This window comes from Amycolatopsis sp. NPDC058986 (assembly GCF_042741125.1).
Taxonomy (GTDB): Bacteria; Actinomycetota; Actinomycetes; order Mycobacteriales; family Pseudonocardiaceae; genus Amycolatopsis.
This window is the reverse complement of the sequence record NZ_JBHYJW010000019.1, coordinates 1-57,671: the sequence shown is the minus strand read 5'-3', so window position 1 is coordinate 57,671 and position 57,671 is coordinate 1. Positions and strand designations below refer to the sequence as shown.

44 protein-coding genes (1 of these 44 running past the window's edge) are annotated in these 57,671 nt (G+C 70.3%); 29 read left to right on the top strand and 15 right to left on the bottom strand.

Annotation, left to right across the window (positions count from 1 at the left end; all coding sequences use genetic code 11):
- The 3 genes in view from ACFW0G_RS18645 to ACFW0G_RS18635 are tightly spaced (each overlapping or abutting the next) and all read left to right on the top strand, a layout consistent with a single transcriptional unit that may run on beyond the window.
- On the top strand, positions 1-374 hold the 3' end of the coding sequence (locus ACFW0G_RS18645) for an AI-2E family transporter (protein ID WP_378326563.1). The gene continues 841 nt to the left of window position 1, outside the view; only the last 374 of its 1,215 coding nucleotides appear in the window; its start codon lies beyond the left edge, outside the window; it ends in the stop codon at positions 372-374.
- A complete protein-coding gene (gene macS, locus ACFW0G_RS18640; protein WP_378326562.1) occupies positions 371-1,507 on the top strand; it encodes a MacS family sensor histidine kinase in 1,137 nt (378 codons plus the stop codon). The genes ACFW0G_RS18645 and macS overlap by 4 nt, the downstream gene beginning before the upstream one ends.
- Positions 1,504-2,175 (top strand): response regulator, encoded by a 672-nt coding sequence (locus ACFW0G_RS18635; RefSeq protein WP_378326561.1) that lies wholly within the window; start codon positions 1,504-1,506, stop codon positions 2,173-2,175. The genes macS and ACFW0G_RS18635 overlap by 4 nt, the downstream gene beginning before the upstream one ends.
- A 3-nt stretch (positions 2,176-2,178) precedes the next feature.
- Here ACFW0G_RS18635 and ACFW0G_RS18630 read toward each other — a convergent pair whose 3' ends face one another.
- The gene (locus ACFW0G_RS18630) at positions 2,179-3,270 is read right to left on the bottom strand and encodes a hypothetical protein (RefSeq protein WP_378326560.1); all 1,092 of its coding nucleotides are present in this window, start codon (positions 3,268-3,270) and stop codon (positions 2,179-2,181) included.
- Between the two features lie 27 nt (positions 3,271-3,297).
- On the opposite strand from ACFW0G_RS18630, the gene ACFW0G_RS18625 reads away from it, so the two are divergent.
- Positions 3,298-3,951: a DUF1707 domain-containing protein gene (locus ACFW0G_RS18625; protein WP_378326559.1), complete on the top strand. Its 654-nt coding sequence runs from the start codon at positions 3,298-3,300 to the stop codon at positions 3,949-3,951.
- A gap of 265 nt (positions 3,952-4,216) precedes the next feature.
- Here ACFW0G_RS18625 and ptsP read toward each other — a convergent pair whose 3' ends face one another.
- Genes ptsP through ACFW0G_RS18610 form a run of 3 tightly spaced genes read right to left on the bottom strand, consistent with a single transcriptional unit; the run spans position 4,217 to position 7,471 of the window.
- Positions 4,217-5,848, bottom strand: a complete 1,632-nt coding sequence (gene ptsP / locus ACFW0G_RS18620) for a phosphoenolpyruvate--protein phosphotransferase (RefSeq protein WP_378326558.1) — start codon at positions 5,846-5,848, stop codon at positions 4,217-4,219.
- Positions 5,841-6,566, bottom strand: coding sequence for a hypothetical protein (locus ACFW0G_RS18615; protein ID WP_378326557.1), 726 nt, complete (start codon positions 6,564-6,566; stop codon positions 5,841-5,843). The genes ptsP and ACFW0G_RS18615 overlap by 8 nt, the downstream gene beginning before the upstream one ends.
- Before the next feature lie 29 nt (positions 6,567-6,595).
- Positions 6,596-7,471 carry a ribokinase gene (locus tag ACFW0G_RS18610; RefSeq protein ID WP_378326556.1) on the bottom strand — a complete coding sequence of 292 codons (876 nt, stop codon included), beginning with the start codon at positions 7,469-7,471 and terminating at the stop codon, positions 6,596-6,598.
- A 374-nt stretch (positions 7,472-7,845) separates the two neighbouring features.
- Here ACFW0G_RS18610 and ACFW0G_RS18605 point away from each other — a divergent pair, with 374 nt between their 5' ends.
- Both ACFW0G_RS18605 and ACFW0G_RS18600 read left to right on the top strand, forming a co-directional pair.
- Entirely contained in the window at positions 7,846-8,226 is a 381-nt protein-coding gene (locus tag ACFW0G_RS18605) for a hypothetical protein (RefSeq protein WP_378326555.1), read from the top strand.
- A gap of 48 nt (positions 8,227-8,274) precedes the next feature.
- Positions 8,275-9,012: a TetR/AcrR family transcriptional regulator gene (locus ACFW0G_RS18600; protein WP_378326554.1), complete on the top strand. Its 738-nt coding sequence runs from the start codon at positions 8,275-8,277 to the stop codon at positions 9,010-9,012.
- On the opposite strand, the gene ACFW0G_RS18595 is transcribed toward ACFW0G_RS18600, so the two are convergent.
- The 3 genes from ACFW0G_RS18595 to ACFW0G_RS18585 all read right to left on the bottom strand — a co-directional run bounded on the left by ACFW0G_RS18595 (position 9,009) and on the right by ACFW0G_RS18585 (position 14,387).
- Positions 9,009-9,746, bottom strand: a complete 738-nt coding sequence (locus ACFW0G_RS18595; protein WP_378326553.1) for a 3-oxoacyl-ACP reductase family protein — start codon at positions 9,744-9,746, stop codon at positions 9,009-9,011. The genes ACFW0G_RS18600 and ACFW0G_RS18595 overlap by 4 nt on opposite strands.
- A 459-nt stretch (positions 9,747-10,205) precedes the next feature.
- On the bottom strand, positions 10,206-13,061 hold the full coding sequence (gene leuS, locus ACFW0G_RS18590) for a leucine--tRNA ligase (protein ID WP_378326552.1): 2,856 nt from the start codon (positions 13,059-13,061) through the stop codon (positions 10,206-10,208).
- 168 nt (positions 13,062-13,229) lie between these two features.
- Positions 13,230-14,387, bottom strand: a complete 1,158-nt coding sequence (locus ACFW0G_RS18585) for an esterase-like activity of phytase family protein (protein WP_378326551.1) — start codon at positions 14,385-14,387, stop codon at positions 13,230-13,232.
- 65 nt (positions 14,388-14,452) lie between these two features.
- Here ACFW0G_RS18585 and ACFW0G_RS18580 point away from each other — a divergent pair, with 65 nt between their 5' ends.
- Positions 14,453-14,872 (top strand): SdpI family protein, encoded by a 420-nt coding sequence (locus ACFW0G_RS18580; RefSeq protein ID WP_378326550.1) that lies wholly within the window; start codon positions 14,453-14,455, stop codon positions 14,870-14,872.
- A 105-nt stretch (positions 14,873-14,977) separates the two neighbouring features.
- Here the strand turns inward: ACFW0G_RS18580 and ACFW0G_RS18575 are convergent, their stop codons facing one another.
- Positions 14,978-15,559 (bottom strand): YqgE/AlgH family protein, encoded by a 582-nt coding sequence (locus ACFW0G_RS18575; protein WP_378326549.1) that lies wholly within the window; start codon positions 15,557-15,559, stop codon positions 14,978-14,980.
- A gap of 253 nt (positions 15,560-15,812) precedes the next feature.
- On the opposite strand from ACFW0G_RS18575, the gene ACFW0G_RS18570 reads away from it, so the two are divergent.
- From ACFW0G_RS18570 to ACFW0G_RS18525, 10 genes are all read left to right on the top strand, one after another.
- Positions 15,813-17,108, top strand: a complete 1,296-nt coding sequence (locus ACFW0G_RS18570; RefSeq protein ID WP_378326548.1) for an MFS transporter — start codon at positions 15,813-15,815, stop codon at positions 17,106-17,108.
- 108 nt (positions 17,109-17,216) lie between these two features.
- On the top strand, positions 17,217-17,837 hold the full coding sequence (locus ACFW0G_RS18565; protein WP_378326547.1) for a YbaB/EbfC family nucleoid-associated protein: 621 nt from the start codon (positions 17,217-17,219) through the stop codon (positions 17,835-17,837).
- A gap of 3 nt (positions 17,838-17,840) precedes the next feature.
- Positions 17,841-18,167 carry a WXG100 family type VII secretion target gene (locus ACFW0G_RS18560; protein ID WP_378326546.1) on the top strand — a complete coding sequence of 109 codons (327 nt, stop codon included), beginning with the start codon at positions 17,841-17,843 and terminating at the stop codon, positions 18,165-18,167.
- Between the two features lie 9 nt (positions 18,168-18,176).
- Positions 18,177-25,760, top strand: coding sequence for a toxin glutamine deamidase domain-containing protein (locus ACFW0G_RS18555; protein ID WP_378326545.1), 7,584 nt, complete (start codon positions 18,177-18,179; stop codon positions 25,758-25,760).
- Positions 25,760-26,209 carry a hypothetical protein gene (locus ACFW0G_RS18550; protein WP_378326544.1) on the top strand — a complete coding sequence of 150 codons (450 nt, stop codon included), beginning with the start codon at positions 25,760-25,762 and terminating at the stop codon, positions 26,207-26,209. Before ACFW0G_RS18555 ends, ACFW0G_RS18550 begins: the two co-directional genes overlap by 1 nt.
- A gap of 19 nt (positions 26,210-26,228) precedes the next feature.
- A complete protein-coding gene (locus ACFW0G_RS18545; protein WP_378326543.1) occupies positions 26,229-27,716 on the top strand; it encodes a TNT domain-containing protein in 1,488 nt (495 codons plus the stop codon).
- Positions 27,717-29,960: an ADP-ribosylglycohydrolase family protein gene (locus ACFW0G_RS18540; RefSeq protein ID WP_378326542.1), complete on the top strand. Its 2,244-nt coding sequence runs from the start codon at positions 27,717-27,719 to the stop codon at positions 29,958-29,960.
- 27 nt (positions 29,961-29,987) lie between these two features.
- Positions 29,988-32,048, top strand: coding sequence for a YrhB domain-containing protein (locus ACFW0G_RS18535; protein WP_378326541.1), 2,061 nt, complete (start codon positions 29,988-29,990; stop codon positions 32,046-32,048).
- Positions 32,049-33,170, top strand: coding sequence for an ADP-ribosylglycohydrolase family protein (locus ACFW0G_RS18530; RefSeq protein WP_378326540.1), 1,122 nt, complete (start codon positions 32,049-32,051; stop codon positions 33,168-33,170).
- 37 nt (positions 33,171-33,207) lie between these two features.
- Positions 33,208-35,115: a glycohydrolase toxin TNT-related protein gene (locus tag ACFW0G_RS18525; protein WP_378326539.1), complete on the top strand. Its 1,908-nt coding sequence runs from the start codon at positions 33,208-33,210 to the stop codon at positions 35,113-35,115.
- Here ACFW0G_RS18525 and ACFW0G_RS18520 read toward each other — a convergent pair.
- From ACFW0G_RS18520 to ACFW0G_RS18510, 3 genes are all read right to left on the bottom strand, one after another.
- Positions 35,099-35,962, bottom strand: coding sequence for a class I SAM-dependent methyltransferase (locus tag ACFW0G_RS18520; protein ID WP_378326538.1), 864 nt, complete (start codon positions 35,960-35,962; stop codon positions 35,099-35,101). The two genes, ACFW0G_RS18525 and ACFW0G_RS18520, sit on opposite strands and share 17 nt — an antisense overlap.
- Before the next feature lie 25 nt (positions 35,963-35,987).
- Positions 35,988-37,313, bottom strand: a complete 1,326-nt coding sequence (locus ACFW0G_RS18515) for a sensor histidine kinase (protein ID WP_378326537.1) — start codon at positions 37,311-37,313, stop codon at positions 35,988-35,990.
- 199 nt (positions 37,314-37,512) lie between these two features.
- Positions 37,513-38,940: a CCA tRNA nucleotidyltransferase gene (locus tag ACFW0G_RS18510; RefSeq protein ID WP_378326638.1), complete on the bottom strand. Its 1,428-nt coding sequence runs from the start codon at positions 38,938-38,940 to the stop codon at positions 37,513-37,515.
- Positions 38,941-39,100: 160 nt separating this feature from the next.
- Here ACFW0G_RS18510 and ACFW0G_RS18505 point away from each other — a divergent pair, with 160 nt between their 5' ends.
- From ACFW0G_RS18505 to ACFW0G_RS18460, 10 genes are all read left to right on the top strand, one after another.
- Positions 39,101-39,625 carry an NUDIX hydrolase gene (locus tag ACFW0G_RS18505; RefSeq protein WP_378326536.1) on the top strand — a complete coding sequence of 175 codons (525 nt, stop codon included), beginning with the start codon at positions 39,101-39,103 and terminating at the stop codon, positions 39,623-39,625.
- Positions 39,622-41,808, top strand: a complete 2,187-nt coding sequence (locus ACFW0G_RS18500) for a DUF6049 family protein (RefSeq protein ID WP_378326535.1) — start codon at positions 39,622-39,624, stop codon at positions 41,806-41,808. Before ACFW0G_RS18505 ends, ACFW0G_RS18500 begins: the two co-directional genes overlap by 4 nt.
- 709 nt (positions 41,809-42,517) lie before the next feature.
- Positions 42,518-44,254 carry a murein biosynthesis integral membrane protein MurJ gene (gene murJ, locus ACFW0G_RS18495; protein WP_378326637.1) on the top strand — a complete coding sequence of 579 codons (1,737 nt, stop codon included), beginning with the start codon at positions 42,518-42,520 and terminating at the stop codon, positions 44,252-44,254.
- A 77-nt stretch (positions 44,255-44,331) separates the two neighbouring features.
- A complete protein-coding gene (locus tag ACFW0G_RS18490; protein WP_378326534.1) occupies positions 44,332-45,927 on the top strand; it encodes a protein kinase family protein in 1,596 nt (531 codons plus the stop codon).
- Positions 45,928-45,958: 31 nt separating this feature from the next.
- On the top strand, positions 45,959-46,621 hold the full coding sequence (sigM, locus tag ACFW0G_RS18485) for an RNA polymerase sigma factor SigM (RefSeq protein ID WP_378326533.1): 663 nt from the start codon (positions 45,959-45,961) through the stop codon (positions 46,619-46,621).
- Positions 46,618-47,475, top strand: a complete 858-nt coding sequence (locus tag ACFW0G_RS18480; RefSeq protein ID WP_378326532.1) for a hypothetical protein — start codon at positions 46,618-46,620, stop codon at positions 47,473-47,475. The genes sigM and ACFW0G_RS18480 overlap by 4 nt, the downstream gene beginning before the upstream one ends.
- Before the next feature lie 79 nt (positions 47,476-47,554).
- Positions 47,555-48,550 (top strand): thioredoxin-disulfide reductase, encoded by a 996-nt coding sequence (gene trxB, locus ACFW0G_RS18475; protein ID WP_378326531.1) that lies wholly within the window; start codon positions 47,555-47,557, stop codon positions 48,548-48,550.
- A gap of 44 nt (positions 48,551-48,594) precedes the next feature.
- On the top strand, positions 48,595-48,933 hold the full coding sequence (gene trxA / locus ACFW0G_RS18470; RefSeq protein ID WP_345405599.1) for a thioredoxin: 339 nt from the start codon (positions 48,595-48,597) through the stop codon (positions 48,931-48,933).
- A 277-nt stretch (positions 48,934-49,210) separates the two neighbouring features.
- Positions 49,211-50,359 (top strand): N-acetylmuramoyl-L-alanine amidase, encoded by a 1,149-nt coding sequence (locus ACFW0G_RS18465; RefSeq protein ID WP_378326530.1) that lies wholly within the window; start codon positions 49,211-49,213, stop codon positions 50,357-50,359.
- 428 nt (positions 50,360-50,787) lie between these two features.
- Positions 50,788-51,336, top strand: coding sequence for a DUF4287 domain-containing protein (locus ACFW0G_RS18460; protein WP_378326529.1), 549 nt, complete (start codon positions 50,788-50,790; stop codon positions 51,334-51,336).
- Positions 51,337-51,343: 7 nt separating this feature from the next.
- Here ACFW0G_RS18460 and ACFW0G_RS18455 read toward each other — a convergent pair whose 3' ends face one another.
- Positions 51,344-51,988: a GNAT family N-acetyltransferase gene (locus tag ACFW0G_RS18455; RefSeq protein WP_378326528.1), complete on the bottom strand. Its 645-nt coding sequence runs from the start codon at positions 51,986-51,988 to the stop codon at positions 51,344-51,346.
- Between the two features lie 206 nt (positions 51,989-52,194).
- On the opposite strand from ACFW0G_RS18455, the gene ACFW0G_RS18450 reads away from it, so the two are divergent.
- Both ACFW0G_RS18450 and ACFW0G_RS18445 read left to right on the top strand, forming a co-directional pair.
- Entirely contained in the window at positions 52,195-53,514 is a 1,320-nt protein-coding gene (locus tag ACFW0G_RS18450; RefSeq protein WP_378326527.1) for a PLP-dependent aminotransferase family protein, read from the top strand.
- Between the two features lie 41 nt (positions 53,515-53,555).
- Positions 53,556-54,506, top strand: coding sequence for a D-alanine--D-alanine ligase (locus ACFW0G_RS18445; protein WP_378326526.1), 951 nt, complete (start codon positions 53,556-53,558; stop codon positions 54,504-54,506).
- Positions 54,507-54,683: 177 nt separating this feature from the next.
- On the opposite strand, the gene ACFW0G_RS18440 is transcribed toward ACFW0G_RS18445, so the two are convergent.
- From ACFW0G_RS18440 to rsmG, 3 genes are all read right to left on the bottom strand, one after another.
- A complete protein-coding gene (locus ACFW0G_RS18440; protein ID WP_378326525.1) occupies positions 54,684-55,700 on the bottom strand; it encodes a ParB/RepB/Spo0J family partition protein in 1,017 nt (338 codons plus the stop codon).
- Entirely contained in the window at positions 55,697-56,623 is a 927-nt protein-coding gene (locus ACFW0G_RS18435; protein WP_378326524.1) for a ParA family protein, read from the bottom strand. Before ACFW0G_RS18435 ends, ACFW0G_RS18440 begins: the two co-directional genes overlap by 4 nt.
- Positions 56,624-56,709: 86 nt before the next feature.
- On the bottom strand, positions 56,710-57,390 hold the full coding sequence (gene rsmG, locus ACFW0G_RS18430; protein WP_378326523.1) for a 16S rRNA (guanine(527)-N(7))-methyltransferase RsmG: 681 nt from the start codon (positions 57,388-57,390) through the stop codon (positions 56,710-56,712).
- Positions 57,391-57,671 lie beyond the last annotated feature (281 nt).

The window sequence follows — 57,671 nt, the reverse complement described above, 5'->3', positions numbered from 1 at the left end:
CGGTGCTCGTCGCGCTGGTGACCAAGGGCTTCGTCGGCGCGCTCATCGTGCTGGCCATCGTCATCGGCGTGATGCAGCTGGAGAGCCACATCCTGCAGCCGCTGCTGCTCGGGCGCGCGGTGAAGCTGCACCCGCTGGCCGTGGTCCTCGCGATCACCGCCGGCCTGGTCGTGGCCGGGATCGCCGGCGCGCTGCTCGCGGTGCCGCTGCTGGCCGTGGTGAATTCCGGCGTCCGGTCCTTCCTGCACGAGGGCGAAACGGATCCGGGAACCGTCGACGTGATGGACACCGCGGCGGCCAACCCGGACACCGACCCGCACGCGGAGACCGACGACAAGGACGAGAAATCGGACACCGGGAAAACCGAGTCGTGATCGCGCCGGTCGCCCGTGACCCGGCGACACCGCTGTGGCGTGGGGTGATCGTGCTGCGGGTGGTCACGCTGCTGTTCGCGGTCGGTGCGGTGTTCGTGCACCGGGCCGAGTACCAGCGTGAATGGCTGGCGTGGACGGTCCTCGGCGTGATGGCGGCGTGGACGCTGGTGACGAGCGTGTTCTACGCCTACGAATCCGGCCGATGGCGTGGCCTCGTCGTCGTCGACGTGCTGTTGACCTGCGCGCTGATGCTGACTTCACCGCTGGTGCTGTCGGACGCCCAATACGCGAAGACGGCACCGCTCATCACGACGGTGTGGGTGGCGGTAGCCCCGCTCACCGCCGGTGCGCGGTTCGGCGCGTCCGGCGGCGTGGTGGCCGGGCTGATCGTCGCCGTCGGCACCGGGTTCGCGCGGATGCGGTTCGACCTCGACGTCGCCCGCGACGGCGTGCTGTTGTGTGCGAGCGCGCTGCTGGTCGGGATGGCCGCGACGACGGCGCGTCGCTCGGCGGAGCGGCTGGCGCGGGCGTTGCGGACGGAAGCGGCGACGGCGGAGCGGGAACGGCTGGCGCGGACGATCCACGACAGCGTGTTGCAGGTGCTGGCCAGGGTTCGCCGCCGCGGCGGGGAACTCGGCGGCGAGGCCGCCGAACTCGCGCGGCTGGCCGGTGAGCAGGAGATCGCGTTGCGCGCGCTGGTGACGACGGAGCCGGTGAAGCCGAGTGGCCGGGGCACCACCGATCTGCGCTCGGCGCTGCAGTTGCTGGCGACGCCGTCGGTGCAGGTGTCGACGCCGGCGGGCGAGGTCGAGCTGCCCGCCCAGGTCACCGACGAGCTGGTCGCGGTCACCCGCGAGGCACTGTCCAATGTGGAGAAACACGCCGGACCGGACGCGCACGCGTGGGTGTTGCTGGAGGATCTGGGCGGCGAGGTCGTGGTGTCCATCCGCGACGACGGCCCGGGTATTCCCGACGGCGCGCTGGAACGCGCGGCGGCGCAAGGACATCTGGGAGTGGTGGAGTCCATCCGGGGGAGGGTGCGCGATCTCGGCGGGAGCGCGGCGCTGGACACCGCGCCGGGCAGCGGCACGGAGTGGGAAGTCAGGGTCCCGACCAGGAGGGGAACACGATGACGGACGAGCCGGGCAAGGTGTCGGTGATGGTGGTCGACGATCACCCGATCTGGCGAGACGGCGTGGCACGCGACCTGGCCGAGCACGGTTTCGACGTCCGGGCGACGGCCCCGGACGCGCCGGCCGCGCTGCGGATCGCGCGGACGGTGCGCCCGGACGTCGTGCTGATGGACCTCAACCTCGGGGAGACCTCGGGGGTCGACGCGACCAGGGAGATCACCACCGCGCTGCCCGAGACGAAGGTGCTGGTGCTGTCGGCGAGCGGTGAACACAGCGACGTGCTCGAGGCGGTGAAGGCGGGCGCGTCCGGCTACCTGGTGAAATCGGCGTCGGCGGTGGAGCTGGTGGACGCGGTGCGCCGGACCGCGGCGGGCGATCCGGTGTTCACCGCCGGGCTGGCCGGGCTGGTGCTTGGCGAGTACCGGCGGATGGCCGACGCCCCGGCGGACGGTTCCGGCGGCGCCGAACCGCCGCGGCTCACCGAGCGCGAGACCGAGGTGCTGCGGCTGGTCGCGAAGGGGCTGACGGCGCGGCAGATCGCCGAGAAACTGGTGCTCTCGCACCGCACGGTCGAGAACCACGTGCAGTCGACGCTGCGAAAACTCCAGCTGCACAATCGCGTCGAGCTGGCCCGCTACGCCATCGAGCACGGACTGGACGCGGAGTAGCGGTCACAGCGTCACGATGGTCTGGCCGCGTTCGGCCGGTGGCTTCGCCTTGCCGAGCCGCCACGCGGGCTCGCCCGGATGCCAGGCGCCGACGACGTCGTCGGCGAGCACCAGATCGCCCGCGTCGCTCCAGTCCAGCCCGGTGTGCTTGAGCCCGCCCGCCGTCGCGTAGGGCATCGACGGCACGTGACGCCAGGCCGCCGTGCCGAGATCCAGCAGCCACACGTCCCGCGTCTGGACGCTCGATCCCTGCCACGCCGGATCCCCGAACTCCACCGCGGCCAGCCGGCCGTCGCGGCTGGGCAGCGCGTTCGCCGTGCCGTTGGGCACCGGGCGGGCGAGCTGCTTCCGTGTCCCGTCGCGCAGGTCGAGCACGGTGAAGTCGATCAGCCCGCCGATCAGCAGCCGATCACCGGCTATCGCCATGATCCGCGGGAACTGGTGGATGGTCCGGCCGGTTTCCGGGTCGATCAGCACGTCCTCGCTCTGGGCGGCGTCGCCGTTGACGGTGATGAGGAGCCCGCGCGCGGATTCCTGACGGACGAACGTGCGGCAGCTGGCCGGCGTACCGGGTCCGGCCGCCTTGCCGGTCAGGGAGACGCGCTGGAGGCGGCAGCTTTCCGGACCGTCCTCGCGGATCAGCCACAGGCTCTCCCGGTCGGCGCCCGGAGCCGCGCTGCGTGCCTTGCCCAGCGAACGTGGTGAGCCGCCGGGATCGGGGTAGACGTACACGTCCCACGGCTCGCACGTGGCCGTGCACATCGGCGCGTCGAGCAGTACCGGAGTGGTCCCCACCCGCAGCAGCGAGGTCAGCCGTTGGCCTCCCGCCGCGCCCTTCAACGGGACGAGCGCGCCCGTGTCGGCGTCGAAGACGCCTGGTGGCGACGTCTGCAGCACGAGCCGGACCCCGATCCCGCCCGTCGCGGTCACTCCGGCGAGCCCAGGCGCCGGTGACGCCGATGAGGTCGGCGAAGTCGTGGGCGGTTGGTACGGCGGGGGCCCGGTGGTACATCCGCCCAGCACGAAGCCCGCCGCGATGACCGCGGCGAGCGCGCGAACTACGGGTCCGTTCAGGGTTTTTCCCCGATCTCCCATGGCAATCAGGGTTTTACCATCGTGGCCATGGGCGAGGAAGAGGCGGCCGAGACCGTGACCGAGACGAAGCCGTTGGGCCCGCGCGATCTGCGGGTGTCCGACAGCGAGCGGGAGCACGTGGTCGAGGTCCTGCAGAAGGCGATCGGGCGCGGCATGCTCGACCTCGACGAGTTCACCGAGCGGACCGACCGCGCGCTCGCCGCGCGGACCCGGGGCGAGCTGAACGCGGTCCTCGCCGACCTGCCCGGCCTGGTGCACCCGGACGCCGCGATGGTGCCGGTGCCGAGCCAGTACGCGCCGCCCGCGACGCTCCCGACCTTCGGCCAGGCGGTGGTGCTGCAGTCGAAGTACGGGTCGATCCTGCGCCAGGGCCCGTGGCTGGTGCCCGCCGAACTGGTCGTCCGCAACAAGTACGGGGGCACGAAGCTCGACTTCAGCCAGGCGGAGATCCCGCACCGGGTGGTGCGGATCCACGTCGACTGCAAATGGGGCTCGGTGGAGATCATCATCCCGGCGCACGCGGCGGTCGACATGAACAGCATCGGCGAAGCCAAGTTCGGCTCGATCGAGGACAAGACCTACTCGAACGGCCGCCAGGGGAATCCGCTCTTCGTGCTCACGGGCCGAGTCCACGGTGGTGGCCTGGTGGTCCGGAACCCACGCCGCGGCATCTTCGGCTGAGCCCCCGCCACACCTGCGCACCCCCCACCCGCCCTGGGGGCCAGCCCTGCATCATCCTATCGCCGGGGACCGACAAATCCCGGCGATAAGGCGTTGAAGGGCTGAGTTGTCCACACCGAGACGCTCCTGTGGACAAAGCCGGCGGCAGTAAAGGTCCCTTGCTTCCAACCCCACGGGGATGGGGCTTCGCTATGTGCTGAAGGCGTCCTTCAGCACCTCCCCGCGCTCGAGCGTGAGTAAAGGTCCCTTGCTCCCGCCGCCGAGGTCAGCGGGCGGTGGCTGCCCTGGCCGCGGCCGGGTCGGCGGCCGCCAGCGCGGCGGCGGCGAGCGTCTCGCACTCGGCGAGGGTGGCCGACGCGAGGGAGGCACCGACCGCCCGCACGGCGGGCGCGTTCATAGACAGGCTGGTCAGGCCCAATCCCGCGAGGACGAGAGCAAGCCGCGGATCGGCCGCGGCCTCGCCGCAGACCCCGGCGGGTTTGCCGGTCGCCTTCGCCGCGTCGCCGATGAACCGGAGCAGGCGCAACAGACCGGGCTGCCACGGATCGTTGAGCTTCGCGACCGCACCGAGCTGCCGGTCGGCGGCGAAGGTGTACTGCGCGAGGTCGTTGGTGCCGACCGACACGAAATCGACCACGTCGAGAATTTCACGGGCGGTGAGCGCGGCCGCCGGGATCTCGATCATCACCCCGGCCCGCGCGATGCCCGCCGCGCGGACCCGCTCGGCGAACCACGCCGCTTCGGCCGCGGTCGCGACCATCGGCGCCATGACCGACACCTCGGCGCCGGAGTCCTGCGCGGCACCCGCGATGGCTTCCAGCTGCCGGTCGAGGACGTCCGGGCGGTCGAAGGCGATCCGCAGGCCGCGCACGCCGAGCGCGGGGTTCGGCTCGGCCTCGGGGGAGAGGAAGGCGAGCGGCTTGTCGGCGCCGGCGTCCAGGGTCCGGACGATGACGGGCTTGCCGCGGAACGGCGCCAGCACCGCGGTGTAGGCCTTCCGCTGCTCCTCGACGGACGGCTCGCTGGGCGCGTCGAGGTAGCAGAATTCGGTGCGGAACAGGCCGACGCCCTCGGCGCCGGCGTCGGCCGCGGCCTGGGCGTCGGTGGCCGAGCCGACGTTGCCGTAGACCTTGACGCGGTGGCCGTCGGCGGTCGCGCCGGTGCCGTTCCACTCGACCGGGCCGAGCGCGGCCGCGGTCACGACGGCCGCGGCCGGATCGGCGACCTGGACCGTTCCGGCATCGCCGTCGACGGCCAGCGCCGCGGCGTCGAGCACCAGCAGCCCACGCACGGCGACCACAGCGGGGATGCCGAGCGCGCGGGCGAGGATGGCGGTGTGGCTGGTCGGCCCGCCCTCCTCGGTGACGAGCGCGAGCACCTTCGCCGGGTCGAGCCCCGCGGTGTCGGCCGGGGCGAGGTCGCGCGCCACGAGCACGCTGGGCGAGGTCAGTTCGGGCACCCCCGGCGGGGCGATGCCGAGCAGTTCGGCGACGAGCCGGTCGCGGACGTCCCGGATGTCGCGGACGCGTTCGGCCATGTACCCACCGGCCGCGGCCAGTGCCTCGGCGAACTTCTCCGCGGCCTGGTGGACGGCGCGGGCGGCGGGCAGGTTCTGCGTCTTGACCAGCTGTTCGGCCTGCGAGGCGAGCGCCGGATCGGCAGCCATCGCGGCGGTCGTGATCAGGATCGTCGCGGCCTCACCGGTCGCGCTCTCGGCCTGCTTCTCCAGCCGCGCGGCGACGGCCTGCGCGGCGGGCGCGATACGGGCCGCCTCGGCCGCCGGATCGGCGGGCGCGGGCGTCGCGGCGGGTTCGCCCAGCGGCTCGGCGACGCGGACGACGGGACCACTGGCACGACCGGGGCTGACGGCTACTCCGGTCAGCGACGACTCAGACATGGTCTAGACCATAGCTCAAGTAGGCGGCGATATCGCGGGGTGGAGCGCACCAGCCCTCCGATCGCACCCTGTCAAGTACCGGCCGCACCTCCTCGTGCCACCAGGCCTCGGCCAGTTCCTCCCTGGTCCGCACCGGTTTTCCCGCCAAACCACGGCGGAAACCCCACGCTTCGGCCGCGTCGGCGAGGCGGAGCCAGTCGGCCGGGTCGTCGAGCCACAGCCCGGTGCGGACGTCGTCGGCGAGCGGGACACGCTCGAGGAACCTGCGCTCGGCCGCCTTCTGCGGCAGGTGCGCGAGGGTGATGCACCGCTCCAGGAACGCGATCGTGCAGATCTTCCGCACCCGCGCCCGGATCGTCGCGGACCCGCGCACTCGGGAGATCGACACGCGGTGGTGGCCGTCCTCGACGAAGTACAACTCGCCGATCCGGACCAGCCGCACCGGCGGCAGATCGGCCGACGTCCCGGCCAGCGCCTCCCAGCGCTCCCGCAGCGCGCGGTTACGCGGCCGGAATTCCCGGTCGAAGTCGTCCACCCTGGCGACCGTCCCCACCACGGCGTCGAGCACGACGTCCCGCTCGCCCTCGTCCGCTTCACTCTGTCTGCCGAGCGCCGCCAGCGTCTCGTCGAGCGGCATGATCGCCAGGTCTTCACGACGACGCGCACGCTGGGCGAGGTGACCACGCCACCACGCCGAACCGAAGGAATCCGCGGCCATATGAGGTCCAACGTCACCGGCCAGGCAGGTCATTCCCCCAGCTCGGCGGCGGTGGGATAGGACGGCTGGGCGCCATGGCGGGTGACGCTGACCGCCGCGACCTTGACCGCGCGCCGAGCCGCTTCGACCAGCCCCGCTCCGGCCGCGAGCGACGCGGCGAGCGCTCCGGCGAAGGCGTCCCCGGCTCCCGTGGTGTCGACCGGCTCGACCTTCGGCGACGCCACTTCGGTGAGACTCTCGCCTTCGACCACGACCACGCCGGCCGCGCCCAGGGTGACGACCGCGGCACGTGGGCCGAGCTCGAGCAACCGGCGCGGATCCGCGCCCGGTTCCTCGCCGAGCAGCCAGGCGGCCTCGTGCTCGTTGACCAGCAGGACGTCGAGTGCGGCGAGCGTTTCGCGCGAGACCTCGGCGACCGGCGAGAGGTTGAGCAGGACCCGGACGCCCTTCGCCGCAGCGGCCGCGACCACGTGCTCGATGGTCGGCACCGGCAACTCGAGCGAGGCGACCAGCACCTTGACGCCGTCGAGAGCGTTGTCGATGTCCTCGGGCCGCAGACTGGAATTGGCGCCGGGGGACACGAGAATCGCGTTCTCGCCGTCCGGTGTCACCGTGATGTAGGCAATTCCTGTCGGGCGATCAGTGGTCCGGACCAGCTCGGTGGAAACCCCGGCGTCGCGCAGGGACCCGAGCAGCAGCGCACCGTAGGAATCGTCGCCGACCGCGCCGAGCAGTGCGACATCCGCGCCGAGCCGACCGGCCGCGACCGCCGTGTTGGCTCCCTTGCCGCCGGGAAAAATGGCCGTGTCACCGCCGAGAACGGTCTCGCCGCCGCCCGGCCTGCGCTCGACCGGAACGACCAGATCGGCGTTCGCGGGCCCCACGATCAGTACGTCGGCACACATGGCCCCAACTCTGCCATGCGGGCCATTCCCGTTGAGCGGCAACCACCAGTCCTGGGAAGATGAAGGTTTTTGTAACTTATCCGCCGCACGGTGCGACAATCAGTCGTGCAGCGGACAGTCACTCACTCGATCGGGGGAACTCAGTCCCCCAGGCGTCACTTCGACGAGCGGCTGCCGCTCTCTTGATGCGTTGCCGCGGCAAAGCGGTGACGTTGCCCGAACCGGCCTGAGAAACCGGGCAGGGCATCGGGTCGCCGGTGCCGATCACGTAGCCCCCCGAGTGATCGGCACCGGCGGCGCCCCGGGTTTTCCCTACTCTGCTTCGGTGGACATCCTGGTACCAACTGTCACACACCGTTCGTAGCGTTCGGGGCATGACGTTCTTCGACTGGAAACGCGCGGTGTACGCCATGGTCGCGTTGCCCGCGTACTTCGGCGGGGCGCGAGCACAGCGATGGCTGGCAAGCCGCTGGCTGGGAATCGAATCCAAGGGCATCGGGAAGCCGCGTTATCTGGCGGCGGCCGGTCTGGGAATTCCGGCGTTCCTGATCGCCACACTGGTCTGGTACCTCGTCGGGAGAATCGCGACGTTCGGCTTTTTCTGGACCGAAGCGGGCGCCGCGGGTTCCTGGGGCGGGCCCTCTCTGCTCGGTGCCTGGGTCGTGCATTTCTTCGCGGCGCTCGGAATGGTGCTGGTCTGCCTGTGGCTGCTGCGGCCGCTGACGACGGGGCAGGCGCGATTGCTCGCCCCTTGACGGCACGTTCCTGATCAGCCCGGATGCCGTGGCACCTAGAATGTCCGAATGAGCCACCCCACCCGACGGGGTCGCGCGCGGGCAGCGACCGAGCAGGACATCCGACGGACCGCCCGGGCGCTGCTGGTCGAGCAAGGTCCGGAGGCGGTCACGTTGCGGGCGATCGCCCGCGAGCTCGGGATCACCGCGCCCGCCCTCTACCGGTACTACGAATCGCGGGACGACCTCGTCGAGAACCTGCGGCTCGACGTCTGCGCGGATCTCGCCGCGGAGCTGGGCGACGAGATCGCCGACCTGCCCGACGACGGCACGCTGCAGTTGTTCGCGATCTGCAAGGGGTTCCGGCGCTGGGCGTTGACGCACACCAAGGAGTTCACGCTGGTGTTCGCGTCGCCGACGGGCGGCGTCGGCACCGGATCGGCGAGCGCGCTGCGACGCTTCGGCGAGCCGTTCGGGCGCATCTTCCTCGCCGCCGCGAGCCGGGTGCTGGCCACGCACGACATCGTGACCCCGCCCGCCGACGTCATCCCGCCCGAGATCCGCGACGATCTGGCCCTCTTCCAGCGTGAACTCCTCGCCGTGCTCGCCGAATCGGGGCTCGAGCTCCCGGCCGAGAAGCTCGACCTCGGCGTGACGTACCTGATGATCCAGTTCTGGGCCCGGCTCTACGGGCACGTCACGCTCGAGGTCTTCGGCAACTACCCGATCCCGGTGTCGAAGCCGGACGTCCTGTTCGACTCGACGCTCGCCGATCTGGCGCGGGAGATCGGGCTCTCCCTCGGCTAGGCGGCGTGGCCGCCGTCGACCGAGAGGATCGCGGCGGTGACGTAGCCGCTGGCCGGCGCCGCGAGGAACGCCACCGTGTTCGCGACCTCGCCCGCCTCGCCGTACCGGTCGAACACCGTCAGGGAACGCTGGTCAGCGGCGTATGGGCCGTCGGCCGGGTTCATGTCGGTGTCGGTCGGGCCGGGCTGGACGAGGTTCACCGTGATGCCCCGCGGGCCGAGCTCACGGGCAAGCCCCTTGGTGAGCCCGACCATGGCGGTCTTGCTCAGCGCGTACAGCGTCATTCCCGGGCCGGGCACGCGCTCGGCGACACAGCTGCCGATGGTGATCACGCGACCGCCGTCCCCGAGGTGACCGGCGGCCGCCTTGGTCGCCGCGAACACGCCGCGGACGTTGACCGCGAGCACCCTGTCCACGTCGTCGATTCCGGTCGCCTCCAGCGGGCCGACGAACCCGACGCCCGCGTTGTTGACCAGGATGTCGAGCCTGCCGAACTCGGCGACCGTGGCGTCGACCGCCCTGGTGACCGCGTCCGCGTCGGCGCTGTCGGCCTGCACGGCCAGCGCGCGGCGGCCGAGCGCCTTGATCCGGTCCACGATCCCGGCCGCTTTTTCGCCGTTGGTCGCGTACGTCAGCGCGACGTCGGCGCCCTCCTCGGCGAGCCGCAGCGCGGTGGCCGCCCCAATGCCGCGGCTGCCGCCGGTCACCAGCGCCACCTTGCCGTCGAGCGTCATCCCCGTACTCCTTCGATGTGCCGTTTTCCTTACGACTCCATCGAATCGGGATCCTCGACGCGAAGCTGGCGCCTTTCGGCCGTCACGTTTCGCCGCCCGCACTGCGGCTCCCCCAGTGCTCGGGGCATCCCCCACCCACCACGGGGGACGACCCCGAAATCAGTCTATCGCCGGGAGGGCCTCAAACCCGGCGGTCGGGAAATCTGTGGACAACGGGGTCAGTTGTGGACAACTCCGCGGCAGGGGAGGCGAGTGTCCTTTGTGGACCTTGGAGGCGTTATGGCGCGAGCCGAGGGACGCCCTTGGTGCGCTCGATGCGTCGAGGGCGTCCCTCGGTGCGGCCAACGCACCGAAGGCGTCCCTCGGCACACACGCACACCCGGAAAGCCGTGAAGGCCTCCTTACCGGCGCTGAGCGCTGGGAAGGAGGCCTTCACGGACCACCAAAAGCCGGAGGCGGCTAAAGGACGATGTTCACCAGGCGGCCGGGCACCACGATGACCTTGCGCGGCGCCTTGTCCCCGACCAGTGCCGCGATCTTCTCGTCGGCCAACGCCGCCTTCCGGACGTCCTCGCCCGCCGCGTCGGCCGGGACGGTGATCCGCGAGCGGACCTTGCCGTTGACCTGGATCGGGTACTCGACGGTGTTCTCCACCAGGTACTTCTCGTCCACCACCGGGAACGGCCCGTGCACCAGCGAGTCGGCGTGGCCCATGCGGTGCCACAGTTCCTCGGCGATGTGCGGGGCCAGCGGCGAAAGCATCAGCACCAGAGGCTCGGCCAGTTCGCGCGGCGTGGCTTCCGCCGAGCCGTACGCCTTGGTCAGGTAGTTGTTCAGCTCGATCAGCTTCGCGCCCGCGGTGTTGAACCGCATCTCCTGGTAGTCCTCGCGGACCCCGGCGATCGTCCGGTGCAGCTGCGCGCGGTCCTCATCCGTAGCGTCCACAGTGGACACTCGAACGTCACCGGTGTTCTCGTCGACGACCAGGCGCCACAACCGCTGCAGGAACCGCTGCGCGCCCACGACGTCCTTGGTGGCCCACGGGCGGGAAACGTCCAGCGGTCCCATGGACATCTCGTAGAACCGGAACGTGTCGGCGCCGTAGTTCGCCGCCATTTCGTCGGGCGTGACGACGTTCTTCAGGCTCTTGCCCATCTTGCCGTACTCCTGGGTGACTTCCTCACCCTCGAAGAAGAACTTCCCGTCCTTCTCCTCGACCTTGTCGGCCGGGACGTAGACACCACGCGAATCGGTGTAGGCGAAGGCCTGGACATAGCCCTGGTTGAACAGCTTCCGGTACGGCTCCTTCGAGGACACGTGCCCCAGGTCGAACAGGACCTTGTGCCAGAACCGCGAGTACAGCAGGTGCAGCACGGCGTGCTCGACACCGCCGACGTACAGGTCCGTGCCGCCCGGGTCGTCCACACCGTGCTCTGCGGGCCGCGGGCCGACCCAGTACGCCTCGTTCTCCGGGGCGACCAGCGCCTCGGTGTTGGTCGGGTCCAGGTACCGCAGCTGGTACCAGCAGGAGCCCGCCCAGTTCGGCATCGTGTTGATGTCGCGGCGGTAGGTCTTGGGCCCGTCGCCCAGATCCAGCTCGACCTCGACCCAGTCGGTGGCGCGGGCCAGCGGCGAGGACGGCTTGCTCTCGCGGTCCTCCGGGTCGAAGGTCACCGGGGAGTAGTCCGCGACCTCGGGCAGCTCGATCGGCAGCATCGACTCGGGCAGCGCGTGGACCATGCCGTCCTCGTCGTACACCACCGGGAACGGCTCGCCCCAGTAACGCTGCCGCGAGAACAGCCAGTCGCGCAGCTTGAACTGCACGGTGCCCTCGCCGTGGCCATGCTCTTCCAGCCACTCGATGGTCGTCTTCTTGGCCTCGCCGACGCCCATGCCATCCAAGCTGAGCCCATTATCCTGGCGAGAGTTGATCGCCGGACCGTCGCCGGTGAACGCCTTGCCCTCGAAGCCTTCCGACGGCTGCACGGTCCGGATGATCTCCAGGCCGAACTTCTCCGCGAACTCCCAGTCGCGCACGTCCTGGCCGGGCACCGCCATGATCGCGCCGGTGCCGTAGCCCATCAGCACGTAGTCGGCGACGAAGACCGGGATTTCCTTGCCGTTGACCGGGTTCACCGCGTAGGAGCCGGTGAAGACGCCGGTCTTCTCCTTGTTCTCCTGACGGTCCAATTCGGACTTCCGCGACGCCGCCACCCGGTACTCCGCGATGGCCTCGGCGGGCGTGGCGGCACCGGAGGTCCAGCGCTCGTCGACGCCCTCCGGCCACGCCTCGGTGGTCAGTCCGTCGACCAGCGGATGCTCCGGCGCCAGCACCATGTACGTCGCGCCGAACAGCGTGTCGGGCCGCGTCGTGAAGACCTCGATCGCCGACTCGCCGGCGGTGAAGGTCACGCGGGCGCCGTGCGAGCGGCCGATCCAGTTGCGCTGCATGGACTTGACCTTCTCCGGCCAGTCCAGCAGGTCCAGGTCGTCGACCAGCCGGTCGGCGTAGGCGGTGATCCGCATCATCCACTGGCGCAGGCTGCGCCGGAACACCGGGAAGTTCCCGCGCTCGCTGCGGCCCTCGGCGGTGACCTCCTCGTTGGACAGCACCGTGCCCAGACCGGGGCACCAGTTCACCGGCGCCTCGGAGATGTACACCAGCCGGTGTTCATCGATGATCTCGCGCTGTTCCGCCCTCGTCAGCTCGCACCAGTTACGGCCGTCGGGGGTGCGGCGCTTGTCCTGCGCGTACTCCGTCTCCAGCTCGACGATCGGACGTGCTTTGCCCGCCTTCTCGTCGTACCAGGAGTTGAAGATCTGCAGGAAGATCCACTGCGTCCACTTGTAGTACCCGGGGTCGATCGTGGAGATGCGGCGGCGCTCGTCGTGGCCCAGCCCCAGGCGCCGGATCTGGCGCAGGTAGGTCTGGATGTTCTCCTCGGTGGTCTTGCGCGGGTGCTGCCCGGTCTGCACCGCGTACTGCTCGGCGGGCAGGCCGAAGGCGTCGAAGCCCATCGTGTGCAGCACGTTCCGGCCGATCATCCGGTGGAACCGCGCGAAGACGTCGGTGCTGATGAAGCCCAGCGGGTGCCCGACGTGCAGGCCCGCGCCCGAGGGGTACGGGAACATGTCCAGCAGGAACAGCTTGTCCGATGGCACGGGCTGCCCCTCGACCGCGAGCGGGCCGACCGGGTTCGGCGCCTGGTAGGTGCCGTGGTCGGACCAGTACCCCTGCCAGCGCTGTTCGATCTGGCCTGCCAGCTCCGCGTTGTAGCGGTGCTGGGGGGCCGCGTCGGTCCCGCTCTGGTTCATCGCCGCATTCCTCCGTGCCTATCCACGTCAAGCCACTCCAGAAACAACTCGACCCCCCAGCCCGAGGGCATGAGGGGTCGCCGCGCTGATCGGCCGTTTGGCCGAGGTCAGCGCGGCAGGCTAAGGAGCAGCCGAGCCGTGTTCATGATGACTATCGTAACTTGCTGGTCAAAGCCGTTCCGCTGGGACCGCCAGTGCGATGAACTGGGTCACCTGGGTCGCCGAGAAATTGTCGTCGCTGACGAGTACCAGGCTGCGCTCGCCACCGGGCAGGCGCGGACCCCACGTCATTCCCTCGACGTTGTCCACAGTGGACAGCTTGAAACCGGAAAGGTCGGCCAGCAAACGCTTGCGGACCGGCTTGACGTGTTTGTCGCCCGCAAGCGAAGCGACTTCGAGCACGTTGGTGGCGCCCTTGGTGTCGATCTCGAAGATGCGGATCTTGTTGCCGACGCCGGTGACGAAGGAGCGTTCCATCACCAGGTAGCGGGTCGGGTCGGCCTGGTCGACGGCGAGCAGCGACGAGATGCCGGTGGTCGCGAAGCCGTCCGACGGCGTCGGCGAGGCGAAGAGCTTCTCCTGCGGGTACGCGTACTGCGCGAGCACCGGCCCGAAACGGGACTGAACGGTAATACGGGACAAAGCACCCTGCGTCGCGGTCGGTACCGGGCCATCCTGGAGCAACGGGCCCTCGACGGAGCTGGCGACCAGCGTGCCGAACGCGGCGAAGGTGAGACCTTCGAGTACGAGGTTCTGCCGCGGCCCCGCCACCGGCGTCATCCTCTCGTTGGCGGGAATCGGCAGGTCACGGACGTATTTCCCGTCGCGTCGGGCCTCGCGGATCGATGGGTCGATCAACGTCGTGCCGGTGCGTTCGCCCTCCTGTGCCCAGAAGTAGTGGCCGGTCCACGGGTCGACCCGCAGTTCCTCGGGGTCGATCGTCTGCTCGTTCTGCGGCGCCTTGGGGTCGTTCTTCGCGAGCGGCGGGTAGGGCGTGCCGTCCGGGCGCAGCAGCGGATGCGTGCCGGTGAACGCGACGTCGCCGACGCCGTGCGCGTTGACGGGGAACTTCGCCGTGTAGAAGCGGGCGGGATTGATCGCGGACCGGTCGTCGCAGATCAAGGCGTACTCGCCGGTGCGCGGGTCGTAGTCGATCGAGGAGAGCCCGCCGACGGTCGTTCCCTCGAACGGCGCCGCGTGCGGGACGATCCGTTCCCCGATCAGGCGGACCTGACGGTGACTCGGAGTCGCTTCGGCGACGGGAACGCTCAACAGGGTGAGGGGGAGCGCCGCAGCCATGGCGGCGGCCAACACACGACGTGACATGGCCTGTAGCACAGTCGATCAGGGTATCCGGCAGGTTGCCGGGACGTCACGCTTATCCTCGTGAGGTGATCGCTGCAGCGCTCGTCCCGATTCTGCTGGGTGCCGTCGTCGGCTGGGGTGGCTTCCTCGGCCTCCGTGAGCGGCTGACACGGGAGAGCAGCACGGGCGTGCGCACCCGTGCGTCGATGCGCAGTGAAGAGGCGTTCAAGCTGGCGAACCGGGTGGCCGGGCTGCCGACCCTTGTCGGTGGCGTGATCGGTGTGGTCGCCGGTGTCGCGGCACTCGTCATGCCCACCACGGCCGGGCTGCTCGCCGCTGCCGTCGCGGGGGTGCTCGGCATGTTCGTGCTGGTCATCGGCGGCGGAGTGCTCGGCAACCGGGCTGCCGCGACGGTGCCCGCTCCCGCGCCCGCCGCCCCGGCCGGATGCAGCGGCTGCGCCTGCGGTGCCGGTGGCTGCGGCGTGCTCCAGCGTTCGGAGAGCTGACCGGGACGAGCGCCCGAATGTGGCATTGGGTGCACTCAACGCACTGAATGCCACATTGGGTGCGTTGGACGCACCGACGGAGCGTTCGCGACACACGCCCTGGGCTCAGTTGCGCTGGAGGTCGCCGGGGTGGGTGGCCAGCAGTGCGATCGGAACACCCTGACGTCGCAGCACCTGGCCCCACAGGTCGCGGTTCGGGGAGGCCAGGATGTCGCTCGGCAGCGCGGGCACGATGACCCAGTCCTCGTGTTCGATTTCCCCGGCGAGCTGACCGGAGTCCCAGCCCGCGTAGCCCGCGAAAACCCGCACGCCGCGGACCTTCGGCACGAGGACCTCCGGGTCGGTGTCCAGATCGACCAGTGCGACCGGACCACGGACCGCGATCACCCCCGGCACGCTCGCCGCTGTCTCGCCGGTGCGCAACGCGGCCAGGCACAGCGCGGTTTTCTTCTCCACCGGCCCGCCGACGAACACCGCCTGCGGCTCGGCGACGTGTGTGCCCCAGTTCGGCAGGACATCGTGCACGGCGACGTCGCTCGGACGGTTCAGTACCACCCCGAGAGTGCCCTCGTCCCGGTGATCGATGACGAACACGACCGTCCGCCGGAAGTTCGGGTCGAGCATCGTGGGGGCGGCGACCAGGAGCGTTCCCGGCTCAACCTCGGCGTCCGCAGGCACATCGCCCATGATCCCACCCCGGTGCACACGAATTCGCCCGGCACCGGGAACAAACGCACCACGCACCCCGTTGGACACACTGGTCGGCGCACTCCGTGTCCCCCGGGCTCACTGAAGAACCGCCTTTGTGGAATACCGTTCGGCCGGAGCCACACTGCGCATAGCCGCCGAGAGGCGACCAAGTGCGTCGACCACCTTTCCGTTCATCGCGGGCTTGGTTCACGCTCACAGACGAGTCACAGGATCCGACTAGGATTCCGGGGTGACGATCAGCGCTGGGGCGGCGACGGAACCGGTGGGGCCACGGGCGCTGGTCCGCGACCCCGAGTTCCGCAGGCTGCTGTTCACCCGCTTCGCCGCGCAGTGGGGCGACGGCGTCTTCCGCGCGGGGCTCGCGGGTGCCGTGCTGTTCAACCCCGAACGAGGCGCGAACGCGCTGGCCATCGCCGGCGGATTCGCCGTTCTGCTCCTGCCGTACTCGGTGATCGGGCCCTTCGCCGGCGCACTGCTCGACCGCTGGGACCGGCGTCGCGTCCTGATCTTCGCGAACCTCCTGCGCGGCCTCGCGATCCTCGCCGCGGCCACCGCGGTCGGACTCGGCGCGGGCGGGATCGGGCTGTTCTCCCTCGCACTCGCCGCGGAGGGCGTCAGCCGGTTCATCGGCTCCGGGATGTCCGCCGCGCTGCCGCATCTGGTGCCGGAATCCAGCGTCGTCACCGCCAACGCGTTCGCCACGACGCTCGGCTCCGTGGTGGCGGTCATCGGCGGCGGATGCGCGATCGGGCTGCGTTTCCTGTTCGGCCCGGACAACGCCGGATCGGCGTGGACGACGTCGTTCGCGGTGCTCGGCACGATCGTCGCGGCGATCGTCGCGGGCCGGTTCCGCCGGGGGCAGCTCGGGCCAGACGTCGTCGACGAACCGACCAACCCGTTCGTCGCGGTCGCGCGCGGCCTGGCCGACGGCGCCCACCACGCCTGGCGCGCGCCGCGTGTCACCGCCGGATTCATCGCGCTGTTCGCGCACCGGGCGTCGTTCGGCGCCTCGCTGCTCGTGACGACCTTGCTGATGCGCAACTACTTCACCAATCAGGGCGTTTTCCGCGCCGGACTGCCGGGGCTCGGCCAGATGGTCGCCCTGGGCGGCGCGGGCCTGCTCGTCGCCGGTCTGCTGACGGCCTGGCTGGTCCGGGTGTTCGGCAGGCTCCGGGTGGTGCTGGGCGCGCTGGTGCTCGCCGCGCTCGCGCAGTCGGCGCTCGGCCTCCCGATGCTGCTGCCGACCGCGCTGCTCGCGTCGTTCGTGATCACCGGCGCCGGTCAGGTACTGAAGCTGTGCGTCGATTCGTCGATCCAGATCGACGTCGCCGACGAAGCCCGTGGCCGGGTGTTCGCGCTCTACGACACGTTGTTCAACATCACGCAGGTCGCCGCGGTGACACTGACCGCACTGTTCGTCCCGGACGACGGCCGCTCGCCGGGGCTGCTCGTCGCCGCGACGATCTGCTACCTGCTCGGCGGCGCCGGATACCTGCTGGCCACGCGCCGCGCGGCGCCCGCCTGATTCGCTGGCGCAAACCCTTGGCTCCCGGTTCACCCATATGGCCGGTACGCCGGGACGGCGGGCATTAGGGTTGGCCGCGTCCCGTCCCGCTCGACCCCCGGGAGCACAGTGACCACCCCCGGCGACGACCACGCCCGTCTCGAAGCACGCAATGCCGCGATGAAGGACCAGGTCGACACGCTGCTGGAGCAGTTCGAACGGCAGACCGAGCAGCTGCGGGACGCGCAGACGGCCGCCGCCGAGCTGACCGCGGTGGTGTCCTCACCGGACGGTCTCGTGCGCGCGACGATCGACTCGACCGGCTCGCTCGCCAAGCTCGAACTCGCGCCGAACTCCTTCGAGCGGACCACCCCGGCGCAGCTGGCGAACACCATCCAGAACCTCGTCCGGCACGGGTCGTTGCAGGTCAAGCAGAAGGTCGCGGATCTCATGGCCCCGCTGACCGAGGGGCTGCCCGACCTGGCCGATCTCGTCGAAGGCGCGCCGTCGCTGCGCGGCCTCATGCCGCAGATCCCGGACTTCCTCGAAGAAGAGGAACAGCCGCCACCGCCGCCGCGTCCGGATTCCTTCGAGGACCCGGCCGCCGGGTCGATCATGCGCAACGAGCAGGCCCCGCCGCCTCCGCCCGCACCACCCATGCCCGCGCCGAAACCAACTCCGCGCCGCGTGCGTCCCATCCAGGACGACGAAGACGAGGAACCACCCTCGTCCTGGATGCGGAGGGAGTGACCGATGCCGGACGGGCGCGGTTTCACCGCCGATCCGGAAGCGGTCAAATCCGCCGCCGGTGGGCTCGAAGTAGCCGCGGACAACCTCGAGGACGCCGCGAAGGAACTCCAGAGCGCGTTGAGCGCGCAGGGGGAGTGCTGGGGCGACGACGACTCCGGCAAGGAGTTCGCGAAGGACTACGTGCCGGGGGCGAAGGGCGCCGTCGAGGGCTTCGGCAACCTGGTCGAGGGCCTGCGCGGGCTCTTCCGCAATGTCGACCAGTCGATGAAGGCCCTCCACGGAGCTGACCAGACCGTCGCGGACACGCTCACGAAGGGCAAGGGGCAGTAATCCGTGGGTATGGAGATGCCCGACGCGGTCAAATGGCTGCTGCCCATCGTCGTCGGGGAGAGCTGGCCCGAGGGCGACGAGGACAAGCTCCGCGCGCTGCGGGACGCCTGGCACAACGCGTCCACCGCGATCCCGCAGGCCTCCCAGATCGGGAGCACCGCGGCCACCGGTGTCCTCAACAACTGGTCCGGCGACGGCGCGCAGGCGTTCGGCGAGCAGTGGAAGAAGTTCGTCGAGGGCGACGACGCGTACTTCAAGAACCTGGCCGAGGCCTGCAAGGCACTCGGCGATTCGTGTGATCAGACGGCGCTCGACGTCGAGTACACGAAGTACATGATCATCATCTCGCTGATCATCCTGGCCGCGCAGATCGCCGCGATGATCGCGGCCGCCGCGGTGACCTTCGGCGGGTCGACGGCGGGGATCGCGCCCGCGCAGATCGCCACCAGGATGACCGTCCAGATGCTGTTCCGCCAGCTGCTGGAGAAGCTCGCGCAGCAGGGGTTCAAGCAGGTCGCGAAGGAGCTGCTGGAGAAGTTCCTCAAGCAGGGTCTCAAGAAGATCGGCAAGGAGATCCTCAAGAACGAGGCGATGAACCTCGGGATGGACGCGGGGATCCAGGGCCTGCAGATGGCCAAGGGCGACCGCAAGGAATGGGACTGGAACAAGACCAAGGACTCGGCGATCAGCGGCGCGGTCGGCGGAGTCGTGGGCGCCGCGAGCGGATCGATCGGCCGCGGCGCGACGGAGGGGCTTTCGCACAGCGCCGGCGGCCAGGTCGCCGACGCCGCCATGCGTGCGGGCGCGCGCGGTGCCGTCGAGGGTGTCGCGCAGACGGTCGGGCAGGCCGCGGTCACCGGGAATCTCGGGGACCTGTCGGCGAAGGACCTGCTCACCGGCGCGTCGAGCGGCGCGGTCGGGGGCGCTGCAGGTGGCGCGAAGGAGCAGATCGGCCACATCAAGGAGGCCAACTCCCCGCACGCCGAGCCGTCCGGCGGCAGCCACTCCGGCGATTCCGGCGACGACGGCGGATCGTCGAACGAACCTTCGTCGCGCTCGGAACCTTCTTCGCGGACAACGGATTCCGAGCCGTCCTCACGTTCGTCGGAGTCGGAGCCGTCCACCCGGTCCTCGGAGTCCGAAGCGTCCTCGCGATCGTCCGAGCCTTCCGGTGAGTCGAGCCGGTCGAACGAGCCGACGTCGAATCACAGCCAGGAGAGCGGCGGTTCGACCGAGACGCGGACATCGGAGCCGTCTCATCAGTCCACTCAGGACAGTGGGTCGGGCCAGCACCACACCGGCGAACAACCGCAGCACGCGCCCGAGACCCAGCACGCCGCGGAAACCCAGCGTGCACCGGAAACCCAGCATGCGCCGGAAAGCCGCGCGCCCGAGCACACCACCGAGACGCCACAGACCCAGCACGCCACTGAGACGCCACGCGCGGCTGAGACACAGAGCGCCCCGGTGTCACACGACCCGGCGCCCGCGCACCAGAGCGAAACCCCGGCACACCGGTCTGCCGACACCGGGACGTCGACCAGTTCCGATCACGTCCAGCAGCCCGAACATCCGGCCGCGCCGCAGGAAGCCCCGCGCTCCGCGGCGGCCCAGACCACCGACGGCCCGGCACCGCAGCACCAGGCACCCGCCACGCAGCAGCAACCCGCGGCGAACCCGCCCGCGGGTGGTTCCGCCCCGCCGATGAGCGGTGGCGGCATGGGCGGGGGCATGGGCGGCGGTGCGCACGGATCGTCCGGTGGATCCTCGGGCGGTTCGTCGTCCGGCGGCTACGGCATGGCGCCGAACACCCCGAATCCGCCGCAGGGTGGCTTCACCCCTGGTGGTTACCCGGGCGGAGAGCCGCCGCGCCAGGGCCGCCCGCAGGACAACGTCGCCGCCGCCGGGTACACCGGTGGCGGTCAGCAGCCGATGCCCGAGGGCTTCCCCGGCCAGGGACAACCACCGCAGGCGCCTCCGCCGCCGCAGGGCGGGTTCGCGCCGCCACCGGGAGGAATGCCGCCAGGAGGCGGGATGCCCCCGGGCGGCATGCCGCCGGGCGGTGGCGGACCGCGCCCGTCCGGTCCGCCGCAGGGCGGTCCGCCGCCGAACCAGCCGCCGGGACCGCCACGTGGCGGTCCCGGTTTCCCGCCAGGGGATCCGCGCCGGATGCCCGAACAGTTCGGCGGACGTCCCGGGCAGCCCCAGGGTGGCCCGCCACGTCCGCCCGGACCCCCTCCCGGTCCGCCGGGTGGGCGTGGACCTGGCGGTTATCCCGGCCAGCCGCGGCCGGGCGGTCCGGTGGGCCCCGGCGGACCCGGTCCGCATCCGGGTGGCCGTCCGCCGATGCCGCCTCCGCCGGGGCGTCCGCCGATGGGGCCGCCGAACGGCGACCCGCGGTTCGGGCCGCACCAGGGCCGTCCACCGGGCATGCCGCCGCAGGGTCCCGGCCCGCGTCCACCGCAGCCGTTCGTGCCCGAACAGCCGCGTCCCGGACATCCGCCGCAGGGCCACGCGCCTACCCAGCAACCGCCGGGAACCCCGCAACCGCCGCACGTTCCGCACGAGCAACCGCGTCCGCAGGACCAGCGGCCGGTCGAGCGCACGCCGGAACACACCCCGGCGGAACAGCCGCGCCCGCCGGAGCAGCAGCCGTACGGGCGGGAGCGGACTCCGCAGCAGGAGACTCCCGCCGAGCGCGCGCCGGAACAACAGCCGCCGCACGACAACGCGGCCGCGCCGGAACACGGCCCGCGCGAGCAGGCGCCTGTGCAGCAGGGCACGGGCGAGCACCGCCCGACGGAGGCCCAGCGCGAGCAGGCCCCGGAGCAGCATGAGCCTGGCGCACGCGTGCCCGAGGAACAGCACACCCCGCAGGAGCGGACTCCGGAGCAGGAGCCCACCCCGGCCCACGAGCCGGAGCAGGCACCGCAAGAGCACGAACCCGCGGCACAGCACGACGAGCAGCCGCCCGTCGAGGATCACACGCCCGGCTCGCACGACGAGGGGCACTCGCCGGTCGACGAGAGCTACCTGCACGATCCCGAGTTCCGCAGTCACGATCCGGCGGACGTCGACCGGATCGTGGAGACCCAGCTCGAACACGGTCACGTCGACGCCGAGACCGGCGAGCTGCGGCACGAGCAGGTCCGCCGCGAGGCGCTGGCCTTGCGGGACAAGAACTTCCCGCACATGTCGGACGAGGGCGCGATCGCCGTCCACTCGTACACGCGCGTCGAAATGGTGCACCCGCTGACACACGCCCAGCGCATGGGCGGCGAGACGCTCGGCGATCTGACGCCGCAGGCGCGGGCGGTGACGTCCGGGCTCAACGAGATGCCCGAGCACGCCGGCACGGTCTCGCGGATGGTCAACTTCGACCGCCACGCCGGCCGGATGGAAGCGTTCCTGGCGAACTACCGCGAGGGACAGGTCGTCGTCGAGCCGGCGTTCCTGTCGACGTCGAAGATCGACGCCGAGCACCTGCGCAGCAACTTCCCCGGCGAAGTCGAGATGCGCATCGAGTCCAAGACCGGGCGCGACGTCTCGAAGCTCGCGGCGCTGGAGCACGAACGCGAAGTCATCATGAAGCCGGGTTCGCAGCTGCTCGTGCACGGCGTCGAGATGGGCCGCGGCCACCCGGACCACCCCGAGTACACGCACCGCAATCCCGACGGCAGCATCAACAAAGAGCCGAAGTGGATCGTGCACGCGGAGGAGGTCGCGCCCGGCGACCCGCGGCACCTCGGCGCGGACGAGGCCCAGCGGCAGATCGAGGAACGCCGCGAGCGCAACGTCGCCGACGAGGAACGCTTCCAACGCGAGCAGGAGGAAGCCGACCGGAAGTTCGAAGAGGAGCACCCCGAGCTCTTCAAGAACAACATCAAGGACATCTTCTCGGTGTTCGGCGGCGGCGAGGACACCACAGCCGGCCACCCCGAGCCGGAACCTCGCCACGAACCGGCGAAGCACGAGCCCGAGGGCGGCTGGTCGGAACTCGCGAAACCGCTGGAGCCCGGCGGCGAACCGGTGATCCACCACGACTCGGTCGAGACGCCGCAGCAGGAAGCACGGCTGCTGCGCGACAACCTCCGTGGCATCGAAGAGGTCAACACCCGCCACTACTACGCCGAAAACGCGCTGGAGAACGGCTACCGGACGAACTCCGCGGAGTCGATGGTGGCGTTCGAGCAGCGGATGAACGGCGAACCCGCCGTCGCCGCTCCTGCCGACGGCGCGCTGTCGCATCAGCAGAGCCTCGACCACGTCAGCGAACGGCTCGGCGGCCAGTGGAGCGATCGCGGCAACTTCGACAGCATCGCGCGGGAGCTGGGCGAACGTCCGGTCGGTGCGCGGACCGCGATCGCGTTCGAGCACCACGTGCCGGGCGACCCGCACGCCCCGGCGGACTCGCCCGCCGCGCATCCGCGGGTGGAGAGCCGGATCGTCGCGGCGGTCAAAACCGAGCACGGCGTCGTGTTCGCCGACCCGCGCAGCGGACGGCTGGCGGAACTGCCGCACGACGCGACGGGCATCAAGGCCATGCCGCTCGGCGGCGGTGAGGCGCCGACCCCACATCACACGACCGAGTCGCACACCCCCGAGCACCGGCCCACCGAGGAACACACCGGACACACTGAACGCGCCGAGCACGCGGAGTCCACAAAGGACACCGAGCCGCCCGCCCGTGAGCAGGAGCCCACCAGGGAAGAGCCGTCGTCCGACATCGCCGAACGCCTCGGCCAGGGCGCCGAAACCGCGCCACACAACGAGGACTACCTGTCCGACCCGGAGCACTGGGCGACCGAGGCCGATCACCGCAGCATCCGCGAAGCCGTCGGCGACCAGCGGATCTACGACCAGATCGCGGAAAACGCGCTGAGCCGCCGCGACGCGCACGAGCATTTGCGCCACATGACCGACGAGGGCGCGATCGCGGTCCACGGCTACACGCGCGGCGAGTACTCATACCACGTCAACGAGGCGAACAGGCACGGTCCGGGACACCCCGGTTTCGAGCTGGCACAGCACAATTCGCGCGCGATCGTGGACGGCCTCGCCCAGCTCCCCGATCACGTCGGCGAGGTCGTGCGCGGCATCGACGTGCACGGCGACCCGCATCTGGCGAAGCTGACCGCGGATCACTACGTCGTCGGCGAGACAACCATCGAGCCGACTTTCACCAGCGCGTCGATCAAGACCGGCGAGTTCTCCAGCTCGAAGTTCGGCGACGACGTCGAACTGCACATCCAGTCGAAAACGGGCAAGGACGTCTCCGCGCTGGCGGAGAATCCCGGCGAGCGCGAGTCGCTGTCCCGGCCGGGCACCCAGCTCCACGTGCACAGCAAGGAACTGGTGATCACGCCGGAGGGCAAGCGGAAGTGGGTCATCCACGCCGAGGAGGTCACCCCTGGCGACCCCCGTCATCTCGGCCCCGAGGACGCCAAGCGCAAGATGGCCGAGCGGCGGGAACGCTTCACCCAGGAAGCCCCCGAATACGCGCGGCGCAGGCAGAACGCCCTGATGGAGCGCCTCGGCGGCGCCGTCGAACCGGAGACCCCGCCCGCGAAGCCCGCCGAGCACACGGCATCCGAACCGTCCATTTCGGACCGTCTGGGTGGCCACGGCTTCGGCGAGGAACCCGCACCGCACGCCGACGAAACACCCGCGCACGACGGCACGTCCGCCCACGAACCGCCGGACTTCTCGTCGATGGCGCGGCCGACGAATCCGCCGTACGAGGCGGCGATCCACGCCGGCACCGCGTCGCCGGAGGAGCGTGCCGCCTACGTCCGCGAGCGGCATCCGCACCTCGGCGAGGTCAACCCGGGCTTCCACCAGCCGGGCGCGCTGGAGAACGGCTACATGTCGAACTGCACACGCACGCCCGAGGCGTACTGGGACCGGCTGCACGGTGGAAATGCCACGGCGGAGCCGATCCCGTTCGGCCAGATGGACAGCCGCGGCACGCTCGATCACATCGAGGACCGCTTCGGCCAGAAGTTCTCCGAACGCGCCGACTACGACACCGTGATCCGCGAAATGCGGGACATGCCCGAGGATCACCACGCCGTGGTCGCGGTGAAGTACGAGGACGCGAACGGCGTCGAACGCGGGCACGTCGCGATGGTCGTCAACACCCGCGACGGAGTGGCGTTCATCGACCCTCAGTCCGGCGACCTGCTGAACCTGCCCAAGCCGCCCAAGGACATCCGGCTCATGCACGTCGGCGTCCCGAACGCCGACGGCGTGCCGCACACCCCGGCCGCGCACGAGCACACCACGACGTCGCACGAACAGATGTCGCACGAGCAGGCCCCGAAAGAGCCGATCACGGAGCCGAAGCCCACCCAGCCGGTCGATCCGCGCATCGCGTACGCGCGGGACGGCGGCCCGCACGGTGTCGACGTGCGGCCGTCGCGGATCGGACCGGACGGGCGGCCGGTGCCGTCGTTCACCGAGCACGTCCCGGCGACGCCGGAGCACGCGCCTTCGGGGCACCACCAGCCCGAACACGGCGGCTACGGCATGGCGGAGCGACCGCACGACGAGCCCGCGACGAGCCACGAGCACGTCGACCCGCGCGTGCGAGAGGAAGCCGAGCGTTTCCTCTCGCGGCCGGAGGTCGAGGCCGCGCTGGACAGCCATGCCTCGGGCGACTACATCCGCGCGCACCTGGCCGAACACCCCGGCCTGCTGAACCTGATGCAGGACCCGGTGAACGAGACGCTGACCCGCTCGTTGCTGAACAACCCGAAGACCATCGAAAGCCTGATGGAGCACCCGGAGGCCATCCCGATCCTGGAGACCGCCGCGCACGAGGCCGTCACCCGGGGCGACGAGCTGGTCAGGGAGGTCCACGAGGCCGGCGTCACGCCGTTCGAGCCGACCCGGGAACAGATCGAGATCGCCGAAGCCGCTGAAGAGATCGCCGCGGGGGCGAAGCCCGAGGACCGCAAGCACGCCAGCTTCCTCCCGGAGTTCCGCAACAACGAGGAGGCCACCAAGCGGTGGGTGGCCGATGAGCGGGCGAACTGGCGGGCGAACCAGGACAAGCTGAACGCGATCGCGGACCGGCTCGCCGCGGAGAACGACGGCCACGCCGGTTACCGCACGAAGCCCAAGGAGGACGACCGCGCACTCGCGAAGATCGCCAAGTACAAGGGTGACGGCGGGCAGCTGACCGACCTCGTCGGCGCCAAGGTGCAGTTCGGCACGGTCGCCGACCTCTACAACGCGTTGCGCGAGCTGCAGAACGATCCGGCCCTCAAGATCGTCTACTTCGAGGACCGGATGGCCAACCCGAAGCCCAGTGGTTACCGCGACCTGCAGATGAACGTCCAGCTGCCGAACAAGCACGTCGCCGAACTGCGGCTGCACCTGACCCACATCGACAACGTCGCCGCCTACGAACACGCACTGTTCGAGGTGCGCCGCGACTTCGAGACGTTGAGCCGCCAGGAAGGCCGCGACGGCAAGTTGTCACCGGAAGAAGCGGCGCTGGACGCCGCGCTGATCGAGCAGTTGCGCGGGCGTTTCCAGGACGCGCTGGAACGGGGCCTGCCGCCCGCGACGCCTGAGGAGAATGCGTGATGGCCTTCCGGACTCCGATGTTCTTCAAGTACTTCGCCCAGCCCTACCGGGTGGACTCGACCCCGGACGGCGGGCTGACCGGGAAGATCCTCGACCTGGACACCGGCGAGTTCGTCGAGGACAACTCCCATGTCCGCGAGGCGGTCTGGGCGACGACCAGCTCGGACATCCGGACGCTCACCGAAGAACGGTTCGTCCAGGAAACGGAGGCCGCGCGCAACGAGTGGCTCCGCGGTGAGGGGGCGATTTTCGCGCTCTACGAAACGGTGAACGGCCTGTACCAGCTCGCCCGCGACGAGGACCGTCCGCTGGCGGCGCAGGAACGGGCGCTGATCCAGTCGCTCTACCGGCGCACCTTCACGATGTGGGAGGACGAGTTCGCCCGACGCGCGGCCGGTGAGCCGCCGTCGTTCCCGGTCACGAGCAGGTTCCCGGAAGGGAGCACGTGATGGGCCGGCACAGGGCACGATGATTCACGTGGAACAACCCCTGTCCCCCGAAGAACAGCGCGCCGTGCTGATCGGCATCGGCAAGCTGGTCCGTGCCCACCGCGTGGACGACACGCTGCCGGTCGAGGTCTCGTTCCGGCAGGCCGGAAAGCACACCGAACTCGAGGTCCGCAACGCCGGCGAACAACCGGAGCTGACGAACCTGTTCAGCCGGCTCCGCGCCGGGATGTACGCCACCGGTCGTGGCACCTGGCTCCAGTCGCGGTTCACCCTCGCCCCGGACGGCACGTTCGACTTCGACTTCACCCTCGACACCGAACCGGCGTGGAACGAACCGCCGGAGCAGGGCTCGACGGCCTATCCCGACGAACTCGCCGAGTTCCCGCGCGAGGACGAGCACATCCCGGACTGGTGGCGGCTGCGGGCGCAGCTCCCGCTGGGGGTGGTGTTCCGGCACGCCCGCGTCGTCGACGCCTACACCGAGGGCGAGCCGCCGAAGGTCGACCGCGAGCCGTTGCCCGAGGCCGAGGTGCCGCTGGTGCTCCAGTACCTCGAACGTGAGGCCGTCGTGCTCGCCGGGGACGGACTCGGCCCGGACATCTTCGCCGACGGCGCACCGGAAGACGTCCCCGAGCGGTATCACACCGACGGCGTCTGGATCTGGCACGCGTCCGTACCGCACTACCTGCGCAAATACGGGCTCCCGCCGGAGCCGGACCTGGTCGCGCACATCCGCGCGAACACCTTCCAGCCGCCGTATGTCGAGCACCTCGTCCGCCGGACCGCGGAGGCCGACCTGCTCGGCCGCCCGAGACCCAGACCCGGCCGCGCCGACGTCAAGAGGACCGAGGGCGACGTCGCGGCCGAGCTGGAGACGACGCCGAATCCGCGGCTGCCCGACGACGAGCTGCTGATCGTGCTGGTCCGCAGGCTCGGTGAGCACGGTGTGTGGCCGGAGGCCTACCGCATCGGCGAGCGGGCCGACGGGACCTGGTGCCTCAACTTCACTCCCGATGGCTGGGAAGTCGCCGCGCACGCCGACGGCGCCCCGGTCGCCCCGCGCTACTTCGAGCGGCTTGAGGACGCGGCTCAGCAACTGCTCGGCGCGTTGCTGCTGCACCCGGCTCGGATGACCGCCGGGCACGAGACGCCGCTCGAGACCGCCAAGGAGCTCGCCGACTGGCCTGTTCAGGCGGCCGCGGGTGAGCCTCCCCTCACCCTTCTCCGGAACAAGCGCATCACCCGGCTGGTAGCGGGTACGGTCGTTCTGCGTTTCGGTGAGGAACCCGGGAACCTCGTGCACCACGACGGGGTACGGTTCGCCACGACGTCCCTGCCGCTCGAGCGGGAGCGCGTCGTGCGGGGCTACCGGCTCCGCCGCCCACTGCACGTGATCACGGGGATCACGGTTCCGTGGGCGAATCTGCCGGGTGGGGCGGTGGCCTACGTGCTGCCCAGGACGATCGCCGAGCACGAGTCCGACGGAAGCCTGGAGAGGATCGAGTAGGTGGAAGCGGCGGAAGCGATTGCCAAGGTCGACGAGTGGCTGCGCGCCGTACACGGCCCCGATGTGTCGGGCCCCGGCGGGCTGCGGATCGACCAGGAAAAGGTACGGCGCATCCCCGAAGGCTGGTCGGTGCCGTACAACACCATCGCCTTCCTCGACGAGGGGAAGGCCGAGAAGGAGATCTTCCCGCCGCCCTCGGTCGTGGTCCGCGAACCGGACGGCGAGCTGCGGCAGGCGCATCCGCACCCCGGCGGGCTGAGCGTGCCGGTCGCGTTCCCGGGTCAGGAGAACTGGCGCGAGGTCGTCGACCCGGAGTACGTCAAATCCGGCCTCGGTGAGCTGGGCGTGCCGCTGCCCGCGGTCGCGGGCTGGGTCAAGGTCAACGACGACGGCGTGCAGACCGGCGAGGAGCGCGAGAACCCGGAGTACAAGGCCGGGCCCATCCGCCGCGGCTATCCCAAGCCGGAGAACACCCTCGAAACGCTGTTGTCGTTCGCGAGCGTCGGCTGGCTGACCCGCGAGCAGCTGCTGATCGGGCTGTTGCGCTGCGAGGTGTTCGTCCCGCTCGACCTCGAAACCGGCAAGACCGACCGCTTCTACTTCACCGAGGAACGCAACGAGCTCAAGGTCTTCAGCTCGACCCGCAATCTGCCCTCGCGCGAGCACGGCTGGTGGCAGGTCGACCTCGCCACGCTCGCGGAGTTCGAACATCCGCCGAACCTGGTGATCAACGGTGGTCCGGCGACCTTCGAGGACGTCAGCGGCCCCGAGCTCGCCGACATCGCGCGCCGCTTCCCGCGTCGCGAACCGCGGATCGACACCCACGGCAAATGCCCGGAGGCCGAAGAGGATCTGGAGCGCGTGGCGCGGGAGACCGCGACCCGGATGGGCCTCGCCGAGCCGGTCAGCCCACCGCTCGGCGCCGCCGAGAAGGCCCGCAAGCGCGGGTACGAGCTGACGGCCGAGGAGTGCCAGAAAACCGTCCTCGGCGAGTCGTGGCTGCGACGGCTCAGCCTGCCGGAACCGCCGCCCGGGCGCCCCAACGACCTGCGCGCGAACGGGCTCGCCCCGGCCTACGACAACGACGGCAACACCGTGCCGAGGCTGGACACGTTCGGCAAGTACTTCGAGCGTGAACTCGACGGTTACCGCTACGGCTGGCAGCGTGTCACCGGCGCGTACATCGGCTTCGCGCTCGGCGAGGCGCTCGGCACGGCCGTCGACCGGATGCGGTTGGACGAGATCCACGCCAAGTACGGGCCCGAGGGCGTCACCGATCTGCCGCTCGCCTTCGACCAGCCGGGCCGGATCGGCTCGCTGACCCAGCGGCTGCTGTTCTACACCGAGGCCGTCATCCGCAGCCCGCACCGCGAGCAGCCGGAGTCGCGCGAGGTCGAGCAGCAGTTCGGCGACGTCGTGCGCGGTGCGCTGCGGCGCTGGCTGCACACCCAGGGCGCGCCGCTGGACGACCCCGACGGCTGGCTGGTCAAGGTGCCGGAGCTGCGCGTCCGCCGGACCTCGGACGACGTGCTGCTCAACTCCTACCACGGGGTGGTGACCAACGACCCGCAGACGCCGCCGATGTCCGGGCCCGCCGCACTGATCCCGGCGTTGCCCGCGGCGCTCACCGTCGCGGGACCCGGCAGCGGGTTCAGCGGCGGATCACGCCAGGCCGTCCGCGAACTGGCGGGCCTCACCCATCCCGGCGAGCCCGACCTCGCCGCCGCGACCTACCTGACCTGGCTGTTCGAGCCGGCGCTGACGAAGGACGCGTTCAGCTATCCGATCTGGAACCTGTCCCGGGAGATCCTCAACCCGGACAACCAGTACCAGCAGGGCCCGGAGTGGGACGCGGTGAAGGCGATGGTGGCGGAGTCCGTCCCGTTCTTCGCCGAGCACGGCCTGCCCGATCTGCGTGCCCCCGAGCTGATCGGCGACGGCAAGAGCACGCTTTCCGTGCTGGGACGTGCTTTCGCCGCATTGTCCGGCTTCGAGAACTACCCCGAGCAGGCGCTGCTGCGCGCGGTCAACCACTCGGGCCGCAGCGCGCTCACCGGGGCGATCGCCGGAGCGTTGCTCGGCGCGCGGACCGGGATCCCCGGGCTGCCGCAGAAGTGGGTCGATCAGCTCGACCTGCGGTACCTCGTGGAGAACGTCGCGTCGGACGTGTACTGGCACTTCGACCGGCACTCGGCGCTCGGCGCGCTCGGCGAGCAGTGGATTCAGCGGTATCCCCGGCACTGATCCGCCGGGACCGCAAGGATGGGGAACATGAACGCAGAGGAAGCCGTCGCGCGCCTCGAGGACTGGCTGCGGAACACACCGGACGGAGATCGCACGACCGGCCCGGCCGCGCTGCGCGTCCGGCCGGAGTACACCGTGCACCGCAACGGCGGCTGGAACTTCACGCTGAACGCCGCCGGCTACCTCGACGGCACCGACCCCGGCAAGGGCCTGTTCCCCAGCCCGGTGGTGTTCGTGCCCGACGACGGCGGCGAGATCACCTACGACCTGGCGATGATGGCCCGTGGCGCGGGTGACAGCGAAAACACCGCCGAAACCGGCTTCACCGAGTGGCGGTCCGACGTCGACCCGGAGTTCGACACCGAAGCGTTCCCCGAGCTGGGGATCCCGAAGCGCGCGGTGCGCGGCTGGGCCCAGCACACGCTGTACGACCAGAAAACCGGCGAGTACAAGGCGAATGCCGAGTACCGGCCCGGTCCACTGTGGACGGGTTACCCGACACCAGTCACCGATGTCGAGAAGCTCGTCGGGTACCTCAACGTCGGCTGGCTCAGCCGCGGCGAATTCACCGCCGCACTGCTCGACCGCGATGTCTTCGTGCCGCTGCACAACGGCGAGCCGATCTTCCGGCCGCTGCGGAACGGGCCGCCGGGGGACACCCGGGAACTGATCGCGTTCAGTTCCTCGACGAAGGTCCCGGCTGCCTATCCCGAGCGGCTCGTCGGCCAGCCGCGCCAGATCCTGAACCGCTGGCGCACCTACGCGATGACGCTCGACCCCGGCGGCCCGACGCCGATCTCGCTGACCTCGCGCGAGTTGTACCTCGTCCGCGATCCGCTGCCGCCGGGCGTCGAAGTACGCGAGCCGGTGACCGTATTCGCGCCCGAAGCGAGCCCCGAGGTTCTCGACGCGCTGCCCGCCCTGACCGACCAATTCGCCATCACGCCGCCCGATCTGCTGTCGCGACACCTCGCATACGTCGCGAAAGGCGCGCGCGAGAACGGCTACGAGCTGAGTGCTGCGGAGTGCCTGAAGTACCTTCGCGCCTTCGCGCTGCGCTACCGCAACGCGGCCAACCTGCGGAATGGACAACCACAGGACTGGCCCGACGACCTGGCCACCGAGGGCCTGATCACGCATTTCGCCGACGACGGCTCGCCGCGTCCGGTGCCGTGGACGTTCGGGAAGTTCCTCGCCGAGGGCACGCCTAGCAGTGCGTACGCGTGGCATCGCGTCCTCGGCGCGTACGTCGGCTTCGCGATCGGGGACGCGCTGGGTTCGGGCGCCGACCCCGCCGGGGCGCTGCCGCTCGGCGGTCTGACCCGGCAGCTGCTGTTCCACACCGAATCCGTGATCCGCGGCCTGCCGTCGATCACCGAGACCGGGGAAGTACCCGCGACGCTCCCCGCGGGCGGACGTCCGGACGGCTGGATCGCGCGGGCCACCGCCCACGCGGGCCCGCCGCCGTCGGACTTCTCGGGCCTGTTCGCGACGGCGTTGGCCGCGACCCTCGCGGGTGGCGTCGAAATGTCCACTGTGGATGGTGAGGTCTACGCGAAGGCCGTCGCGCGCGAGCTGACCGGCACCGCGGCCGGTCCGGAGATCTCGGCGGGCGTCGACCTGCTGGTGACCTTGTTCCGCGCGCTGCTCACCAAGGACGAGTTCGCGCTGCCGGTGCACATCCTGCTCAAGCAGCAGGAGGGCAACGACCTCGCGAAGTCCGTCCTCGCCCTGCGTGAGGACCGTGCGGCCGACGACGCCACGCAGTTCGACGGCATCGGCGACGGCCGGTCGCCGCTTTCCGTGCTGGGCCGCGCGTTGTTCGCCGCCGCCAAGCGCGGCCACGACCCGGAAGCCGCGCTGGGACTCGCCGCCCACGGTGGGCCGGTCTGCGCCGCGCTCGTCGGCGCGATGGTCGGCGCCCGCGCCGGCGTTCCCGGCCTGCCGCTCGCCTCGTCGCTGACCGACCTCGGCGTGTTGGACAACGTCGCCACCGACGTCTTCCGGCATTTCAACCGTTTCGGCGTCGCGCGGGAACCCTCCGAGCGCGAACGCTGGCAGCGGCGCTACCCCCATGGAGAGAACTAAGTGCACGACTGGCTTCACTTCCCGGCCGTACGGTCCCGCTTGCGGGGCAGCCTCCTCGCCGGGGCGATCGGCGACGCGCTCGGCGCGAAGACCGAGTTCGATTCGATCGACCGGATCCGGGAGATCGCCGGACCGGACGGGATCACCGACTTCATCCCGGCATACGGCGGCGTCGGCCGGATCACCGACGACACGCAGATGACGCTGTTCTCCCTCGAAGCGCTGATCAGGGCCCACGCGCAGCGACGCCGCGAGGGCTCCGACAGTGTTGTTGACGTCGTCCAGTCGCTGCAGATGGCCTACCAGCGGTGGCTGCACACACAGGGCGTCGCGTGGGACCGGGCACGAGGCCCGGAGTCGGACAGCGAGGCGCCCGACGGCTGGCTGATCACGCACCAAGACCTGTTCAGCCGCCGCGCGCCGGGGTTGACCTGTTTCGGCGAGCTGGAGGCGTACGGACGCACCGGCAAACGCGGCAGCGTCGACCGGCCGGTGAACAACTCGAAGGGCTGCGGCGGCGTGATGCGCGCGGCGCCGATCGCGCTGTGGTCGGAGAACCTCGCGGAGCTGTTCACCCTCGGTGCGGAGAGCGCCGCGCTGACCCACGGTCACCCGAGTGGGTATTTGTCGTCGGGCACTTTCGCGGTGCTCATGCACCTGCTGCTGCGTGGCGAACCGCTGCCCAGCGCGGTCGCGATCGCCCGGCTGGAGCTGGAACGGCACGAGCACCACGAAGAGCAGTCCGATGCGCTGGCCCAGGCGCTGGCGCTGGCCAAGGAGGGGCCGCCGACGCCGGAGAAGCTGGAAAGCCTCGGGCAGGGCAACGTCGGCGAGACCGCGCTGTCGATGTCGGTCTACGTCGCGCTGACCACGTCGGACGCGGATTCCGCGCTGCTCGCGTCGGTCAACCACAGCGGCGACAGCGACTCGACCGGCTCGGTGTGCGGCAACCTCGTCGGCGCGATGTACGGCGAGCAGGCGCTGCGCGCGAGCTGGCTCGACCGCCTCGAACTACGCGAAGTGATCGAGCAGCTCGCCGACGACGCGCTGGCGGAGTTCGCGACGTCCGCTTCGGACGCGCCAGGGGATGACGGTTGGTACGAGCGTTACCCAGCCGGTTAGATTGAGCCCCCAGCACTGGGGATGGGGAGGAACGAACGTGCGTTACCGGGTAGAAGCGGCACATCGCCCGGATGGCCTATACGCGTCCTGGGGTGAGGGCGTGTACGCCGCCCAACGGTCCACAACGGACGGCACGATCCTGCTGTCCACGGCTGCGGGCGAGGAAGCTCCGGCGGATTTCGACCGCGAGTACGAGGGCCGTCCGGCCAGGATCGTGCTCGCGAACGAGGTACCAGCGACGTTCAGCCTCCGGACCTTCTGCGAATACGACGACGAGCTGTACGAGGTGGCGCCCGGCGACGGCAGGTTCACCCTGCGCTGGACCCGCGACGATCCGGCACGGGCCGCGCAGCTGGGGCTCGTCGACTTCTCGGTGACCGTCGACCCCCGGCAGGTGACCGCGCTCTGGCAGGTCCGGAACGATTTCGTCGAGAGCGTCGAGAACGCCCCGGAGCCGGGCACGGGTGACCAGAACGCGTTGTTGCGCGCGATCGGGCGCGCGCTGCGGGACGCGGCGCCGTCGGGCTGGCAGCGCGTCGCCGCGCAGTTCCGCCAGGTCGGCAACTACGCCGAGCTCGAGATCCGGGTGGTCGGCGACGACAACGGCCCCGTGTCGGTCTCGCTGCCGGCGCCGCCCCGGCTGTCGGCGTACTTCGCGCGGCTGCGGTCGGCGATGTACAAGCCGGAGGAAGGCGCGTGGTTCCAGGGCACGTTCACCCTGGACGCCGCCGGCCAGTTCGACTTCGATTACGACGCCCAGCACGAGCCGACCTGGCGGGTCGCGCCGAACGACGGGGGCCGTCCGTCGACCGCGCCCTACGGTGTCGAGCTGGCGTCGTACCCGCGCGCGTCCAAGCACATCCCGGGCTGGCTGGCCGTGAAGGCCGGGCTTCCGCTGGACGTGACGTTCCGGCACGCCCTCGTCGTCGACGCGCACAACGAGGGCGAACGACCGGTGGTGAACCGGCCGCCGGTACCGCCGGACCAGGTCCGCGGGGTGCTCGACTACCTGTTCCGCGCGCCCGTCGCGGTACATCGGCCCGCGCCACTGCCGGACATCTTCGCGCCGCCCGGCGCCCCACCGGACGTGCCGGACGCCTTCCACACCGACGGGTTCTGGATCTGGCCCGCCGCGGTGCCGCATTACCTGCGGAAGTACGGGGTGCCGCCGGAGCCGGAGTTCGTCGACTACATCCGGGCCGCGGGTTTCCGGCCGCCGTACGTCCCCGAGCTGGCCCGCGCGACAGCGGAGGCGGAGGTCCTCGGCGCGCCGCGACCCGCGCAGTCCGAGGCGGACCTGCCCGACGACAGCCTGCTGACCCGCGTCGTCCGTGACGGCGACGTCGGGAAGCTGAGTGCGTCGGAGACGCTCGACCTGCTGTTCCACCGGCTGACCGAACTCGGGATCCCGTCCGCGGCGTACCGGATCGGCGCGAACGAGATGCCCGCCGAGGGCGTGTGGACCCTGCGTCGTGCCGAGAACGGCTGGGAGGTCTCGCGGCCGCCCACCGACCAGCCCGTCGCGTTCGCCAACCTCGGCGACGCGGCCCGGTTCCTGCTCGGCACCCTGCAGTTGTTCCCACTCCACGCGGCGGAGGAGTCCGACCAGCCCGCCGACTGGCCGATCCTGCCGATGCGGGGCGAGCCACCGCTGAACTTCTTCCGCGGCAAGCGGATCGTCGTGCTCCCGGCGGGGACGACGGTGCTGCGGTTCGGCACGGAAACCGGCAATCTCGTGCACGCCGAGACGACGCGGTTCGCCGAGACGTCGCTGGCGTTCGACCGCGAGCGGGAGCGGCGGCTCTACCGGGTCCAACGGACGCTGCGCGTGCTCACCGGCGTGACCGCGCCGTGGAACGGGATGCCGGGTGGCGCGATCGCCTACGTCCTGCCGCGGCCGATCGCACAGCACCTGGAGGCCGGCGCGCTCAGCCGCGTCCAGTAGCGGTGACGAGGACGGCGGGGGACCACCAGTAGTCGGCGAGGGGCTCGACCTCGACGTCGGTGTAACCCGCTTCGGTCAGCTGCGTCACCCACGTCGCCGCGGGGTGTTCCCAGTTGGTGCGCTCCTTCGCGGTGACGAGGCCGAGCAGCACCGGCAGCAGGAACCCTTGTGCGACAAGCGAAGCGTCGGTGCCGTACTCCGCGACCCCGCGTTCGTAGCGGGTGACCAGCGAGCGGAGGTGTTCCGGCGAACCCTCGACGTACTCGGGGACGTCGAACTCGGCGATCACCAGCTTGGCCGTACGTGGCCTCAGCACCCGCAGCACGCCGGCACGTTCGGCGGGCGGGATCGACTGCAAGGCGAACGTCGACTGGGTGAGATCCCACCGGGGGTTCTCGTGTCCGAGGAAGCTCTGCGCGGTCGCCTCCCACGTGTGGACCTCGCGCACCAGCCGCCTCCGCGCCGCTTCGAGCAGCGCCCCGGACGGCTCCACCAGATCGACCCGCATCGGGGAGTGCCGCGCCTGGGCGAGCGCGGGCACGACCGCGAGCCCGTCGCCGCAGCCGAGGTCGAGCAGTGCCTTCGGCTGCTGGGCGTCGTAGCGCGCGGCGAGTTCGGCGCTGAGCCGCCGGTACAGCTCGACGTTCCCGCCGCCGCGGATGAACGTGGTGAACGCCCGCGGCTGCTCGTACACCGGCCCGGCCGTCTCGCCGCCCAGGTACGTCCGGAGTTCCGCGGCGAGCAGCGATCCCGCCTCGGCCGCGGCTTCGACATGCGCGCTCGCGGCGGTCAGATCGGCGGCACGATACGCGGCGAGGGCGGCGGCGAGCGAGTCGGTGATCGTCACCCTTCCGTGTTTACCGGACCGGGCCTCAGCAGGGCACCCACAATGTCACCCTGGTGCCACTGCCAGGACTCGATTCGACCCGCGCGGTGCCGCCGACCTCGCCCAGCCGCGCGGTGATGGACTCGCTGATCCCGAACCCGGCGGGCGCGGTGTCCGGGCTGAACCCGGTGCCGTGGTCACGGATGATCACCGCGATGCCGCGGTCGCGTTCCTCCACCCGGACCACGACCTTGTCGGTCCCGGCGTGCTTCATGGTGTTGCGCATCGCCTCGCGCACGGCGTCGCGGATCGCGATCTGCCGGACCTCCGACAGCGTGTCCTCGTCGAGCTCGGCGACCACGAGCTGGGCGCGGAGCCCGTCGCGCGCCATCTCCGCGGCGAGTGCCGCGAGCTTCTCGCCGAGCGGCCGCGAGCCCGCCTCGGCCCGGTCGGCGTTCGCGTTCTCGATCAGCTGCCGGACCTCCATCGCCTGCGCCCGCGCGAGCCGCCGCACCTCGATCAGCCTGCGGCCGGGATCCTCCGTACCGCCGAGCGCGATCGCCTCCAGCGTCTGCAGCACGGTGTCGTGCAGCAGCCGGTGCTGCTGGGCGCGTTCGGCGAGCCGTCCGTTGCGGATGCCGTACGCGAGCGCGAGCCGGGTGCCGAGCCCGATCATCACCAGCGCCCCTCCCGCGGTGAACAGGACGCCGAGCATCGCGGGGTAGGTGCCGACCGCGTCGCGGATGTCGACATGGCCACTGCTCAGCCACGTCGCCAGCAGCCGGGTGGGAAAGCTGGCCACGGCGAGTGCCAGCCCGGACGGGATGCCGAGCGCGAGCGTGAGCAGCGCGACCTCGCCGAAGAGCTGTTTCGCGGGCACGAGCAACGCATCGGCGTACACGTGGTTCGGGACGCTCAGCGCGATGATCACCGGCGAGAGCAGCGTGAACGCGACGTCGACGGCGATGAGCCGAGCCGCGCCACGCGGTTTGAACGGCGCGGACCGCAGCAGCCACCGGACGCCGTAGGCACTGAACACGAAGGACACGAGCGCGATCGCACCGACCACGACCGCTCCGGTGCTCCCGTGCGCCGAGACATACACGGCGAACGCGCCCGGAATCGCGAACAGGCGGTAGACCAGCGGGACGACGGCGACGTAGCGGGCCGAGCGCAGCAGCAACCCGTCGCGATGGGTGGAATCGACCGGCCCGGCGATCTTCGAGATCCGGCGCAGCGCACGGACCGGCGTCGGATCGCCGACCTCGTCGGACAACTCGCTCGTCGCGGTGGCCAGCGCGGGCGCGCCGCGGCGCAACAGTGTCACCAGGAAACTGGCGCCGCGCTCCGGCTGAGGCGCCTCGCCCGCCATCGATCCTCCCTGCCCGGCACCGGGCCCCGTCCCCGTACCGAGCCAGGAGTATCTCCAACCGTTGGCAAAACGGTCCAGCGTCCGAACGGGCGGCTGCGAATCCGTAATACGGAATTCTCTCGGGTTTCTCCACGGCCGAGCGCCGCCCGGGGAGCGATAGCAAAGGTCCCTTGCTCTCCCCGCCCAGGTCAGAGGCGCCTCAGGAAGGGTCGCCGATGCCGTTCTCGGCCGCCCAGCGCTTCAGCTCGGCGACGGCCTCGTCGTGCTCCAGCGGCCCACGGTCCAGCCGCAGCTCCTTGAGGAACTTCCACGCCTTCCCGACCTCCGGCCCCGGCTTCAGGCCCAGCAGCTGCATGATCGCGTTGCCGTCGAGGTCCGGCCGGACGCGGTCGAGGTCCTCCTGCTCCTTGATCCGCGCGATCCTGGCCTCGAGGTCGTCGTAGGTCGCCTGCAGCGCGGCGGCCTTGCGCCGGTTGCGGGTCGTGCAGTCGGCGCGGACCAGCTTGTGCAGCCGGGTCAGCAGATGTCCCGCGTCGGTCACGTACCGGCGGACCGCCGAATCCGTCCACTCGCCCTTCCCGTACCCGTGGAACCGCAGGTGGAGGAACACGAGCTGGGAGACGTCCTCGACGATCTCCTTCGAGTACTTCAAGGCCCGCAAACGTTTGCGGGCCATCCGGGCACCGACCACCTCGTGATGGTGGAAGCTCACGCCGCCGCCGGGCTGGAACTCGCGCGTGGCCGGCTTCCCGATGTCGTGCAGCAGGGCCGCGAGCCGCAGCACGAGGTCCGGCTCCGAGGTCGGCTCGTGCCGGGACTCCAGATCGATGGCCTGGGCCAGCACGGTCAGCGAGTGCTGGTAGACGTCCTTGTGCTGGTGGTGCTCGTCGATCGCCAGCCGCATCCCTGGCACCTCGGGGAGGACACGCTCGGCGAGCCCGGTGTCGACCAGCAGTTCCAGGCCGGGCCGCGGATCATCCGCGAGAAGCAGCTTCGACAGCTCGGCCTGGACGCGCTCGGCGGTGATCCGGTCGATCTCGTCCGCCATCGATGTCATCGCGTCGACGACGCGCGGTGCGGCCGTGAAACCCAGCTGGGCGGCGAACCGCGCGGCCCGCAGCATCCGCAGCGGGTCGTCGGCGAACGACTCCTGCGGCGTGGCCGGGGTGTCCAGCACCTTGTCGTGCAGTGCCTGCAACCCGTCGTGCGGATCGATGAACGTCTTCGTGGTCAGGTCGATCGCCATCGCGTTGACCGTGAAGTCGCGGCGCAGCAGATCGCCCTCGATGCTGTCGCCGAAGGTGACCTCGGGGTTGCGGCCGACGCGGTCGTAGGCGTCCGCCCGGAACGTCGTGATCTCGAGCGTCATGCCCTTCTTCGTCACGCCGACCGTGCCGAAGGCGATCCCGACGTCCCACACCGCGTCGCCCCACGCGTTGACGATCGCCAGCACCTGGTCCGGCCGGGCGTCGGTGGTGAAGTCGAGATCGCTGGACAGCCTGCCCAGCATCGCGTCGCGCACGCTGCCACCGACGAGGTACAACCGGTGACCCGCCTGGGCGAACCGCGTCGCGAGTTCATCCGCCAGCGGGGAGATGCGCATGAGTTCCGCCACCGTGTTCTGCATCGCTGAGGTGTGCTGGGCAGTACTGTGCTGGGCGGCCTGGTTGGCGACCACGTTGTTCACGGGAATCCCACTACTCGAGGTGTGTGCTTGCTTTCGCCACACCGGACACGGACACGGTGAGCCAGCGTACCCGGACACCCGTTTGCTCTAGCATCGCAGCATGTCTGGATCAGCCGGTCGCACCGGCGCCTCGAAGCCGCGAAGGCGACGCAGGCGTCAGCGCGGCAGGCGGCTGACCACGGTCGACGAGACGTCCGCCGGCGGGCTGGTCGTCGATCCGGCCCGCGAACACGCGGTGCTGATCGGCCGTCTCGACCGGCACGGCAAACTGCTCTGGTCCCTGCCGAAAGGTCACATCGAGGACGGTGAGACGGTGGAACAGACCGCGGTGCGCGAGGTGAAGGAGGAAACCGGCATCTCCGCGCGCGTCCGGCGGCCACTGGGCACCATCGACTACTGGTTCGTGGCCGAACGACGCCGGGTCCACAAGACCGTGCACCACTTCCTGCTCGAGTCGTACGGCGGCGAACTCTCGGACGAAGACGTCGAAGTCACCGAGGTCGCCTGGGTGCCACTCGCCGAGCTGGAATCCAGACTCGCCTACGCGGACGAGCGCAAGCTCGTGCGCAAGGCCAAAGAACTCTTCGCGCACGAAAAGCGCGCGCCCGAGGGAGCCCCCGAGTGAAGCGGTTCGCCGCCTTCGTCCTTGTCGTCCCGCTGCTCGCCTTCTCCGCCCTGTTCGGCGGCACCGCGCAGGCACAGGTGGAGCAGGAGCCGCCGCGGCTGCGGCTGGACATCACCCAGCTGAACCCGAGGGTGATCACCACCAGCTCGACGACGTTGACCATCTCCGGCTCGATCACCAACATCGGTGACCGCCGGATCTCGACGCCGAAGGTGCGGCTCGAGGTCGGCGACCGGCTGACCAGCTCCAAGCAGCTCGCCGACCGGCTGGCCGGGGCGGGTGGCACCGACCCTTCGCTGACCGACTTCGCGGTGGTGACCCAGGAGCTGGAGCCGGGACAGACCGCTCCGGTGAACGTGACCGTCAACCTCACCGGCGGCCGCGCGGCCTACCAGCTGGCGAAGCCAGGGGTGTACCCGCTGCTGGTCAACGTCAACGGCACCCCGGAGTTCGGCGGCCAGGCCCGGCTCGCCGCGGTCAGCACGCTGCTGCCGGTGCTCAGCGCGCCGGGCAGGTCCGCGCCGGAGAAGCCCGCCAAACCGGCGAGCGTGACCACGCTCTGGCCGATCGCGGACAACCTCCCGCACGTCTACTCGGCGGCGCTCGGCGGCCCGCTGACCCTGACCGATGACAGGCTCGCGGACGAGCTCGGCACCGGCGGACGACTGAACGCACTGGTCACGGCGGCGCGCACGGCCCAGACGGACGACCAGCGGCTCGCCTCGTCGCTGTGTTTCGCGATCGACCCCGACCTGATCCAGACAGTGGACGCGATGACGCGCGGCTACCAGGTCCGCGTCGGCGCGGGCACGGTCGAGGGCAGGGGCGTCCAGGCCGCCCAGGACTGGCTGGCCGGCCTGCGCGCGCTCGTCGCCGGGCGCTGTGTGGTGCCGCTCCCGTTCGCCGACGCCGACCTCGGCGCGCTGACCCGGATCCGCTCCGGCAGCGGCAACGCCGACCCCGGGCTGCTGGCCAAGGCGGTCGGCGGCGCGGGCACGATCACGCAGCTGCTGAACGTCCAGCCGCTGAACGGCGTGCTGTGGCCCGACGGGACGCAGGACGACCAGACGCTGACCGCCATGGCGGGCGCCGGGATCCGCACGGTGCTCACCAGCTCGGCGAACCTCCAGTCGGACGAGCTGGTGACCAGCGAGGTCACGCTGACCGGCAGCGGGATCAGGGCGCAGCCGATCGACGCGCTGATCTCGGACGCGATGAACGGGGTCGCGAATCCCCACCCGCCGATGGCCAACACGGTGCTCTCCAGCTCGGTGCCCGCGATCTCGGCGCAGAACGGGCTGGCCGCGATCGCGTTCCGCGCCGGTCTCGGACAGAGCCAGCAACAGCCGGGTGCGCACCTGCTGGTCGCTCCGCCGCGACACTGGGACGCTCCGCTGTCCGAGGTGTCCGGCTTCCTGCAACGCGTCGGCGACTACCTCGGCTCGGGGCTCGTCACGGCCACCGACCTGCCGAAGCTGCTCAACGGCTCGGCGTCGGGCACCGCGTCGATGAACACCAAGGGCGACCTCGCGTCGGGCCCCGACGGCGACGTCACCACGGCGCTGTCCCGCATCAACGGCCAGGCCGCCAACCTGCAGTCGGCGATGGTGGCGGATCCGACCAAACCCAAACCGGTGAAGCCGGAGGACGTGACCGAGCCGGTGCGTGGCGCGCTCCTGCGCGGCGCGTCCACCACGTGGCGTGGCGCGGACGCGAGCATCGTGACCGCGAACGCGAAGGGTGACCTCGACGCGATCAGCGACCGGATCACCGTCGAGCGGCCGAAGCAGACGATCGCGCTCGCCTCCGGGGCGTCACCACTCCCGGTGTACGTCAGCAACGAGCTGCCGGTGGGGATCTGGACCCGGATCGCCTTCAACAACAACTCCGGCCTGCGCCTCGACGACAAACGGAACCTGTTCTACCCGGCGGGCGGCAGCAAGAACGAGTACATCCCGGTCGAGGCGCTGCGCGCGGGACGGCTCAGTGTCGATGTGTCGTTGAGCACCCCCACCGGTACTCCGCTCGGTTCACCCGCTCGGTTCGAACTGACGTCCACCGAGTACGGCGCGATCACCATCATTGTCACCATCACCGCAGGTGGAGCGCTACTTCTGCTCGCTTCGCGGCGGATCTACCGGCGCGTCAAAGAGGCGAAGTCCGGCCGCGGCGGAACCAGCTGACACCCTCGGAGCGTTCGTCGTTTGAGTGTTTCGGGGGGTCGCCGATTACCCTGGTTCGACCGGTGTCGCGGCGGCTGCCCCGCTGAGGCACGCCAGAACGAAGACCGAGGATTGGGCACGCGTGGACAATGAGCCGGGTAAACCACCCGAGCGTGCGAGTCGTCCTCGGCGCGAAGGCCACCCGCCGCGACAGCGTCGTGAGCGGAGTGACCGGGGAGAGCCTCCGCCTCGTCCGACGCGCACCGAACGGCCCGCGCCGAACGAACGCCGTCAGCCACCTCCCCAGCAAAACCCGCCCCCGGAACGTCGCGAGCGGCCGCAACCGCCGGTGAACGGCAGGGGCAGGCCGCTGCCGCCGCCCGACAACCGGACCCGCCGGATGCCGCCGGTGGAGCGTCCCGGCCAGACACCACCACCGCCCGGCGCGGCACCGCAGCAGGGCCTGCCGCCCGTCCGGCGGCAGCCGCCACCCCAGACGCCGCCGCCGACCAAGCAGGTCCGGCTGCCCCAGCCGTCCGGTCCCCAGCGGATCCCGCCCGCGGCGCCCCCGCCGGGCCAGGCCCCGGCGGCGAAGACACCCGCTCCGCCGCAACAGCCACCCGCGCGCGGGCGCGGCACCCGCCGTCCGGCCCCGGTCCGGCCGTGGGAAGAGGGTGCGCGCCGCGACGCGGAGGCGACCCGGTTCATCCCGCGCACCCCCGGCGTCCCGATGGGCTCGCGCTGGCCGGTCGCCGATCCCGACGTCCTGCGCCCCTACGACGCGCTGGCCACGCAGGTCATGCCGCGGATCACCGACGCGCCGCTGGTGCGTCCGGCGAAACCCGGCTCGACCGCCGAACAGGAAGCGATCAAGGAGCAGGGCCCCTCGATCGCCAAGGCGAGCGGCCGGATGGCGATCGCGACGCTGACCAGCCGGATCACCGGGTTCGCCTGGAAGATCATGCTGGCCGCGGCCGCCGGGCTCGGCGTGGTGAACGACTCCTACACCGTGGCCAACAGCCTGCCGCTGATCGTCAACGAACTGCTGCTGGGCGGGGTTCTGACCAGCATCGTGGTCCCGCTGCTGGTGCGTTCGCAGGACGATCCGGACGGCGGCGAGGCCTACACGCAGCGGCTGATCACGATGGCGATCACCGTGCTCGGCATCGGCACCGTGCTCTCCACGATCGGGGCACCGTGGATCACCAAGGTCCTGATGGACGACAAGGGCCACGCGAACCTCGGGCTGGCCACCGCGTTCGCCTATCTGATCCTGCCCGGCCTGTTGTTCTACGGCCTGTTCGCGGTGCTGTCCGGCATCCTGAACGCGAAACAGATCTTCGGCCCCGGGCAGTGGGCGCCGGTGGTCAACAACCTGGTCATCATCGTGACCATCGGGCTGTACGTCGTGGTACCCGGCGACCCGACGATCGACCCGCTCAAGATGAGCGACCCCAAGCTCCTCGTCCTCGGCGGCGGCACCCTGGCGGCGATGGTCGTCCAGGCGCTCTACCTGGTCCCGGCGCTGCGCAAGTCCGGCTTCCGGTTCAAATGGCGCTGGGGGATCGACGACCGGCTGAAGGAGTTCGGCAGCCTGGCCCTGTGGATCCTGGCCTACGTCGCGGTCAGCCAGATCGGCAACATCGTGAACACCCGGGTGCTGACCCAGGGCGCCCCTGGCGGCGTGACGATCTTTTCGAACGCCTGGCTGCTGTTCCAGCTGCCCTACGGCGTGATCGGCGTGTCCCTGCTGACCGCGATCATGCCGAGGATGAGCCGGTCCGCGGCCGACGGGGACCACAAGAAACTGGTCGCCGACCTGTCCTACGCGTCGCGGCTGTCGACGCTGACCATGCTCCCGATCTCCGCGGTGATGGTGATCGCGGGCAGCTCGATCGGTGTGGCACTGTTCACCGTCGGCAAGGGCTCGCTCGACTCCGCCGAGCGGCTCGGCGAGGCCCTCGCCGTCTCGGCGTTCGGCCTGCTGCCCTACGCGCTGATGCTGCTGCAGATGCGGGTGTTCTACGCGATGAAGGACTCCCGCACGCCGACCGTCATCATGGTCGTGATGACGGTGGTGCGGATCCCGCTGCTGTTCCTCGCCGGCGGCGTCCTCTCGCCGGAGAACGTCGTCATCGGCGTGATGATGGTCAACTCGCTCGGCTACATGGTGGCCGCGGTGATGGGCCAGGTTTGGCTCTGGGTGCAGCTGGGCAACCTCCGCAGCAGGCGAGTCATCGGGGTGATTCTCTTCACCGTGTTCGCGAGCGCACTCGGCGTGGCGGCGGCCTGGGTCGTCGGCATGCTCGTCCCGTCCGCGTTCGGCCCGACGGTGCAGGCCTGGGCGAAGTTGATCTTGCAGGGCATCGTCGGTCTCGGGGTCTCGTTCGGGGTGTTGATGGCGCTCAAGATCCCCGAGCTCGACCCGGTGACGCGGAGAATCACCCGGTTGATCAAGCGCGGGTAACAATTTACGCACGGATGGCGACCGTTCACGCGTCGTATTCTGGGTAACCTCGTACGGGGAGCTACGCGGGAGAGAGTGTGGACACGAGACGGAGCGAACAGGCAGGGGGTGCGAGCCAGGTGGGCATCCGGGCCCAGGGAGGGTCGCTTGCCCCCGGCCGGGTCGTCGGTGACGGCCGGTATCGTCTGCTCGCCCAGTTCGGGGTGGACGAGCGGGCCGGGGCGCATCTGTGGCGAGCGCGGGACGGGCAGCTGAAGCGCGATGTCGCGCTGACCCTGCTGGTCGGTGACCCCGCGGACCCCGAGTCCGCGCGGCAGGCCCGGCGCACCCTGGAGCGCGCCGCCCACGCGTCGAAGTTCGGCCACGGCGGTGTCGCCCGCGTGCTCGACGTGCTCAGCCTCGGCAGCGGCGTGACCTCGGGTGAAGGACTGCTCGGCGTCGTCGTCGCGGAATGGACCAAGGGCAGCGACCTGGTCGACCTCGTCGCGCAGCGCCCGGTGGCGCCCGCCGCCGCGGCGCGGATGGTGCAGGCGCTGACCGAGGCGGTCGAGCAGGCCCATCAGAACGGCCTCGTCCTCGGCCTCGACCATCCCCAGCGGCTGCGGCTCACGCCGAACGGCGCGCTGAAGCTCGCCTTCCCCGGCCCGCTGCCGGAGGCGACACTGCGCGACGACGTCAAGGCGCTGGGCGCGGTGCTGTACCTGCTGCTCACCGGGCGCTGGGCGCTGCCGGGCGGCCCGCCTGCCATCCCGGCGGCGCCGCATTCACCCGACGGCCGGATCATCCCGCCGCGCTCGCTCGTCCCCGCCGTGCCCGCGGATCTGTCCTCGCTGGCCGTCCGCACCATCGAGGACGGCGGCAACGGCGGCATCCGCACCAGCGCGGCGATCCTGCGCGTACTCGACCAGGTCGCCGAGGAAGAGGAACGCACCCAGCTGATCAAGGCGGTCGGCACCGAGGGCGAGGCACAGGGCGACGGCACGGTGTGGACCACCAAGAAGCCGGTCAAGGACGTGGCACGCCGCCGCAAGCTCGCGCTCGGCGTGACCGTGCTGGTCGTGGCGACGGTGGCGATCCTGGCCTGGGTCGGCCTGATGTTGATCAACCTGTTCCAGGGCGATTCGAAGGCGAGCGGGCCGAACATCAACGTCGCCCAGCCGCAGTCGAGCCAGCCCGCGCAACCGCCGCCGCAGTCGCAGGCCCCGCCTGCCTCGCAGCCGCCGGCGGTGGGCGCGCCGGTGACTCCGCAGTCGGCGGCGGTCTACAACCCGCAGGGCAAGGGCGACAACCCGGGCAAGGCGAAGAACGCGATCGACGGCGACCCGGCCACGACGTGGAAGACCGACCAGTACCAGCAGCAGCTGCCGGTGCTCAAGAAGGGCGTCGGCCTGGCGGTCTCGTTCAAGGACGCGATCAAGCTGGCGCAGGTGAAGATCACCTCGACCAGCCCGGGCACGAAGGTCGAGATCCGCTCGGCCGACACCAAGAACCCGGTGCTGGACGACACGAAGGTGCTGGCGAGCGCGGACCTGACCGGCGGCGAGACGACGATCCCGCTGCCCCAGCCGCAGCAGGGTCAGAACTTCATCGTCTGGATCACCCACCTGGGCGACGACCACGGCGACGGCTTCCTCACCGAGATCGGTGAACTGACCTTCCTGCCTGCGGGGTGACTGTTCCGGGGAAGTCAGTAGGCTTCCCCGGGTGACTGCTGCAGCTCCTACGGACGCGGACCTCATAGCGGCGCACGCCGCGGGGGACCCACGCGCGTTCAGCGAACTGGTCGGCCGGCATCGGGACCGCATGTGGGCGGTCGCCCTGCGCACCGTACGGGATCCGGAGGAAGCCGCCGACGCACTGCAGGACGCGTTCATCTCCGCCTTCCGCGCCGCCGGGAACTTCCGGGCGGAGTCCCAGGTCACGACCTGGCTGCACCGGATCGTGGTGAACGCGTGCCTCGACCGGATCCGCCGTCGCCAGGCCCGTCCCACCGTCCCGCTGCCGGAGACCGGGTTCAACGAACCGGCGTCCCCGCGCGACTCGATGGCCGAGCGGGAGACGAGCCTGCTGGTCAGGGCGGCGCTGGAGCAGCTGCCCGAAGAGCAGCGTGGCCCGATCGTGTTGGTCGACGTGGAGGGATACTCCGTCGCGGAGACGGCCAAGATGCTCGGTATCGCCGAGGGCACGGTCAAGAGCAGGTGCGCGCGAGGCCGCGCGAAACTCGCGAAGGTTCTCGGACATCTGCGGAACCCCGATGCGATTGCGAACGTCCCAACTAACGAAAGCAAACGAGATCGTGCTACCCCGGGCGAGCGACGGGGTACCAGGCGGCCGCAGGGCACGCCGGGTGAGGTGGAGGGACGATGACGGACGAAACACGGGGGATCGGCGGGATCGTCGGCCCGCCCTGGTCTGTCGATGTGCTCGCCGACCTCCACGCCGGAGCCCTGGACGAACAGACGTCGGCCGATCTGTGGCCGAGGGTGCACGCCGACCCGGACGCCCGCGCGATCATCGACGCGCTCGAATCGACGCAGTCCGACCTGGCGGCGCTCGCCACCGCACCGGTCGAGCCGATGCCTGCGGAGTACGCGGCCAGGATCGACGCGGCGCTGGCCGCCGAGTCCTCGGCAAGGCAGGCGGCCCAGGGGCCGCGTCAGTTTCCTGGACAGGCACAGCGTGAACAGGCACCGCCCGTACCCGGGCAGGCCCCACAGGCGGGCCCCGGGCTCGCCCCGGTGGTCGACCTGGCGGCGGCACGGAAACGGCGGAACAAGCGGATCGGCTGGGGCGCCGGGATCGTGACCGTCGCCGCGGCGGCCGTCGCGGCGATCGCCATCATCGTGCCCGCCACGCAGCAGAGCGGGGGCCCGACCGGCGGTATCGCCCAGCCCGCGCCGTCGGGACCGGCCGGTCCGGCGGGGCCGACGCTGGGTGGCGACGGCAGCGGCGCGCAGTCGCTGCTGGGCAAGTCGCTCGGTGTCCGGGACTTCGGGCCGCTGCAGACCGAGGAACGGCTCGACGCGTGCGTCGCCGCCAATGGACTGGACCCGGCCGTGCGGCCGGTGGGCGTGCAGCCGGTGACGGTCGAGGGCAAGGCCGGGGTGATGGTCGTCTACACCACCGGCAAGCTCGCGCAGTACCGCATGGTGGCCTTCGGCGCCGACTGCGGCCCCGGTAATCCGGCCAAGTTGTTCGACAAGGTAGTTGGGGAGAAGTAGCGGCCGTCACGAGCGGGAACACTGCAACCTACGATCGTGTTGAGCCCGGTACACGGGGCACTACGAGCGGAGGTCACGGGTGGCTGCCGAGGACATCAGGAACCTGATCATCGTCGGATCGGGTCCTGCCGGATACACCGCCGCCGTTTACGCGGCGCGGGCACAGCTGGAACCGCTGGTGTTCGAAGGAACCCAGTTCGGCGGTGCGCTGATGACGACGACCGAGGTCGAGAACTTCCCCGGCTTCCGCGACGGCATCCAGGGCCCGGACCTCATGGAGGAGATGCGCAAGCAGGCCGAGCGATTCGGCGCGGAGCTGCGCTCGGAGGACGTCGAATCGCTGGAGCTGACCGGGGACGTCAAGTACGTCGTCGCGAACGGCCAGCGCTACGCGGCGCGCGCGGTGGTCCTCGCGATGGGGGCCGCGGCGCGGTACCTGAACGTGCCCGGCGAGCAGGAGCTGCTCGGCCGCGGCGTGTCGGCCTGTGCGACCTGTGACGGCTTCTTCTTCCGCGACCACGACATCGTGGTGGCCGGCGGCGGCGACTCCGCGATGGAGGAGGCCACGTTCCTCACCAAGTTCGCCAAGTCGGTGACGATCGTGCACCGTCGCGACGAGTTCCGCGCCTCGAAGATCATGCTGGAGCGCGCCCGCGCGAACGAGAAGATCAAGTGGCAGCTGAACTCGCAGATCACCGGGGTGCTCGGCGACGGCAAGGTCGAAGGCCTGAAACTGCGGGACACGAAGTCGGGCGAGGAGTCCACGCTGGACGTCACCGGGTTCTTCGTCGCGATCGGCCACGACCCGCGCAGCCAGCTGGTGCGCGGCCAGGTCGACATCGACGAGAACGGCTACGTGCTCACCAAGGGCCGCACGTCCTACACGAACCTCGACGGCGTGTTCGCCGCCGGCGACCTGGTGGACCACACCTACCGCCAGGCCATCACCGCGGCCGGTTCGGGCTGCGCGGCCGCGATCGACGCGGAACGATGGCTCGCGGAACACGGCGAGGCAGAGACCGCCCACGAGGCCCCCGAGCTGGTCGGCGGCGGTTACGGCGCAGCCGCGAACTGACCATCCGGACCTTTCTCAGCCGCTCACCCCGATAAGGAGAACCCATGTCCGAAAACACCGTGAAGGTGACCGACAAGACCTTCGTCGACGACGTGCTGACCAGCGAGAAGCCGGTTCTCGTCGACTTCTGGGCCACCTGGTGCGGGCCGTGCAAGATGGTCGCCCCGGTGCTCGAGGAGATCGCGGCCGAACACGGCGAGAAGCTGACCATCGCCAAGCTCGACATCGACGCGAACCCGAACACGGCGCGTGACTACCAGGTGATGTCCATCCCGACCCTGATCCTCTTCCAGGGCGGCAAGCCGGTGAAGCAGATCGTCGGCGCGAAGCCGAAGGCCGCGCTGCTTTCGGACCTGGCCGACGTCATCTCCGCCGACGCCTGATCCGTCCCCCGGAGAACCCGGGCCTGCGGGAATCATCCCGCCGGTTCGGGTTCTTCACCGTTTCGGGGCTTCGCGCCGTGGGTAGCTGATCACTGCGTGAAGATGTGGTGTCGCACACACCCGGTCTCCGACGCCTTGACGTACCACCCGGGCCTGCGCGCTCACCGAGAGTCCACAGGGCACAATAGGGTCGCTAGAGTCTCTGGGTCACCGCCCAGCAGAGGTTTTCTGTCCCGCATCGAGTTCTTTTCGGTGCCCGAGGAAGAGCGAGGAGTGCATGCGGGTACTCCGCCGCGGCGACGCCGGACCGGATGTCGCCGAGATCAGGTCGATCCTTGCCGCGATGGACCTGCTCCCGCCGGTGACCGACTCCGGGGAATACGGCGTGTTCGACACCGCCGTGGAACACGCCGTGCGGGCCTTCCAGCAGCGCCGTGGGCTCATCATCGACGGCTTGGTGGGCCCTGCGACGTACCAGGCGCTCAAGGGCGCCAGCTTCCACCTGGGGAGCCGCCCGCTGCAGTACATGCTGTCCTCGCCGGTGCACGGCGACGACGTGTTCACCCTGCAGGAACGGCTCACCGAACTCGGCTTCGACGCCGGTCGGCCGGACGGCTACTTCGGCCCGCAGACCGAGCGCGCGCTCAAGACGTTCCAGCGGGACATGCGGCTCGCCTCGGACGGCATCTGTGGCCCGGCCACGATCCGCGAGCTGCACCGGCTCTCCTCGCCGCGCGCCCGCGGCGGCCGCCCGGTGTTCCTGCGTGAGCAGGAGCAGGTGCGCCAGGCCGGGCCGAGGCTGCGCGGGAAGCGCATCGTCATCGACCCCGGCCACGGCGGGGACGACCTCGGCGTGATCGCGGGCGGCCTGCGCGAGGCCGACATCGCGTGGGATCTGGCGCGCCGTCTGGAGGGCCGGATGAAGGCCACCGGCATGGAGGCGCTGATCTCCCGCGGCCCGAACCAGAGCCCGACCGAGAGCGAGCGGGCGAAGTTCGCCAACGACGCCGGCGCGGACCTGTTCCTTTCGCTGCACAACGACGCCAACGACTCGCCCAAGGCCGAGGGTGTCGCGAGCTTCCACTTCGGTACCGGCAACGGCACCACGTCCACGGTGGGCGAGCTGCTGGCCGGCTTCATCCAGCGCGAACTGGCCGCGCGAACCGGCCTGCTGGACTGCCGCACGCACTACAAGACCTGGGAGATCTTCACCAAGACCCGCTGCCCGGCGGTCCGGGTCGAGATCGGCTACCTGACCAACCCGGACGACGCCCGCAGGCTGGCCGACCCCGCCTTCCGCGACGTGGTCGCCGAGGGCATCCTGGTCGCCGTCAAGCGGCTGTACCTGCTCGGCGAGGGCGATCAGCCGACCGGCACGTTCACCTTCGCCGACGTCCTGGCCCACGAACTCGCGAAGGCCGAATAACCACCCACTCGCGCGCCCTGGGTCCGCACCACAGCGGACCCACCCCACCGCGCCTCCGAACAACCCACAACCCGGCCGCATTTGGCTGAAAATTCACCCACCTGGCCGCTGCCACAACACCTTGCGCCCCACCCGGGCCCGGCACACCACACCTAGGGACATCCCCCGCCCTCCCTGGGGGGCGTCCCCAATAACAGTCTACCCATCCACAGGTTTTCCACCGCGCTCATCAGCAATCTGTGGATAACTCGTCCCTTCTTCCACAGCTGTGCACAGGCGCCGAAATGGTGCTTTCGTCCCAGACTTCTCCGTGCTACGCGGCTCGCACCGAGAAGTTCTTCCGAGACTTTTCCGGCCGGCATGTCGAGAAGTCCGAAGCAGCTTCTACGTCCCCGGTGAGAGACACTCGAAGCCGGAGGAGAGCCGTCATGAGCAAGACCCTCACGACCACCGAAGCCGTCCAGCGGGCGACCGGCCGCGACTGGGCGGGCTGGAACCTCGAACTCGACACCTGGGGCGCCGCCGAGCACCCGCACAAGGACATCGTCGCCTGGCTCGTCGGTGAACACGGCCTCGGCAACTGGTGGGCACAGACCATCACCGTCGAGTACGAACGCGCTCGCGGGCTCCGCGCGCCCGGCAGCGGGCGCGACGGCCGCCACAACGTCAGTGCGAGCAAAACCGTCGACGTCGCGGTCGAGGACCTCTACGCCGCCGTCACCGACGAAAAGCTCCGCGCGGAATGGCTGCCGGACGGCGAGCTGCGGGAACGCACCAGCCAGCCGCACCGGTCCGCGCGGTTCGACTGGGGCGACGGCATGACCAGGGTCAACGTCGGCTTCGTCGACAAGGGCGGCAAGGCCCAGGTCGGGCTGATCCACGAGCGACTGGCCGATGCCGCCGAGGCGGAGAAGTTCAAGACGTACTGGCGAGAGCGCTTGGCCGTGCTCAAGGAACTGCTCGAACAGCGGGGCTGAGCGGTCGCTACGCGCGGCCGAGGCTCGGTTCGGCAGTGGTGATGGTCACCTGGCCGAGCAGCCGCTCCAGCGCCGCCTCGACGTCTTCCTTCCAGGTGATCGCCGAACGCAGCTCCAGGCGCAGCCGCGGCCACTTCTTGTGCGGCCGGACGGTCTTGAAGCCGACGCTCTGCAAGAACGCCGCGGGCAGGACGCAGTCGTGCCCCGACGCCGGATCCTCGTCGCCCGGGGAGGCGTCGCCGAAGGCTTCGATGGCCCGTACACCGCGTTTCGTCAGATCTTTCGCGACCGCCTGCACGAGCATCCGGCCGAGCCCGCCGCCGCGGAACTCCGGCAGCACGTGGAACGCCGTCAGCAGGACGGCGTCCGCGCTCGGCGGCGACGTCGGGAAGGCGAGCGCGCGCGGGACCGCGTTCGGCGGGGCGTAGAGCACGAAACCGACGGGGAGGGTGTCGCTGTAGACGATCCGGCCGCAGGAGCCCCATTCCAGCAGGACGCTGGACACCCAGGCTTCCTTCTCGACCTCGGTGGCGCCGTACTCCTCGGCCTGCACCTTGAGATGCGGCGCGACCTCCCAGTAGACACACCGGCGGCAGCTCTTGGGCAGGTGCTCCAGATTGTCCAGTGTGACGCCCACAACGCGACGCGACACCCGCGACCTCCCTGGAATACACAACCCGGCTGGCTGGTATCGGCCGCTGACCTGCGAAAGAGCAGGGCGTACCGAAAGAGCCCCCACCGAGGATAGGCCGATGTGACGAGCGCGGAAAGGGGAGGGTGCCCGAACGGCGCCCGGTTACACTCGATGGATCTACCAGCAGGTAGATCGAGACCGCCGAGCCCCGGGTGAATCCTCCGATGACCGAGAACCGCCCCGTCAAGCCGCAAGCCGGCCGCCACAACCTCGACCCGCACCTGGAGCGGTACGCCGCCCGCACCGCGGGGATGACCGCCTCGGAGATCCGAGCGTTGTTCGCGGTGGCCAGCAGGCCCGAGGTGGTCTCCCTCGCCGGCGGTATGCCGAACCTCGCCGCGCTCCCGCTCGACACGCTGTCGGCCCAGGTCGCCGAGATCATCGCCGAGGACGGGCTGGTCGCGCTCCAGTACGGCTCCGCACATGGGGTGCCCGCCCTGCGGGACCAGATCTGCGAGATCATGGCGCTGGAGGGAATCAAGGCGCATCCGGACGACGTCGTCGTGACCGTCGGCTCGCAGATGGGCCTCGACATGGTCACCCGGCTGTTCTGCGATCCCGGTGACGTCGTGATCGCCGAGGGCCCGTCCTACGTCGGCGCGCTGGGCTCGTTCGCGGCGTACCAGGCGAACGTCGTGCACGTCGCGATGGACGACGACGGCCTGGTCCCCGAGGGCCTCCGCGAAGCGCTCAAGCAGGCCGAGAAGGCCGGGCAACGCGTCAAATTCCTTTACACCATCCCGAATTTCCACAACCCTGCCGGCGTCACGCTGGCCGTGGAACGCCGTGCCGAGATCCTCGAGATCTGCCGCGAGCACGGCGTGCTCGTCGTCGAGGACAACCCGTACGGGCTGCTCGGTTTCGACGGCCAGACCTACCCGGCGCTGCGCTCCATGGACCCCGAGAACGTCGTGTACCTCGGCTCGTTCTCCAAGACGTTCGCCTCGGGCCTGCGCGTCGGCTGGGTGCTCGCCCCGCACGCCGTGCGCGAAAAGCTCGTCCTGGCGGCGGAATCGGCCACGCTGTGCCCGCCCACCTTCAACCAGATGATCGTGTCGCGGTACCTCGCCACACACGATTGGAAGGGCCAGATCAAGAAGTTCCGGGAGAACTACCGCGAACGCCGCGACGCGATCCTTTCCGCGCTGGAGCAGTACCTCCCGGCCGGCTGCACGTGGACCAAGCCGGACGGTGGTTTCTACGTGTGGGTGACGGTGCCGGAAGGCGTCGACACCAAGGCGATGCTGCCGCGCGCGGTCACCGCCAGGGTCGCGTACGCGTCCGGAACCGGTTTCTACGCCGACGGGTTCGGCAGCCGTCAGATGCGGCTGTCGTACTGCTACCCGACGCCCGAACGCATCCGGGAGGGCGTGCGCAGGCTCGCTTCGGTGCTGGAGTCCGAAATGGACCTCGCCCGCACCTTCGGTAGCGTGAACACCCGCCCGATCTCGGGGCCGCAGACCCCTTATCCGGACACGGTCTGACCGGCCGCGCGTCCTCGAACAGCATCAAAGGAGTTCCCACGGTGGTCGACCACACCGTTGCCGTGCTCGCCGGTGGGCTTTCGCACGAACGCGACGTCTCTCTCCGGTCCGGACGGCGGCTTTCGGCCGCCCTGCGGGCCGACGGGTTCACCGTCGAGGAATGGGACACCGACAGCGGGCTGATGGAGCGGCTGCGCACGCACCGCCCCGACGCCGTGGTCGTCGCGCTGCACGGCGGCGAGGGTGAAAACGGTTCGGTGCAAACGGTTCTGGAGATGCTGGACGTCCCGTTCGTCGGCACCAGCTCGCAGGGCTGCCGCCGCGCGTGGGACAAGCCGATCGCGAAATCGTTGGTGGCCAAGGCTGGGTTCGCCACCCCGGACTGGGTTGTGTTGCCCCACAGTACTTTCCGCGAACTCGGCGCTCAGTCCGTGCTGGACGCCATGGTGGAGCGGCTCGGCCTGCCGATGATCCTCAAGCCCGACCAGGGCGGGTCCGCGCTCGGCGCCCAGGTCGTCCGCGACGCGGCCGAGCTGCCCACCGCGATGGTCGGCTGTTTCGCCTACGGGGACACGGTTCTCGCGGAGCAGTTCGTCGACGGCGTCGAGGTGGCCGTCACCGTCGTCGAAGGTGAGAACGGGGCCGAGGCCCTGCCCGCGGTCGAGATCGTGCCGGAGAGCGGCATCTACGACTACACGGCGCGCTACACCGCCGGGCTCACCGACTTCTTCACCCCCGCGCGGATTTCCCCGGAGGCGGCCAAGGCTGTCGGAGAACTCGCCGTTTCCGCGCACCAGCAACTCGGCCTGCGCGACATCTCCCGTACGGACGCTGTGGTGGCCGAGGACGGCACGGTGTACTTCCTCGAAGTGAACCTGTCGCCGGGGCTCACCGAGACGTCCACGGTGCCAATGGCCATGGAAGCGGCCGGGCAGTCACTGGGTTCCGTGTTCGGCGATCTCATCGCCCGCGCCGTACGCCGCGCGGGCTGACCCCCACCCTTCACCGAGCGACCACGAGCCGGGCGGACTCCGCCCGGCTCTGTCGTTGGCGCCCCTTTGACCGCCGCCGCGGGGCACTCTTTTCCGCGTTCGACACCTGATCACTTCAGGTGATCATGACTTCACCACCAGGAACTGTCACCGTGACGAAAGGCCCTGGTGTGATCCCTAGTCGGATTCCGGTGTCCGATTCGCCGTATTTTCGTCCATCAGCGCGACAATGCGTTCGAGGTCGTCGACCGAGCCGAATTCGAGCACGATCCGGCCCTTGCGGCGGCCGAGGTCGACCTTGACCCGGGTGTCGAACCGATCGGAAAGCCGGTTCGCCAGCTCCTGGAGACCGGGCGCCTGCATCGGCTTGCGCGGCGCGGGCTTCTGCTTCGCCGGCTTCTCACTCTTCTTGAGCGTGACGGCCTCCTCCGTCGCCCGGACCGACATACCCTCCGCGATGATCCGGGCAGCGAGCTCTTCCTGACTCTCGGCGTCGTCCAACGACAGAAGGGCGCGCGCGTGTCCGGCGGAAAGCACGCCCGCCGCCACCCGCCGCTGTACCGGGAGGGGGAGCTTCAGGAGCCGGATGGTGTTGGTGATGACCGGGCGGCTGCGGCCGATCCTGCTCGCCAGTTCCTCGTGGGTCACCGCGAACTCGTCGAGCAACTGCTGATACGCGGCTGCCTCTTCGAGCGGGTTCAGCTGGACTCGGTGGATGTTCTCCAGGAGCGCGTCCCGCAGCATCGACTCGTCTGCGGTCTGCCGGACGATCGCGGGAATCGCTTCGAGCTCGGCCTGCTGCGACGCACGGAGTCGCCGCTCGCCCATGACGAGCTCGTACTCGTCGTTGCCGAGCTCGCGGACGACGATCGGCTGCATGAGACCGAACTCGCGGATCGAGTGCTCGAGTTCGGCCAGCGCCTCTTCATCGAAGACCTGACGCGGCTGCTTCGGGTTGGGCTTGATCGCGCTGACGGGCACCTCGCGGTACACCGCACCGGCGACCTCACCGCCGTGGGAACCGGCTGCCCCGTTCGCCGCGAACCAGCCCGTGTCGTCCTTCGACCCGGACTGCGTGTTCGCGGGCGCCGGGTCGGCGGGGGAGGAGGACGGCGCCGAACCGCCCGTGGTCGCCGGCCCGGTCGGGATCAGCGCGGCAAGCCCGCGCCCCAGTCCTCCGCGTCGTTCAGTCATGAACCATTTCCTCCTTGACCCAATGCGCCTCGCTCGGCGATCTCCCGCGCCGCGTCGACGTAGCTCATCGCTCCCCGGGAACCGGGGTCGTAGGCGAGCACGGTCTGGCCGTACCCGGGCGCCTCGGAGACCTTCACGCTGCGCGGGATGACGGTCTTCAGCACGAGATCGCCGAAGTGGTTACGCACCTCCTGCGTCACCTGGTCGGCCAGCTTCGTGCGGCCGTCGTACATGGTGAGCAGGATGGTCGAGACGCTGAGTTCGCGGTTCAGGTGCGCCTGGACGAGCTCGATGTTGCTCAGCAGCTGCCCCAGGCCTTCCAGCGCGTAGTACTCGCACTGGATGGGGATGAGGACCTCCTGCGCGGCGACCATCGCGTTGACGGTCAGCAGACCGAGCGACGGCGGGCAGTCGATGAAGACGTAGTCGACGCCGATCTCGTCGAGGATCTCCGACGAGATCGCCTCCTTGAGCCGAGACTCCCGGGACGCCATCGACACGAGTTCGATCTCGGCACCGGCGAGATCGATGGTCGCGGGGACGCAGTAGAGATTGGGCGACTGCTCGCTGACCGCGGCCGCCTCGGCGAGCGAGACCTCACCGATGAGCACCTCGTAGATGGAGGGCGTCCCGGACCGATGATCGACGTCCAGCGCGGTGCTGGCGTTGCCCTGCGGGTCGAGGTCAATGACGAGCGTCTTGAGCCCGTGCACGGCGAGCGCGGCGGCCAGGTTCACTGTGCTGGTGGTCTTGCCAACGCCGCCCTTCTGGTTGGCGACGGTCAGCACGCGCCGGTGGGTGGGCCGGGGGAGTCCGCCCTCCTCGGGGTGCAGGACTCGTGCGGCACGGACGGCTTCCTCGGCGATCGGGGTCCAGGCCAACTCGTGGCCGGTGTTCGCGGAGTCGGACGGTGGGGGAGTCACCGGTCTCGACACCTCCTCTGAATAGACGACTGGTTGACGTACGCACCGCGTCGTTTCACGTGGAACATGCGGCCCGTTCTCCTGCCCTAGCTCCTCCTGCCGCGTGGCCGAGGCGACTTCGGCGGCAGGCGTTTGATCATCACAACCGTGCTGGGGACGTCGAGTACCTTCGCGCCACACGTGGCGACTACCGGATCGCCGCCCCCGAGTTTGCGGACGGCCGCCCGGTCCCGCTCGATCTCCGCCGCGACGCTCGCCCCTTTGAGGGCGACCACGGATCCTTGGACACGAACAAGAGGAAGACACCAGGCGGCGAGCCGGGCGAGCGGGGCGACCGCGCGAGCCGTGACGACGTCCGCGCCACTCAGCTCTTGAAGAACCGCCCGCTCCTCCGCACGTCCTCGGACGACGGTGATCGGAAGTTCCAGCTTCTCGACGACCTCGGCCAGCCAGTCGATCCGGCGGGCCATCGGTTCGAGGAGAACGATATCGAGGTCCGGTCGAGCGATGGCGAGCGGTACTCCCGGAAAGCCCGCACCCGACCCGACGTCGATCACGCGGGCACCTTCAGGGATCCGCTCACCGATGACAGCGGAGTTGAGCACGTGCCGATCCCAGAGCCGGTCGACCTCCCGGGGGCCGATGAGGCCGCGCTCGACACCGTGACTCTCGAGGAGTTCGACGTAGGCCGCAGCTTGGTCGACGTGGTCACCGAACACCCGAGCCGCTGCCGTGCGCACCGCGGAAGCGACGCCGTCCAAGCTCACTACATCCACTCCTTGTCTGCCGCGTTTCACGTGAAACGCGCTCGGCTGATTGTCCCTGATGCCGCGACCAAATCGAGCCGACAGACCGCAACTGTGGACAAGTCCACTCCGCGAACGGAGCCTACGGCGCGTTTCACGTGAAACACAGCCTTGTAATTCCCGCCCCCGAAAGCAGAGAAGCGGGCGGGCCGCGGGGGGGGGGGGCGGCGCGTGGCGGAGGGGATTAAGTACAGGAGGGCCGGCCGAACCCCACCCCCCCAGGCCCGGGGATAGCAACCACC

What these genes read in the sequence shown, in the direction of transcription:
- ACFW0G_RS18535 (WP_378326541.1), top strand. Translation starts at nt 29,988, where the DNA reads ATGAACGCAGAGGAAGCCGTCGCGCGCCTCGAGGACTGGCTGCGGAAC.
- ACFW0G_RS18610 (WP_378326556.1), bottom strand. Translation starts at nt 7,471, where the DNA reads ATGTGTGCCGACGTACTGATCGTGGGGCCCGCGAACGCCGATCTGGTC.
- trxA (WP_345405599.1), top strand. Translation starts at nt 48,595, where the DNA reads ATGTCCGAAAACACCGTGAAGGTGACCGACAAGACCTTCGTCGACGAC.
- ACFW0G_RS18625 (WP_378326559.1), top strand. Translation starts at nt 3,298, where the DNA reads ATGGGCGAGGAAGAGGCGGCCGAGACCGTGACCGAGACGAAGCCGTTG.
- leuS (WP_378326552.1), bottom strand. Translation starts at nt 13,061, where the DNA reads ATGAACCAGAGCGGGACCGACGCGGCCCCCCAGCACCGCTACAACGCG.
- ACFW0G_RS18585 (WP_378326551.1), bottom strand. Translation starts at nt 14,387, where the DNA reads ATGTCACGTCGTGTGTTGGCCGCCGCCATGGCTGCGGCGCTCCCCCTC.
- ACFW0G_RS18600 (WP_378326554.1), top strand. Translation starts at nt 8,275, where the DNA reads ATGAGCCACCCCACCCGACGGGGTCGCGCGCGGGCAGCGACCGAGCAG.
- ACFW0G_RS18545 (WP_378326543.1), top strand. Translation starts at nt 26,229, where the DNA reads ATGATTCACGTGGAACAACCCCTGTCCCCCGAAGAACAGCGCGCCGTG.
- ACFW0G_RS18575 (WP_378326549.1), bottom strand. Translation starts at nt 15,559, where the DNA reads ATGGGCGATGTGCCTGCGGACGCCGAGGTTGAGCCGGGAACGCTCCTG.
- ACFW0G_RS18550 (WP_378326544.1), top strand. Translation starts at nt 25,760, where the DNA reads ATGGCCTTCCGGACTCCGATGTTCTTCAAGTACTTCGCCCAGCCCTAC.
- ACFW0G_RS18635 (WP_378326561.1), top strand. Translation starts at nt 1,504, where the DNA reads ATGACGGACGAGCCGGGCAAGGTGTCGGTGATGGTGGTCGACGATCAC.
- ACFW0G_RS18460 (WP_378326529.1), top strand. Translation starts at nt 50,788, where the DNA reads ATGAGCAAGACCCTCACGACCACCGAAGCCGTCCAGCGGGCGACCGGC.
- ACFW0G_RS18515 (WP_378326537.1), bottom strand. Translation starts at nt 37,313, where the DNA reads ATGGCGGGCGAGGCGCCTCAGCCGGAGCGCGGCGCCAGTTTCCTGGTG.
- ACFW0G_RS18595 (WP_378326553.1), bottom strand. Translation starts at nt 9,746, where the DNA reads ATGACGCTCGACGGCAAGGTGGCGCTGGTGACCGGCGGCAGCCGCGGC.
- murJ (WP_378326637.1), top strand. Translation starts at nt 42,518, where the DNA reads ATGGGCTCGCGCTGGCCGGTCGCCGATCCCGACGTCCTGCGCCCCTAC.
- ACFW0G_RS18505 (WP_378326536.1), top strand. Translation starts at nt 39,101, where the DNA reads ATGTCTGGATCAGCCGGTCGCACCGGCGCCTCGAAGCCGCGAAGGCGA.
- ACFW0G_RS18440 (WP_378326525.1), bottom strand. Translation starts at nt 55,700, where the DNA reads ATGACTGAACGACGCGGAGGACTGGGGCGCGGGCTTGCCGCGCTGATC.
- ACFW0G_RS18560 (WP_378326546.1), top strand. Translation starts at nt 17,841, where the DNA reads ATGCCGGACGGGCGCGGTTTCACCGCCGATCCGGAAGCGGTCAAATCC.
- ptsP (WP_378326558.1), bottom strand. Translation starts at nt 5,848, where the DNA reads ATGTCTGAGTCGTCGCTGACCGGAGTAGCCGTCAGCCCCGGTCGTGCC.
- ACFW0G_RS18480 (WP_378326532.1), top strand. Translation starts at nt 46,618, where the DNA reads ATGACGGACGAAACACGGGGGATCGGCGGGATCGTCGGCCCGCCCTGG.
- ACFW0G_RS18615 (WP_378326557.1), bottom strand. Translation starts at nt 6,566, where the DNA reads ATGGCCGCGGATTCCTTCGGTTCGGCGTGGTGGCGTGGTCACCTCGCC.
- ACFW0G_RS18465 (WP_378326530.1), top strand. Translation starts at nt 49,211, where the DNA reads ATGCGGGTACTCCGCCGCGGCGACGCCGGACCGGATGTCGCCGAGATC.
- ACFW0G_RS18555 (WP_378326545.1), top strand. Translation starts at nt 18,177, where the DNA reads ATGGAGATGCCCGACGCGGTCAAATGGCTGCTGCCCATCGTCGTCGGG.
- ACFW0G_RS18510 (WP_378326638.1), bottom strand. Translation starts at nt 38,940, where the DNA reads ATGCAGAACACGGTGGCGGAACTCATGCGCATCTCCCCGCTGGCGGAT.
- ACFW0G_RS18605 (WP_378326555.1), top strand. Translation starts at nt 7,846, where the DNA reads ATGACGTTCTTCGACTGGAAACGCGCGGTGTACGCCATGGTCGCGTTG.
- ACFW0G_RS18450 (WP_378326527.1), top strand. Translation starts at nt 52,195, where the DNA reads ATGACCGAGAACCGCCCCGTCAAGCCGCAAGCCGGCCGCCACAACCTC.
- ACFW0G_RS18630 (WP_378326560.1), bottom strand. Translation starts at nt 3,270, where the DNA reads ATGGGAGATCGGGGAAAAACCCTGAACGGACCCGTAGTTCGCGCGCTC.